The 57,671-nt window shown below is 73.0% G+C and carries 29 protein-coding genes (2 of these 29 cut by a window edge); 15 read left to right on the forward strand and 14 right to left on the reverse strand.

Annotated elements, in window-relative coordinates:
• Positions 1–180, forward strand: the 3' portion of a protein-coding gene (locus tag PGH47_RS02155; RefSeq protein WP_271661943.1) for a lipoprotein. 519 nt of this gene lie to the left of the window's left edge; the window shows 180 of its 699 coding nt (coding positions 520–699); the start codon falls outside the window, past its left edge; it ends in the stop codon at positions 178–180.
• Positions 181–238: 58 nt separating this feature from the next.
• On the opposite strand, the gene PGH47_RS02160 is transcribed toward PGH47_RS02155, so the two are convergent.
• The 8 genes from PGH47_RS02160 to PGH47_RS02195 form a co-directional block, all read right to left on the reverse strand.
• The gene (locus tag PGH47_RS02160) at positions 239–1,621 is read right to left on the reverse strand and encodes an endo-1,4-beta-xylanase (RefSeq protein WP_271661944.1); all 1,383 of its coding nucleotides are present in this window, start codon (positions 1,619–1,621) and stop codon (positions 239–241) included.
• 169 nt (positions 1,622–1,790) lie between these two features.
• On the reverse strand, positions 1,791–2,450 hold the full coding sequence (locus PGH47_RS02165) for an SRPBCC family protein (RefSeq protein WP_271661945.1): 660 nt from the start codon (positions 2,448–2,450) through the stop codon (positions 1,791–1,793).
• Entirely contained in the window at positions 2,443–2,805 is a 363-nt protein-coding gene (locus PGH47_RS02170; RefSeq protein ID WP_271661946.1) for an ArsR/SmtB family transcription factor, read from the reverse strand. The genes PGH47_RS02165 and PGH47_RS02170 overlap by 8 nt, the downstream gene beginning before the upstream one ends.
• 81 nt (positions 2,806–2,886) lie before the next feature.
• A complete protein-coding gene (locus PGH47_RS02175) occupies positions 2,887–3,666 on the reverse strand; it encodes an alpha/beta fold hydrolase (RefSeq protein WP_271661947.1) in 780 nt (259 codons plus the stop codon).
• 64 nt (positions 3,667–3,730) lie between these two features.
• The gene (locus PGH47_RS02180; RefSeq protein WP_271661948.1) at positions 3,731–4,870 is read right to left on the reverse strand and encodes an alpha/beta hydrolase; all 1,140 of its coding nucleotides are present in this window, start codon (positions 4,868–4,870) and stop codon (positions 3,731–3,733) included.
• Positions 4,867–7,341: a thioester reductase domain-containing protein gene (locus PGH47_RS02185; protein WP_271661949.1), complete on the reverse strand. Its 2,475-nt coding sequence runs from the start codon at positions 7,339–7,341 to the stop codon at positions 4,867–4,869. The genes PGH47_RS02180 and PGH47_RS02185 overlap by 4 nt, the downstream gene beginning before the upstream one ends.
• Before the next feature lie 61 nt (positions 7,342–7,402).
• Positions 7,403–21,025, reverse strand: coding sequence for a type I polyketide synthase (locus PGH47_RS02190; protein ID WP_271661950.1), 13,623 nt, complete (start codon positions 21,023–21,025; stop codon positions 7,403–7,405).
• A 321-nt stretch (positions 21,026–21,346) separates the two neighbouring features.
• Positions 21,347–23,101 (reverse strand): fatty acyl-AMP ligase, encoded by a 1,755-nt coding sequence (locus tag PGH47_RS02195; protein ID WP_271661951.1) that lies wholly within the window; start codon positions 23,099–23,101, stop codon positions 21,347–21,349.
• 569 nt (positions 23,102–23,670) lie between these two features.
• On the opposite strand from PGH47_RS02195, the gene PGH47_RS02200 reads away from it, so the two are divergent.
• Genes PGH47_RS02200 through PGH47_RS02225 form a run of 6 tightly spaced genes read left to right on the forward strand, consistent with a single transcriptional unit; the run spans position 23,671 to position 29,193 of the window.
• A complete protein-coding gene (locus PGH47_RS02200) occupies positions 23,671–25,332 on the forward strand; it encodes an ATP-binding protein (RefSeq protein ID WP_271661952.1) in 1,662 nt (553 codons plus the stop codon).
• Positions 25,329–25,751: a roadblock/LC7 domain-containing protein gene (locus PGH47_RS02205; RefSeq protein WP_093744622.1), complete on the forward strand. Its 423-nt coding sequence runs from the start codon at positions 25,329–25,331 to the stop codon at positions 25,749–25,751. The genes PGH47_RS02200 and PGH47_RS02205 overlap by 4 nt, the downstream gene beginning before the upstream one ends.
• Positions 25,748–26,110 carry a DUF742 domain-containing protein gene (locus PGH47_RS02210; protein WP_271661953.1) on the forward strand — a complete coding sequence of 121 codons (363 nt, stop codon included), beginning with the start codon at positions 25,748–25,750 and terminating at the stop codon, positions 26,108–26,110. The genes PGH47_RS02205 and PGH47_RS02210 overlap by 4 nt, the downstream gene beginning before the upstream one ends.
• The gene (locus PGH47_RS02215; protein ID WP_271661954.1) at positions 26,082–26,720 is read left to right on the forward strand and encodes a GTP-binding protein; all 639 of its coding nucleotides are present in this window, start codon (positions 26,082–26,084) and stop codon (positions 26,718–26,720) included. Before PGH47_RS02210 ends, PGH47_RS02215 begins: the two co-directional genes overlap by 29 nt.
• Positions 26,721–26,725: 5 nt before the next feature.
• Positions 26,726–27,964, forward strand: coding sequence for a cytochrome P450 (locus PGH47_RS02220; protein ID WP_125527636.1), 1,239 nt, complete (start codon positions 26,726–26,728; stop codon positions 27,962–27,964).
• Positions 27,961–29,193: a cytochrome P450 family protein gene (locus tag PGH47_RS02225; protein WP_271661955.1), complete on the forward strand. Its 1,233-nt coding sequence runs from the start codon at positions 27,961–27,963 to the stop codon at positions 29,191–29,193. Before PGH47_RS02220 ends, PGH47_RS02225 begins: the two co-directional genes overlap by 4 nt.
• Positions 29,194–29,358: 165 nt before the next feature.
• Here PGH47_RS02225 and PGH47_RS02230 read toward each other — a convergent pair whose 3' ends face one another.
• The gene (locus tag PGH47_RS02230) at positions 29,359–30,891 is read right to left on the reverse strand and encodes a helix-turn-helix domain-containing protein (RefSeq protein ID WP_271661956.1); all 1,533 of its coding nucleotides are present in this window, start codon (positions 30,889–30,891) and stop codon (positions 29,359–29,361) included.
• 166 nt (positions 30,892–31,057) lie between these two features.
• Here PGH47_RS02230 and PGH47_RS02235 point away from each other — a divergent pair, with 166 nt between their 5' ends.
• Together PGH47_RS02235 and PGH47_RS02240 are read left to right on the forward strand one after the other, a co-directional pair.
• Positions 31,058–31,678 carry an L-threonylcarbamoyladenylate synthase gene (locus tag PGH47_RS02235; protein ID WP_030952087.1) on the forward strand — a complete coding sequence of 207 codons (621 nt, stop codon included), beginning with the start codon at positions 31,058–31,060 and terminating at the stop codon, positions 31,676–31,678.
• A 123-nt stretch (positions 31,679–31,801) separates the two neighbouring features.
• Positions 31,802–32,557, forward strand: a complete 756-nt coding sequence (locus tag PGH47_RS02240) for a dienelactone hydrolase family protein (RefSeq protein WP_271661957.1) — start codon at positions 31,802–31,804, stop codon at positions 32,555–32,557.
• Positions 32,558–32,587: 30 nt separating this feature from the next.
• Here the strand turns inward: PGH47_RS02240 and PGH47_RS02245 are convergent, their stop codons facing one another.
• A complete protein-coding gene (locus PGH47_RS02245; protein WP_271661958.1) occupies positions 32,588–33,475 on the reverse strand; it encodes an SDR family NAD(P)-dependent oxidoreductase in 888 nt (295 codons plus the stop codon).
• 71 nt (positions 33,476–33,546) lie between these two features.
• Between PGH47_RS02245 and PGH47_RS02250 the strand changes: the two genes are divergently transcribed.
• Positions 33,547–34,479 (forward strand): LysR family transcriptional regulator, encoded by a 933-nt coding sequence (locus PGH47_RS02250; RefSeq protein WP_271667956.1) that lies wholly within the window; start codon positions 33,547–33,549, stop codon positions 34,477–34,479.
• A gap of 143 nt (positions 34,480–34,622) precedes the next feature.
• Positions 34,623–35,843, forward strand: a complete 1,221-nt coding sequence (locus PGH47_RS02255; protein ID WP_271661959.1) for an MFS transporter — start codon at positions 34,623–34,625, stop codon at positions 35,841–35,843.
• A 12-nt stretch (positions 35,844–35,855) separates the two neighbouring features.
• On the opposite strand, the gene PGH47_RS02260 is transcribed toward PGH47_RS02255, so the two are convergent.
• Together PGH47_RS02260 and PGH47_RS02265 are read right to left on the reverse strand one after the other, a co-directional pair.
• On the reverse strand, positions 35,856–36,842 hold the full coding sequence (locus PGH47_RS02260) for an alpha/beta fold hydrolase (protein WP_271661960.1): 987 nt from the start codon (positions 36,840–36,842) through the stop codon (positions 35,856–35,858).
• Positions 36,843–36,938: 96 nt separating this feature from the next.
• Positions 36,939–37,862, reverse strand: coding sequence for an arginase family protein (locus PGH47_RS02265; protein WP_271661961.1), 924 nt, complete (start codon positions 37,860–37,862; stop codon positions 36,939–36,941).
• Positions 37,863–38,133: 271 nt separating this feature from the next.
• On the opposite strand from PGH47_RS02265, the gene PGH47_RS02270 reads away from it, so the two are divergent.
• The 3 genes from PGH47_RS02270 to PGH47_RS02280 all read left to right on the forward strand — a co-directional run bounded on the left by PGH47_RS02270 (position 38,134) and on the right by PGH47_RS02280 (position 41,720).
• Entirely contained in the window at positions 38,134–39,000 is an 867-nt protein-coding gene (locus tag PGH47_RS02270; RefSeq protein ID WP_271661962.1) for an MHYT domain-containing protein, read from the forward strand.
• Between the two features lie 84 nt (positions 39,001–39,084).
• Positions 39,085–40,587, forward strand: coding sequence for a metallophosphoesterase family protein (locus PGH47_RS02275; protein ID WP_271661963.1), 1,503 nt, complete (start codon positions 39,085–39,087; stop codon positions 40,585–40,587).
• Between the two features lie 89 nt (positions 40,588–40,676).
• A complete protein-coding gene (locus PGH47_RS02280; RefSeq protein WP_271661964.1) occupies positions 40,677–41,720 on the forward strand; it encodes an LLM class flavin-dependent oxidoreductase in 1,044 nt (347 codons plus the stop codon).
• Here PGH47_RS02280 and PGH47_RS02285 read toward each other — a convergent pair.
• The gene (locus PGH47_RS02285; RefSeq protein WP_271661965.1) at positions 41,662–53,793 is read right to left on the reverse strand and encodes a non-ribosomal peptide synthetase/type I polyketide synthase; all 12,132 of its coding nucleotides are present in this window, start codon (positions 53,791–53,793) and stop codon (positions 41,662–41,664) included. The genes PGH47_RS02280 and PGH47_RS02285 overlap by 59 nt on opposite strands.
• 271 nt (positions 53,794–54,064) lie before the next feature.
• Between PGH47_RS02285 and PGH47_RS02290 the strand changes: the two genes are divergently transcribed.
• Positions 54,065–56,323, forward strand: coding sequence for a polyprenyl synthetase family protein (locus PGH47_RS02290; protein WP_271661966.1), 2,259 nt, complete (start codon positions 54,065–54,067; stop codon positions 56,321–56,323).
• A 134-nt stretch (positions 56,324–56,457) separates the two neighbouring features.
• On the opposite strand, the gene PGH47_RS02295 is transcribed toward PGH47_RS02290, so the two are convergent.
• Positions 56,458–57,671 carry the end of a BTAD domain-containing putative transcriptional regulator gene (locus tag PGH47_RS02295; RefSeq protein WP_271661967.1) on the reverse strand. It continues 1,273 nt past the right edge of the window, so the window shows 1,214 of its 2,487 coding nt (coding positions 1,274–2,487); the start codon falls outside the window, past its right edge — the gene reads right to left on this strand; its stop codon occupies positions 56,458–56,460.

Genomic DNA, 57,671 nt, shown 5'->3' on the forward strand with positions numbered 1-57,671 from the left:
GCGGAGGTCAAGTACCTCGTCACGAGCGAGCTTCTGGAAGAGACGAAGGAAGAGTCCGCGGTGGCCGTCACCACCGAGCGGGGGCCCGTCGTCATCCACCTCGGCGGGATGGACACCGACGAGCACCGGGCGATGCTGCCGGCGTACGAGCTCGCCAAGCGGACCCTGCGCGTCGGCTGAGCGACACCCTGCGGTCCGGCGCGGGCGCCCGCGCCGGACCCGAACCACCCGGTGCCGGTCAGGACGCCGTGCAGGCGCCGATCGCCGGGGCGGCGCTGCTGCCGTTCTTCATGACGGTGAAGCCGAAGCTGGTGGAAGCTCCGGCGGCCAGGCTGCCGTTGCCGTTCGGCTTCATCGTCATGACGTTGCCGCTGCTGTCCCAGCTGGGCGTGCCGTTCCAGGTCGTGGAGACCTTCTGCGGGGAGGTCACCTTGACATTCACGCTCCAGGCGCTGATCGCCGAACTCCCCGCGGTGATGGTCACCTTGCCGTTGAAGCGGTCACTCCACTCCTCGGCCTTGCTGTAGGTCGCCGTGCACGCGGCGCCGGGTGTACCGCCACCGGAGGAGGAGCCGCCGAGAGCGGTCAGCGTCGCTGTGTACGCCGGCTTCTTGGCGTAGTTGCCGTCGAACAGCAGGGGCGTTCCGCTCGCGCGCCAGGAGTACTTGTCGGTGACGCCCCAGACGGTGATGCCGGTGCAGCGCGAGACGGCCAGACAGGCGCGCACCACATTGGTGTAGCTGTTCGCCTGTGCGGTGCCCGACCCCTCGATGTCCAGCTCGGTGATCTGCACGTCCACGCCGAGGTCGGCGAAGCGCTGGAGGTTGGCCTGGTAGTCGGAGGGGACCGGCGAGGCGCTGTTGAAGTGGGACTGGAATCCGACGCAGTCGATCGGCACGCCACGGGACCTGAAGTCCCTGACCAGGTTGTAGACGGCATTGCTCTTCGCGTTGACGCCGTCGGTGTTGTAGTCGTTGTAGCAGAGCTTGGCGGCCGGGTCGGCGGCCCGGGCGGTACGGAACGCCTCCTCGATGAAGCCGTTGCCGAGCTTGTCCTGGAAGGGCGAGCTGCGCCGCGCACCGCTGCCGCCGTCCTGGAAGGCCTCGTTGACGACGTCCCAGGAGTGGATCTTGCCCTTGTAGTGCTGCATGACCTGGGTGATGTGGTTGTTCATCGCCGATCTGAGGTCGGCGGTGGCGAGTCCCGCGACCCAGCCCGGTAACTGCGAGTGCCAGACCAGGGTGTGGCCGCGGACCTTCATGCCCCGGCCCTGGGCGTGGTTCACGACCTGGTCGGCGGAGCCGAAGGTGAAGGTGCCGCGGGTGCCCTCGGTGGCGTCCCACTTCATCTCGTTCTCCGGGGTCACCGAGTTGAACTCGGTGTTGAGCGTCGAGACGTACGCGCTCTCCCCCAGGTGGTTCGCGGCGACGGCGGCGCCGAAGTAGCGGCCCTTCTCGGCTGCCGCCGCGCCGAGGGTGCTCGCGGCCTGCGCGGTGCCGGTGAGGGCGCCGACGCCGGCCGCTCCGAGCAGGCCGGCCAGGCCGAGGGCCAGTGCGGTGCGGACGCGCGAGCGCCGGGGCCGGCGCTCGGGAGGCGGATCGATGGATGTGCGGGTCACCATCTCGTCCCCTTCTTCGAGGTCGAAAGTTTCGGAGTCATTTCCGAATTTCGCGGCAGACCCTAGGAGCGCCGGTCTCCATCGTCAACAGACGCCACATCCGCAAAGCACGATTGGCTCAAGAAGACCTGTCCAGTAACCGTTGCGCAGGGTTCGAAAGTTTCGACGGCTACTACGACTGATCGCCGCCGCCCTCGGCGGCCGTCCCCGTGTAGAACGCGATCGTCGCCGCGGTGGTCGTCGCCACTGTTCGCTCGTCCTCGCCCGAGGCCGCGTAGGCCTCGCCCCACAGCTCGCCGGAGCGCGTCGCGTACGCCTTCCCCTCGTCCGAGATCTGCCAGGCCTCGCTCTCCTCCTTGCTCATCCCGCCGCCGGCGAGATGCATGGCGAGCCCCAGGAGACCGAGGTCCCAGCCGACGCCGACCGCGCCCGGGCCGAACTGCCCCCAGAAGCCCTCCGGCACCACGGCCACATGCTCCAGCTCCAGCACGGTCCGCTCGTCGCCGTCCGGCGTGAGGCGCACCTCGACCTCACTGAAGCCCGGGTCGGGCCCGTACAGCCAGCTCACCCGCAGCCGGTCCGGCTCCTGGCACTCGAGGATCTCGCCACCGGCGTTGCCCTCCAGCTGATAGCGTCCGCCGACCTTGAACTCCCCGCTGACGGGCAGGAACCAGCGGCTGATCCGCTCCGGGGACGTCACCGCGTCCCACACGTCGGCGAGGTCGGCGTCGTAGGTGCGCCGCAGCAGCACCGTGCGGGCCTCGCCCGCGTCGACCTGCCGTACCCCGACCTGCCGGTGCAGGCGGTTCAACTCGTCGACGATCTCACTCATCCTCGTTCGCTTCCCTTCTCAGTCTGCGTTCGCGCTTGCCTCGCGCGAGTTCCGTTCCGAGGGCGTCGAGCCGTTGCTCCCAGAAACCGCGGAATCTCTCCAGCCACGCGTCCACCTCCCGCAGCGGCTCGGCGTCGACGGCGTACAGCCGTCGCGTGCCCTCCGCCCGCACGGACGCGAAGCCGCTCTCGCGCAGCACCTTCAGGTGCTGCGACACGGCGGGCTGAGAGATCCCGAACTCGTCCTGGATCACGGCACTGATGTCGCCCGATGCCTGCTCACCCGAGGCGAGCAGCTCCAATATCCGGCGCCGTACCGGATCACCCAGCACATCGAAAGCGTGCACGGCCCTCACTATGCCAGCCTCCACTTATATAAGGCAACACTTAAATAAGGCGCATGAACGGGCCGGGGCCCGATCGCCCCGGCCTTCCGCCTACGCGTGCTCGATGAGGAAGCGGTCGAGTGCCGTCGTCAGTTCGGCGGGCTTCTCCACGGGCAGTTCGTGACCGGCGTCCAGGACGCGGACCACCGCGTCCGGATAGGCCTTGGCCATGCGCAGCATCTGGGCGAGGGGCAGCTGGATGTCGTGGTAGCCGTGCACCATGAGGGTCGGCACCTGTATCTCGCCGACCCTGTCCAGGACGTCGAAGGCGCGCATGGCGCCGTAGAGCGTCATGACGACCTCGCGGGGCGTGCCGGCGGAGGCGCGGATGTACTCGCGGATCTCCTCACGCGGGTAGCCGGGGGCGAAGGCGCGCTGGATGTTGGTGGCGACGAACAGCTTGAAGGGGACGAGCGTCGAGGCGGCCATCAGCAGGGCGCGGCCGCGGTTGTAGGCCATCTTCCCTATGGAGTTCACCAGCACCATGCGCTCGACCCGCTCGGGGTGGGCGAGCGCGATGGTCTGGGCGATCATGCCGCCCATCGAGTGCCCGACGATCGCGAACCGCTCGATCTTCAGGTGGTCGAGGAGGGCGAGGACATCCCGGGCCAGGTCGTCGACCCGGCGCGCTCCGGCGCCGGTGCTCTCGCCGTGTCCGCGCAGGTCGAGCCGGACGACCCGCCGCTTCTCGGCGAAGTGGGTCATCTGGTGGTCCCAGCGGTGCCGGTCGGCCGTCCAGCCGTGGACGAACACCAGGGGCACACCCTCGCCGTCGCGGGGGCCCTCGTCGTCGTACGTCAGCGTCGCGCCGTCGACTTCGAGCTGCGGCATGGGTGGCCTCCTGGAATGCGTTTTGGTTACTGACCGGTACGGTATCCGGCCGACCGGGCCGCCGTCATCGCCGTTCGCCCAGGAAATCGAGGATGTGACCGAACACGTCGAGCGCCGCTCCCCTGCCGAGGAACGTGTCCAGGTGGCCGTAGCCGGGGATCTCGGTGTACGTGACGTCCAGCTCGGGCCGGCGGCGGGCGAGGACGTCGTGGCACAGCTTCTGGGAGTCGAGCCACAGGCCGTTCTCGCTGCCGGCCAGGAGCAGCACGGGGGTGTCGATACGGGCCGCCGCGTCCAGGGCGTTCTGCGGCAGCGCCCGGTAGCGGTGGTCGGTGTCGTGCCAGCGGACGACGGTGCGGGCCAGTTCGATGCGGCGCAGGTGCGGCAGGATCCACAGCGGGGCGGGGCCGAGGAGTTCGGCGAGCCTGCCGTGGGTGGTGTCGGTCAGGTGCTCGTGGACGAAGAGGGAGGCGCCGGTTCCCCAGGCCGAGTTGTGCAGGATCTGGCAGGTGGGGTCCGGGCAGCTCGCCTTGCGGGAGGCCAGCGCGAACAGCGGGGTGTACCTCGACCACAGGCCGACCTTGCGGAAGTCGACGGGGATGTGGTCGATGCGGGACTTCAGCAGTTCCCCGGCCAGGGTCATGCTCAGGGAGGTGCGGCCCGCGAGCTTCGGCGTGAGGAAGACGCCCTGGGACACCACGCCCGCGAGGCCGGGCACCAGCCCCGCCGTCATGCTCAGGGAGAGGGTGAGGGAGCCGATGCAGTGGGCGACCACGAACAGGGGGCGGTCGCCGATGCGGGCGCGGATGTGGGCGACGGCCTCGGGGATGTCGTAGAGGGCGACGTCGTCGTAGGTGTAGCGGCCGCCGGTCTCGTTGTACGGCAGCCGGCAGCTGCCGCGCCAGTCGAGCAGCCAGGGTTCGTAGCCGTCGTCGAGGAGTACGTCGACCAGATTGCGGGTCTCGGGCAGCAGGAACATGTCGGCCGAGGCGGTGTGCCCGTGCAGGAGCAGGACGGCGGGGCGGTCGCGGTCGCCGGGGTCGACACGGGTCAGGCCGAGGCGTACGCCGTCGCTCGCGCGGAACGGGATCTCCTCGACCTTCGCCGGGTCGAGCCGGTGGCGCAGCGGGCGCAGGGCGGTGGTGGACCTGACCTTGCGCAGGGCGGGCCGGGTGGCCCTGGGGTTCGTCGTGCGGAAGATCATCGGTGCTGCTCCGTGGGGGTCTGGGTGCGGCGCAGGTCGAGCAGGTCGGCGGCGGCACGGGCGAAGGGGCCGACCAGTCCGCGGCCCATCTCCAGGCCGAACCAGGCGAGCCAGGTGAGCTTGGCGGCGCGCTTCTCCTGGCCGGTCAGGCGCGGGTCGACCTTGATGCCGTCGATCTGGTCCCGTACGTAGGAGTCCGCGGGGACGACGACCTCCCCGGCCAGGCTCGCCGGTTCCCCCTCGCGGCCGATCTCCACGGTCAGGGCGCGGGTCTGGCGCCAGACGTCACGGCGGGCCCGCGCGTACTTGTGGCCCTCCAGCCACCAGCGGCCGCCGTCGGAGTCCGTCAACTCCAGTCGATATCGAAGGAGTTGATGGCGCAGGCCGTGGCGCTGCGGGATGCCCTCCTCGGGGCGGATCCAGATGTCGCCGCGTGCCACGGTCAGCGGCTCGGGGTGCAGGGCCGGGCAGGTGACCTCGCCGCGAACGTCGACGCGGCGGTCGGTCACGAGCTGGTGCATGCTCGCGATGGAGAGGGTGAGGGACATCGAGCAGGGAGTGTCGGGGCTGCCGTCGACGGGGCCGACGCCGCCCCGGGTGGTCTCGGTGAACCACAGGTAGGGCTGGTCGTCCTTGTGCGGGAGGCGGGCCAGGCCGTCGCCGGCGAGCCGCTCGAACGTCTTCAGCTGGGCGCGGGCGTCGTAGCGGACGGCGGGCGGCAGACCGAGTGCCTCGACGAGGGCGTCGGTGCGGTCGGCGACGGCGGCCGGGCCCTTGAGGGTGGCCTCGCACAGCTTCAGCGCGGTGGGGCTCTGCAACACACGGCTGAGGAAGTTCAGTTCGGGAATCGGGTCGGCCTCCAGACGGGCCAGGGCGTCGACCCGCCACTCGTCCCAGTCCTGCACGCGCACGTGCATGCCGCCGAACGCCATGTCCCTTACGACGTCGTCGAGGGTGTTGGGGACGCCGGTGAGGTTGTAGTCGAAGCCCCAGGCGTCCGGCTCGCACACGACGGCGACCGCGACGCGGCTGACCCAGTCGACGGGGGCGGCGTTGAGGTAGCGGAAGGCGGGGACTGTACGGAAGCGCCCGAAGGCCGAGATGAGGCCGGAGCTGAGGTCCTGGGCGTTGTAGGCGCCGGTCCTGGTGTGGCCGCCGATGCCGCCGGGGCGCATCGCCGTGACGATCAGACCGTGGTCGCGGGCGCGGCGCAGGGCGACCTCGGCGGCCCACTTGGTCTGGTCGTAGCCCGCGATGAGGCGGTCGATGTGGGCGAGGGGGTCGTCCTCGCCCATGGAGGGGATGCCGACCTCGTTGAACACGGCGATGGAGGAGATGTGGTGCAGCGGCTTGGGGCGTCCGGTCGCGGCGAGTTCGGCCAGGGTGAGGGCGCCGAGGACGTTGCTGGTGCGCAGTGACTGGTAGCCCCGCAGGAAGTCCACGGCGGCGGCGACGGACACGACGCTGTCGAGTTCGTGGGTGAGGGTGTTCCAGACCTCGTCGGACAGGCCCAGGTGGGGTTGGCGGATGTCGCCGGGGAGCACGGTGACGCGGCGGCGGACCTCCGAGGACCACGGCAGCGCGTAGCTCTTGAGCGCTTCGCCGAGCCGGGCCACGGCCGCCTCCTCGTCGGCGGCCCGGACCAGGCAGTAGACGTGCGCGTCGCTGTGGCGCAGCAGGTCCAGGAGCATATGGCTGCCGAGGAAGCCGGTGGCTCCGGTCAGCAGGATGCGGCTGGGCGGCAGCGGCTCGGGCGAGGCGACGAAGGGGAGGCGGTCGGCGAGCGCCAGGTCGGCCAGGATCTGGCCGAGGTCCTCGGGGCGGGCCGTGGCGTCGGACGGGGCGCCGACCTGCGCGGGGCGGACCACTGCGGGCAGCGCGGCGGGAACGGGCGTTTCCGGTACGGCGATCGGCGCTGCCGTACCGGACAGCCGGTGCCTGGCCAGGGCGACCGGCCGGGCATCGGCGAACACCTCGTCCAGGTCGACCGCCACACCGAGCTCGTCCTCCAGCGCGGAGACCAGCTCCACGGCGCTCACGGAGGTGCCTCCGGCGTCGAAGAAGTCGGCGTCGGGGGCCAGTTGCCCGGCGGGCACGTAGCGGCCGGCGACGGTCGCGATGGCGGCGGCGAGTTCGCCCAGGTCGTGTTGCCGGGCCGGGGAGGGCACGCTCGGGACCACGGGGTGGTCGGGCGTCGAAAGGGCCGCGGCATCCGGCCTCTCGGGCTGCTCGCCCCTGGGAGGCGTTCCGGCCGAACCGACGGGCGCCTCGGCCGAGCGGGTGACCTCGCGCGACCCCACGAGCGCCTCGGTCGAGCCGGCAACCTCGGCCGACCGCGTCGGTGCCTCCCCTGCTCCCGTGACCCTGGCCAGCAGGTCCGACACCGTCAGACCGACGCCGCCCCGTTCGATCGCCTCCGCGGTCGCCCGCTGGTCGGCGGTCGCCGACGCGTTCTCGTTCACCTCACGCATGAGAGCCCTTCACCGTGTTGCCTTGCCCTTTCGTCGCCGTGGTCCGCGGATACCGGGACCGTCATTGCCGCCGCCACGAGCGGAACGTCCTCAGGTACTCCGGCGTGACCACCGTCTCCAGGTGGTCGTCGTCCTGATCGCCGCCGCCCAGTGCCGAAATCACGCGGCGGGCCGGGGTGTTGCGCGGGGTGCGCTCCGCCGTCAGCCGGATCTTGGTGCAGTGCAGTTCGTCGGCCCGGTCGGCGAGCCACTGCAGCAGGCGTTCCTCGACGCCCCGGCCGAGTGCTCGACAGCTCATCAGCCAGGCCAGGACGTCGAGCTGGTCGCCCTCGCGGCGCACGGCGAGCAGGCCGATCTGGCCGTAGTCGCCGAAGCGGTCGCGGGCCGACGCCGTCCAGACCTCGCCGTGTTCGCGCCAGCGGGCGACGTCGCCGCCGTCGGCGGAGCGGGCGCGCAGGGTGAACTGGTTGGTGCGGCGCACGAGTTGCTCGGCCCGCTGCACGTCGGCGTCGGACAGGGCCCGGACGTCGACCTCCAGTTCCAGCTGGGCCAGGAACTCCTCGAAGCCGGCCTGCTCGCGGACGATGTCCCGCTCGCGTTCCTGTGCGTAGAACCGCGCCCGCAGCGCGTCCTCGGCCGTCGCCGCGGCGGGCACCAGCGGCCACAACCTGCCGAGGAACGCGGGCAGTTCGCCGGCCGCCGGGCAGGTCACCGACAGCACCTGCGGCAGTGCGGCACGCATCTTGGCGATCTCGGCCGGGTTGTCATCGAGGAAGAGGAAGCTGTCCAGGCCGAGGTTGAGCGTGTGCGCCGCCTCGGCGAGGCGGGTCGGCTTCGGACCCCAGGCGGCCGAGAGCACGCTGAAGTGCTCCGCCTTCAGCAGGCTGTCCGGGCGGTCGAGTACGGCGCGGACGGTGTCCTCGTCGTTGTTGCTGACCAGTACCAGCAGCGCGCCCGCCGTGCGCCACTGGAGCAGCCGGCGTGCCAGCAGGGCCCGCGGGCCGGTCAGGTCCACGGCGTCCGGGCCGATCTCGCCGGCCACGCCGCCCCACAGGGTCTCGTCGCCGTCGACGGCGATCACCTTCGGTGCGGGGCGTCGTACGGCCCGGACGAGCTCGGCGAGGCGGAGGGCGACGGCCGCCTGGAAGGGCGGGGTGAACGGGAGGTGGGCCATGGCTTCGGTGCGCTCGTCGAAGGGTTCCTCGACGGGATGGTGCCGGGTCCACTCGTCGGGGCCGACGACGGCGATGCCGGGCACGTCGGCCAGCTCGGCGGCGACCTCCTGTTCCCAACGGCTGAGCCGGTCCTCCGTCCGAACTGCGGGCAGAAAGCCGACGATCAGCGGTTTGCGGGTGTTCTCGGCGACCGCGCGCAGTGCGGCGAGGTAGGCGGTGCGCAGTTCGGCCAACAGCGGGTCGTCGAGCGGGCCGAAGCGTTGCAGGTCCGTCGCCCGCAGCAGGACGACGCCCGTGGTCGTGGCCGGGTCGGCGAAGACTCCGGACGGGTCGCGCAGGGCGGGCAGGACGTGGTGGTACGGCGCCTCGGCGACGGTCGTGACGCTGCCGTCGTCCGCCGAGGCGTCGACCGCCGTCTCGCACATCAGCGGCAGGTTGCCGAGGGCGAAGGTGGCGGCGAGGGCGAGTGAGTGGCTCACGGCGGGGGTCGGTGCCGTGCGCACGGGGCCCGACGGGTCCTCCGCCGTCTCCGCGAGCAGACGCAGCAGTTCCTCGCCCAGCGCGGTGGCCGTCGCCCCGTCCAGGATGTCGAGGTTGTGGTCGAGGCGGATCCGGCCGGCGTCCGGGGTCATGGTGATCATCAGGTCGAGGTCGGAGTAGCCGGTCCCGGCCGGCAGCACCTCCAGGGCGGTGAGCCCGCGGGCGGCGCGGACGTAGTTGAAGTACACCTCCACCAGCGGTGCGTTCGGCCGGTACAGGCCCCCGCGGGCCAGCACCGGCAGCACGTCGGAGAACATCGCGCCCTTGGCCAGCACCCTCTCCAGTCGGCCGTCGGTGCGCCGCAGCACCTCCTCGACGCGCTCCTCCGCGCCCGCCTCGGCGGGGAAGGGCACGGGCACGCCGTAGAAGCCCAGCGCGTCGTAGGCGTCGGCGTGGATGCGGGTGTCCACGGGCACGGCGAGGACGAAGCGTTCACGCTCGCGCTTCCTGGCAAGCAGGACGGTCAGGGTGCCCAGGCAGAACGCGGCGGGCGTCACGGCCAGGCGGCTCGCGGCGGCCGAGATGCGGTTCATGAGCCCGTCGGGGATCGCCACGGTGACGCTGCCGGCACGATACGTCCGGGCCTGCGGGCGCGGTCGGCTCAGGGTCAGGTCGAGGCGTGCGCTGCCCTGGAACGCCGCGCGCCAATCGGCGGCGTCGGTGCTCGCGTCGGCCTGCTCGCCGGTCCGCTGGGCCTCGATCAGCAGGCGGACGTCACGGTTGCTGACCGTGTCGTCGAGCGTGGCGCCGGACAGCTCGGCGTCGATCTCGCCGGCCACCAGCAGCAGCGACTGGAGGTCGCTGACGGCGTGGTGGGCGCCGTAGACCAGGAGCTGCCCGCGCTCGCCTCCGTCCAGCAGCTCGAATCGCCACAGCGGCGCGGCGGCGAGGTCGAACGCCGGCTCCAGGAGCTCGCGCAGTCCCTCGGCGGCGTCGAGCGGGGTGCCGTCCGGGACGACCGTCCAGCGCAGCGGCGGCTCCGGCAGGGCGCGGTCCACTCGCAGCTCCCGGCCACCCTGGGCGGCGGGCACGATGGCGGTGCGCAGGGCCGCGTGCCGGGCGGTGAGGCGGGTGAGGATTCCGGTGAGCGTCTCGCGGGTGGTCGGCGTGGTCAGACGTACGGCCAGGCCGACGGCGTGGGCCGCGTCGGGCATGGCGGGCTGGGCGCTGCGCAGGAGTCGTACGACGTCGCGGGTGGCGGGGTGCGTCTCGGTGTCGGGGACCTCGGTGACGCGCTCCGGCTCGGCGGCGGCAGCCGTCTCCCGTTCCGGCAGCGCGGTGCCGAGGGCCTGTGCCAGGCCGCGGATGTCGGCGGCCGAGAACACGGTGGCCGCCGGGAGTTCGACGCCGAGCTCGCGGGCGAAGGCGTTGCGCAGCCGCACCAGCATGAGGGAGTCGAGGCCGAGTTCCTTCAGGGCGGTGGTCGCGGACACCTGGACGGCGCCGCCGGAGACCTCGCCGACCCTGGCGCGCACGTATGCCTCCAGGCGTGCGGTCCGCTCGGTGTCGGACGTCGCCGCGAACACCTTCCTGACCAGTTCGTCCGTGCCGGGCGTGCCGGTCGGGACGGTGACCAGGTCGGCCAGGATCGGGCGGGTGCGGGCGGCGTCGGGATCGAGGGCCAGCATCTCCCAGTCCAGGGCGAGCGGTGCGAGCTGGCGGCGGGCCGTGGTGAGCACCCGCTCGAAGAGCTCGCCGCCGTCCTGCGCGGAGAACGCGACCAGGCCGGAGCGGGCGGTCTCGGCCTCGCGGGCGCCGGACTCGGACACCATGCCGACGCCCGACCAGGCACCCCAGTCCAGGCTGAGCGCCCGCCGGTCCGTGCGGGACAGATGGTGTGCCCAGGCGTCGAGGAAGGCGTTGGCCGCCGAGTACGGGCTCTGTCCGGCCGACCCGAGCAGACCGGCCGCCGAGGCGAACAGGACGAAGTCGGCCGCGTCCGGGGTCAGTTCGGTGAGCAGGGCGGCGCCCAGGACCTTGGGGGCGAGGACGCGCAGAACGCGCTCGTCGGTCAGGTTGGCGATGGTGGCGTCGTCCAGGACACCGGCCGCGTGCACGACCCCGGTGATGGGGCCGAGTTCCTGGCGTACCGCGTCCAGAGCCGCCGTCAGGCCGGCCCGGTCGGCGACATCGGCGCGGGCCAGGTGCACGGTCACGCCCCGCGCCTCGAACTGCCGGATCCAGTCCCGGGCGTCGGCGTCCGGCGCCCCGCGGCTCATCAGGGCCAGCCGTCGGGCGCCCCGGCGGACCAGTCGCTCGGCGACGACGCGGCCGAGACCGCCCAGACCACCGGTGATCAGGTACGCCCCGTCGGGGGAGGTCGTGCCGTGTCCGGCGTCGTCGGGGCGGGTGCGGGTCAGGCGGGGCACCAGGCGCTCGGTTCCGCGCAGGGCCACGAGCCGTTCGTCGTCCGCGTGCCGGAGCTGGTTCCACAGGGCGTCGGCGCCGCCCGTCGGCGGGAGGTCGACGAGGGTGGTCCTGAGCTCCGGGTACTCCTGCGCCACCGCGAGGCCGAAGCCCCAGCCGAGCGCCTGCTGGGGGTGCGTCACCTGCGTGCTGTCGCCGGCCGCCTGGCTGCCGCGTACGACGACGAAGAGCCTGGGTGCCGCGCTCTGTGTGCGGTCGGCGAGGGTGCGTACCAGGTGCAGGGTGCTCAGGCAGCAGAGCCGGGCGGCTTCCTCGGCCGTGCGGTCGTCCTCGACGGCGGGCGCGTCCAGGGCTGTCATCTGCACGATCCGCGCGGGCGGTTCGCTCGCGAAGGCCTCGTCGAGAAGGCGGGCCAGGTGGGCCGGGTCGGCCGGGTCGAGGACGTAGTGCCCGGGGCCCTCGGCGGCGAACGACTCGCCGCGGCGGGCGATCACGTACGGCACTGAGGTACCCAGCCGCTCGACCAGTTCGGCCGCCGTGCCGGACTCGTCGGCCAGGATCAGCCAACTTCCCTGCGCGGGCGGTTCGTCGGCGACGGGCCGGGATCGCCAGCGGGTCTCGAAGAGCGCTCCGTCCAGCGGGGAGAGGGCGGCCAGCCGGAACTCCTCCGCCTCCAGGATCAGTCGGTCGTTGTCGTCGTACAGGCGAAGGTCGAGTGTCGCGCCGTCTCCGGACGCGGACCGCAGCTCGCATGCCACCCACACGGGGGTGGTGCGCAGCCCCGTGTGGCGGAGGCGGCCGACTCCGGCGGGCACGAACGCCCTTCCCTGGGGCGCGTCGCCGGGCAGCGCGGCCGTGTGGAAGGCGGCGTCGAGGACGGCCGGGTGGAGCAGATGGCCGGCGGCGGGCGTGTCGGCGAGCCGGGCGAGGCCGGTGGACCGGGTGCGGTGGCCCGACTCCAGGCCGCGGAAGGCGGGGCCGTACTCGATGCCGAGGGACGCGAGCGCGCCGTACACGGCGGGCAGGTCGACCTGCTCGGTGCAGCGTTCCCGCAGGGTGGACAGCGGCTCGGTCGGCTCTGCGGCGGTGGCGGGACCGGTCGTGATGCGGCCGGTGACGTGGCGTTCCCAGGTCGCGGAGCGTTCGCCGGCGGCCGGTGCCGAGGCGATGGTGAAGTCCCGTGCGCCGTCGACGGCTGGGCGCAGGACCAGTTGGAGGCGCGTCGGCCGGGACTCGTCCAGGCGCAGCGGCTGGAGGAACCCGACGTCGGCGAGCCGTACGTCACCGCCGTCCTGTACCGCGGACGCGGCCTCCAGCGCCATGCCGAGGAAGGCGGCGCCGGGCAGCCAGACCTCGCCGGTGACGCGGTGGTCGGTCAGATAGGCGAAGCGGCTGTCGCGCAGGTCCACCTCGCTCTGGAACAGGTGCCGGTCGGCCTCGTCGCTGGCCTCGACATGCGTACCCAGGAGCGGGGAGGAACCGGTCGCGGTGGCCGGGGCGGGGGCTAGCCAGTGCCGTTCGCGGGCGAAGGCGTAGGTCGGCAGGTCGACGCGGCGGCCGGCCGGGAACAATGTCGGCCACTCGGGGGTGTGGCCCGCCGTGTACAACTCCCGCAGCCTGCCGAGCAGTACGTCGCTGCCGCCCCGGTGGCGGCGCAGCGAGCCGATGCTCACCGCGTCGACTCCGGCGTCGGCCGCCACCGCCTCGACGGACGAGCCGAGCGAGGGGTGCGGGCTGAGTTCGACGAAGTAGCGGTAGCCGTCGTCCAGCATGCGGCGCACGGTGTCCGCGAAGCGCACGGGTTCGCCGAGGTTGGCGTACCAGTACGCGGGGTCCAGGCGATCGCCCGGCACCGGTTCGGCCAGCACCGTCGAGTACATCGGGGTGGGGGCCGGGGTGCCGTGGACGCCGGAGAGTCGGTCGAGGAGTTCGTCGCGCAGCGGGGCCATCAGTGGGGTGTGCGAGGCGAACGGCGTCGACAGCGAGCGGGCCTCGATGCCCTGCTCGTCGAGACCGCGGCGCAGGTCGGCAAGAGCGTCGGCGTCACCCGAAACCGCCGTCGAGTGGGGGCTGTTGACGGCGGCGACGAACAGCCGGCCGGCGTACGGGGCGAGGAGTTCCTCCACCCGGGGACGCGGCAGGTTGAGGGACAGCATGCCGCCCTTGCCCGCGACGGGTACGACAGCCTGGGCACGGCCGGTCACCACGGCGACGGCGTCGTCCAGGGTGAGCGCGCCGGCACTGTACGCGGCGGCGATCTCGCCCAGGCTGTGCCCGACCACGGCGTCCGGGGTGACGCCGAGCGAGCGCCACGCGGTCGTCAGCGCCGCGTTCACGGCGAACAGGGTCGGTTGCAGGTACTCGGTGCGCTCCAGCGGGGAGAACTCCTCGGGCGCCCGCAGCGCGTTGAGCACGGACCAGCCGACGTGCCGCTGTACGGCTTCGTCGATCCGCGTCAGCTCCTCACCGAACGCCTCCGACTCCCCCATCAGGTCGAGCCCCATGCCGGGCCACTGGCCGCCGTGTCCGGAGTAGACGAAGGCGACCTTGCCCGCCTGCTCCTCACGGTGCTGCGGCAGCGGGATGCGTCCGGCAGCCAACTCGCCCAGCACGGAACGCAGTTCGTCCCGGTCCTCGGCCACGACGGCCGCGCGGCGATCGAAGTGGCTGCGGTGACGGGCCAGCGTGTAGGCGACGTCCGATGCTTCGACGGCGGGGTCGTCGGCGAGGGCGTGTGCCAGTGCGGCGGCCTGCCCGCGCAGTCCGGTCTCGCTCCGGCCGGACAGGACGAACAGGTGCTTGCCGAGGGGCACTTCTGTACCCGGCGATCCGGCCGCGGGTTCGGCCTCCTCCACGATCACATGCGCGTTGGTGCCGCTGATCCCGAACGCGCTGACGCCCGCACGCCGGATCCGCTCGGCCGACGCGGGCCAGGGGACCTGCTCCCGCAGCAGATGCAGTCCGCTGTCCGCCCAGTCGACGTGCCGGCTGGGTGTGTCGGCGTGCAGGGTGCGCGGCAGGGTCCGGTGCTGCAGCGACTGCACCACCTTGATGAGTCCGAGCACGCCCGAAGCGGCCTGGGTGTGACCGACGTTGGACTTCAGCGAGCCGAGATACAGCGGGCGTCCCTCGGTCCGCGAGGCTCCGAAGACCTCGGTGAGGGCGTTCGCCTCGATCGGGTCGCCCAGGGTCGTGCCCGTGCCGTGCGCCTCGACGAAGTCGATGTCGTCGGGCCGCAGCCCGGAGCGGTCCAGCGCGCGCCGGATCACCTGCTCCTGCGCGGGCCCGTTCGGCGCGGACAGTCCCTGGCTGCGGCCGTCCTGGTTGACGGCGGTGCCCCGCAGTACGGCCAGGACCCGATCGCCGTCCCGGCGGGCTTCGCTCAGTCGCTTCAGTACGACCATCCCGGCGCCCTCGGCCCAGACGGCCCCGTCGGCGGCGTCCGAGAAGGAGCGGCAGCGCCCGGTCGGGGACAGTCCCCGCAACCGGCTGAACTCGACGAAGGTCTGCGGTGTGACCATCAGCGTGACACCGCCGGCGAGCGCCAGATCGCACTCGCCCGCGCGCAGCGCCTGCGCCGCCAGATGGACGGCGACCAGCGACGACGAGCAGGCGGTGTCGACTGTGAGGGCGGGCCCGTTCAGGCCGAGCGTGTAGGCGAGCCGCCCCGAGGCCACGCTGAGGGCGGAGCCGGTGCCGACGTATCCGTCGAGCTGGTCGAGTCGGGTGCCGGACAGGTAGTCGCTGCCGAACATGCCGACGTAGACGCCGGTCGTGCTGCCCGCCAGGTCGGCGGGCACGATCCCGGCGCGTTCCAGGGACTCCCAGGCCGTCTCCAGCAGCAGGCGCTGCTGCGGGTCCATGGCCGCCGCTTCCTTCGGGGTGATGCCGAAGAAGCCGGCGTCGAAGGACTCGATGTCGTCCAGGAAGCCGCCCTCGCGGGCGTAGGACTTGCCGAGCGCGTCCGGGTCCGGGTCGTACAGCGACTCGACGTCCCACCGCGCCGCGGGGAACGGGCCGACCGCGTCCCGGCCTTCCGCGACCAGCCGCCACAGGCCCTCCGGGTCGTCGACGCCGCCGGGCAGCCGGCAGGCCATGGCGACGAGTGCCACCGGCTCGTCCGAGGAGGCCACGGTCGCCTGGACGGCCTTGCGGCTCGGACTGCCCGCTGTCGCCAGCACGCTGCCCAGCAGGTGTTCGGCCAGGCGAATCGGCGTGGGGTGGTCGAAAAGCAGAGTGGCGGGGAGCTTGGTGCCGATGCGGGCGCTGATGCGGTTGCGCAGGTCGACGGCCGTGACCGAGTCCATACCGAGGTCGCGCAGCGGCTGGTCCGGGCGGACGGACTCCGCCGAGCGCAGACCGAGCGCCTGGGCGGCCTCCTCACGCACCAGGGCGAGGACGCGCCCGGCACGTTCGGCTTCCGGCAGCCGGGCCAGCCGGTCGGCCAGGGTGTGCCTGCCGGGGCGTGCCGGCTGGGCCGCGGGGAGCAGGGAGCGCCATAGCGCGCCGGACGGGGCGGCGGCCCGCAGCCGGGGCATGTCCAGCGCCCAGGCGACCAGGTGGGCGGCGTCACGGCGCAGGGACAGCGCGGTCAGGTCCCGGCCCTGGTCGGGGGTGAGGGCGCGGTGTCCGAGGCGGGCCATGCGCTCCAGGTCGGCGTGTTCGGCGGCGAGCCCCTCCCCCGCCCAGGCGCCGAAGGAGACCGAGACCGCGGGCAGGCCGAGGGCACGGCGGTGGTGGGCCAGCTGGTCGAGGAAGACGTTGGCGGCCGCGTAGTTGGCCTGTCCCGCGTTGCCGACGACGCCCGCCGCGGAGGAGACCAGCAGGAACAGGTCGAGCGGGCGGTCGGCGGTGAGCCGGTGCAGGTGAGCGGCGCCGTCGACCTTGGGGCGCAGCACGTGTGCGAGGCGGTCGGGGCGCAGCTCGGCGACCACGCCGTCGTCGAGGGTCCCGGCACAGTGCACGACTCCGCGCAGCGGTGCGTCGTCGCCGACGCGGTCCAGTACGTCCGCCAGGGCCGCCGCGTCGGCCACGTCGCACGCGGCGACCTCGGCCGAAGCGCCGAGTGCGGCGAGTTCGGCGACGGCGTCGGCCGCTCTGGGGTCGTCGGCGCCCCGACGGGACGTCAGTAGAAGACGGGTGACACCGCTCTCCGCGAGCATGCGGGCGATGTGGCGGCCGACCGCGCCGAGGCCCCCTGTGATGAGCACGGTGCCGTCGACGGGAATGCGGCTGGGGCTCTCAGGAGGCGCGGGACGAGCGCGCACCAGGCGAGGAGCGAGCAACTGACCTGCACGCAGGGCGAGTTCCGGCTCGTCCTGCGCTGCCATGGAGAGGACCGGCGGTTCTTCGTCGAGGTCGAAGTCGAGGTCGAGGTCGAGGTCGAGGTCGAGCAGAGTCAGCCCGAGGTCCGGGTGCTCGGCGCGGGCGCTGCGGGCCAGGCCCCACAGCACCGACTGGGCGAGCCCCGGAATCATGTCCCCGTCGGCGGCGGCGACCGCTCCGCGGGTGACCCAGAGAGTGCGCGCCGGAGCCTCACCCGGCGGGAGGGCGATCAGCGTCTGCAGTTCGGCGAGTCCCTGCGCCGCCAACTCATGTGCCGAGGCCGCTGGTTCGGAGCTCGCGGAGGGCCAGAACCGTACGACCGTGTCGGCGCCGGCGGTGCCCTCGGCCGCGACGGCCGTCCACGCCACCTCGTACAGGTGGCGCCCGTTCTCCGAGGCGCTGTTCAGGTCGGCCGGGTCGACGGCCCGCAGGCGTACCCCCTCGAGACGGCCGGCCGGGAAGCCGTCGGCATCCCAGAGGGTGACGTCCAGGGTGAGGTCAGTGGTGTCGGTTCCGGCGCTGTCCGTCCGGCGTACGGAGGCGGTGAGGTCCGTCGCGTCGCCGGGCGGCAGGACACAGCGGGCCACGGCGACCGGCAGCAGTACACGTCGATCGGTGGCGTCGAAGGCGGCGGCCACCTGGAGGGCGGCGTCGAGGAGCGCCGGGTGCACCGGGTAGGGGTCGGCGGCGTCACGGGCCACGGAGGGCAGCGCGAGGCGGGCCAGCAGGGTTCCGTCGGCGGTCGCGGTGGCCTGGCGTACGCCCTGGAAGGCGGGGCCGTAGCCGAGTCCGAGCGCGTTCAGGCGCTCGTAGGTGTCGTCGTGCCAGGCCGGTTCGGCCGTCTCGGGCCAGCTCGGTGGCTGGTCGTCCGGCGTTGCGGCGGGGTCGGCGGCGGAGGCCGTGGCGTGCAGGGTCCAGTCCGTCGCCTCCTGTCCGCGGGGGCGGCTGTGGACCGTGATCTCCGGTGCGGTCCCCGCGGTGACCACCTCGACGGACACCTCTACCGTGCCGGTGGCGGGCAGCGTGAGGGGGGCCAGGAGGAGCAGGCCGGTGACGTCGGCGGCGGTGTCCGGGCGGGCCACGGCGAGCGCGGCGCGGCACAGCTCCATCAGGGTGGTGCCGGAGACGACGGTCCGGCCGAAGACGGTGTGGTCGGGCAGCCAGTCGGCGGTGGCCGGGGACCACTCGTTGCGGAAGGTCCAGCGGGTCTCGTCCGCCGACTGGAGCTGGATGCCGAGCAAAGGGTGTGCGGCGCGGTCGAAGAGTCCGGGGGCGGTGGCGGAGGTCGCGGGCTCGATCCAGTGGCGCTGCTCGTCCCAGGCGTACGTCGGCAGGTCGGCCCCGGTGGCGGGCGGAACCGTGCGGCGCCAGTCGATCCGCCGTCCGTGGACGTGGAGTTCGGCGGCGGCGCGGTCCAGGCAGGCGGGGCCGTCCTCGTCCCGGCGCAGCGATCCGACGGCGATCAGGTCGTCGTCGACGGTGCGCAGGGCGGTGAGCAGCGACGGGTGCGGGGCGAGTTCGACGAAGCAGCGGTAGCCGTCGGCGACCATGCGCTCGACGGTCGGCGCGAAGCGTACGGGCTCGCGCAGGTTGGTGTACCAGTAGTCGGCTTCGAGTTCCTCGGTGACCGGTTCGCCCGTGACCGTGGAGTACCAGGCGACGGACGCGGGGTAGGTGGTGACGCCGTCGAGTTCGTCGAGGATCGTGGTGCGGACGGTCTCGACCTGGGTGCTGTGGGAGGCGTAGTCGACGTCGAGGCGGCGGACGAAGACCTGCTGCCGGTCGAGGTCGGCGAGCAGCGCTTCGACCGCGTCCACGGCACCGGCGATCACGGTCGAGCGGCCGCTGTTGACGGCTGCGACGCTGATCCTGCCGTCGTGGGCGGCGAGTTGTGCCTCGACGTCGGTGTGCGGCAGGGCGACGACGGCCATGGTGCCGGTGCCGGACAGTTCCGTCAGGGCCTGGCTGCGCAGGGCGACCACCGCGGCGGCGTCGTTGAGGCTGAGGGCACCGGCGACGCACGCGGCGGCGACCTCGCCCTGACTGTGCCCGATGACGGCGTCCGGGCGGATGCCGCGGGCCCGCCACACGGCGGCCAGCGACACCATCACGGCGAACAGCACCGGCTGGACGACGTCGACCCTGTCCAGGCCGGGGGCGCCCGTGTCGCCGCGCAGCACGGACGTCACCGACCATTCGGTGAACGGGCGCAGGGCGGCGTCGCAGCGGTCGAGTTCGTCGGCGAACACCGGGTCGCGGTCGAGCAGATCGCGTGCCATGCCCGGCCACTGGGATCCCTGGCCGGGGAAGACGAACGCCAACTTGCCCGTCGGAGCGCTCTGTTCGGGCCCGGCGGTCCGGTCGGGGTCGGGACGACCCTCGGCGAGTGCGTGCAGCGCGGTGAGCAGTTCGCCGCGGTCGGCCGCCTGGACTACGGCGCGGTGCTCGAAGTGGGTGCGGTGGTGGGCGAGGGTCGCGGCCACCGCCGGGAGCGGCAGCTCCGGCTGCTGTTCGAGGGTTCGGAGCAGACGGTCGGCCTGGGACCGCAGTGCGGGCAGGGTGCGGGCCGACAGCGGGAAGAGGGTCGTGCCGGGGAGGTCCGCGGGCGTCCGGGGCTTGTTCTCCGGCGTCCCGGGCTGGTCCTCGGGCGTTCCGGGCTGTTCCTCGGGCGCCTCCTCCAGCACCACATGGGCGTTGGTGCCGCTGATCCCGAACGCGCTGACGCCGGCGCGGCGGACCCGCTCGGGGTCCCGCGTCCAGGCGTGAGCCTCGTCCAGTACGCGCAGGCCGCTGTGCGCCCAGTCGATGCGCTCGGTCGGGGTGCCGGCGTGCAGGGACGCCGGTATCCGCTCGTGCTGGAGGGCCAGTACGGTCTTGATGACGCCGGCGATGCCCGCGGCGGCCTGGGTGTGGCCGATGTTGGACTTGAGGGAGCCGACGCCGAGAGGACGTTCGGCGGGGCGGCCGGGGCCGAAGACGGCGGACAGGGCGCGGCCCTCGATGGGGTCGCCGAGCGGGGTGCCGGTGCCGTGTGCCTCGATGTGGTCGATGTCGTGCGGCTGAAGCCCGGCCGCGTCGAGGGAGGCACGCAACACGCGTTCCTGGGCGGGGCCGTTGGGGGCGCTCAGGCCCTGGCTGCGACCGTCCTGGTTGATCGCCGAGCCCTTGACGACCGCGAGCACCCGGTCGCCGTCGCGGCGCGCTTCCGCCAGCCGCTTCAGCAGCACGATGCCGCAGCCCTCGGCCCACACCACGCCGTCGGCGTCCGTCGAGAAGGGGCTGCACCGCCCCGACGGCGACAGCCCGCGCAGCCTGCTGAACTCCACGTGCCCGCGCGGCGTCACCAGCAGCGTCGCACCGCCGGCCAGCGCCAGGTCGCACTCACCGCCCGCGAGGGCCCGCGCCGCCAGATGCAGGGCGACGAGGGAGGACGAGCAGGCGGTGTCGACGGTGACCGCGGGGCCCTGGAGGCCGAGGGTGTAGGCGATACGGCCCGACGCCACGCTGGACGCGGAGCCGGTGCCGACGTGCCCGTCGAGCTGGTCCAGGGCCGCCGACGCCAGGTAGCCGCTGTCGTACAGGCCGATGTAGACGCCGGTGGAGCTGCCGTTGAGCGTCTCCGGGACGATCCCGGCACGCTCGATCGCCTCCCAGCCGGTCGTCAGGAGCAGCCTCTGCTGGGGGTCCATGGCGGCGGCCTCGCGCGGCGAGATCCCGAAGAAGGCCGCGTCGAAACGATCGATACCGGAGACGTAGCCGCCGCGCAGGGAGTACGCCTTGCCGGTCGCCTCGGGGTCGGGGTCGTGCAGCCCTTGGGTGTCCCAACGGCCCGCCGGGACCTCGGTGACGGCGTCCTCGCCCGCGGCCAGCAGCCGCCACAGTCCCTCGGGGTCGTCGGCGCCGCCGGGGAGACGGCAGGCCATGGAGATGATGGCGATGTCGTCGTCGGGCTGCCCGGGCGACCCGCCGGGTGGAGCGGGCGTGGGGGCGGGCGCGGACGGCTCGGCGAACACCGCCTCCGCGAGTGCCGCGACGGTGGGGTGGTTGAACACGAGGGACGGGTCCAGGGTGCGGCCGGTCGACGCGGACAGCTCGGCCGCCAGGGTCACCAACTGCCGTGATCCCAGACCGAATTCGGCGATCGGCCGGTCGGGGTCGACGGCGGGCAGGTCCAGCCCGGCCGCCTCGGCGACGGCCGACTCCAGCCAGACCCGCACGGCCTCCGGAGTGGTGAGCGAGGGCTCGGTGGACTGCTTCGGGGACTCGTGCGCAGGCATCTAGACAGGTGTCCTCGTGGATTCGGGCAAAGGGCGGGGCGGCCGTGAGGCCCGGGGGCTCGTGCACCCGTGGCGGGGCTCGGATCGTGCGTCGCCACGACCGTCGGGGTGGCCGTAGGGCGGATGCGCCGACGGGCGGCCGGCGGGCCGTCGGTGCCGGCCCGCGGTGGGCGGGCCGATGCCGCCGGCGGACGGTCGGTGCCGGGTCATGGCGGCCGGTCGGTGCCCGGTCGCGGCGGGTGGCCGGTGCCGGGTCGCGGCAGGTGGCCGGTGCCGGGTCACTGCGGACGGCGGGTACCGGGTCACGGCGATCGGCATGTCTCAGCTCACCGCGGGCTCCGGGATCACGGCGAGTGTGCCCCCCAGGTAGGCCGCCCGGGAGGCGCGGCGCTGGATCTTGCCGCTGGAGGTCTTGGGGATGGTGCCCGGCTGGACCAGGACGACATCGCGCACGGACAGGCCGTGGGCCTCACCGATGCCGCTGCGGACGACGTCGATGATCTTCTCCGCCTCGGCGGCCGAGTCCGGGGCGATCTCGGCGATGACGACGGCCTGTTCGCCGGAGCCCGATTCGCCGCTGCCAGAATCACCGCCGTCGTTCCCGTCGACGGAGAACGCCGCGGTGCAGCCGGGACGCAGGGCCGGGTGGGCCATCTCCGCGGTCAGTTCCAGGTCCTGCGGGTAGTGGTTGCGACCGTCGATGACGATGAGGTCCTTGAGGCGGCCGGTGACGAACAGCTCGCCGTCGCGCAGGAATCCGAGATCGCCGGTGCGCAGGAAGCGGCCGTCGTGGCCGGCCAGGGTGGCGCGGAAGGTCTCGCGGGTGGCGAGCGCGTTGCGCCAGTAGCCCTTGGCCACGCTCGCGCTGCGTACCCAGATCTCGCCGGTCCGGCCCTCGGGCAGTTCCTCGTGCCGTTCGGGGTCGGCGATGGCGACGGTGACCTCGGGCCCCGGTCGGCCGCAGCTGACGGCCGCGGCGTCGGACTGGCCTGCGTGCGGGCCGGTTTCGGGGGCCTGGAGCAGGGTGGGCGGGGTGTGGACGGTGCTGCCGGTGACCATCAGGGTGGCTTCGGCGAGGCCGTAGCAGGGGTAGAGCGACTCCCGGCGGAACCCGGCCGTCGCGAAGGTGTCGGTGAAGCGCCGCAGGGTGGCGGCGCGCACCGGTTCGGCGCCGTTGAAGGCCACCTTCCAGCTGCTGAGGTCGAGTCCGTCGAGGAGCGCGGGCGTGGCGTGCTTGAGGCAGAGTTCGTACGCGAAGTTGGGGCCGCCGCTGGTGTGCGGGCGGTAGTGGCTGATCGCGGTGAGCCATCGCTCGGGCCGCTGGAGGAAGTGCAGCGGCGAGAAGAGGGTGGCGGTCACGCCGAGGTACACGGTGTTGAGGACCGGCCCTATGAGGCCCATGTCGTGGTACACCGGCAGCCAGCTGACGAACATCTCGTGGCCGCGCTCCGCGATGACGTCCGGTGTGTGGCCCATGCGCTCGGTGATGACCCGCTCGTTGTCCAGCAGGTTCCCGTGGGTGACCATCACGCCGCGCGGGGCGGAGGTGGAGCCGGAGGTGTACTGGAGGAACGCGACGGAGTCGGCGTCGAGTTCGGGCTCGCGCCACGAGCCGGCCATCGCGTCGGGGATGTCCTCGGTGGCCACGCAGGTGATGTCGGCCAGCTCGGGCAGGTGCTCCGCGAGACCGGAGAGGGCGGTGATCACCTCGCGGCCGCCGAGGATCACCTTGGCGTCGGCGTCGGCGATGAGCCGCTTCATCCGGGTCAGGGCACGGTGGTTCTGCGCACGCCCCTGCGGCGGGACCCCCGGCACGGCGACGACTCCGGCGGAGAGGCAGCCGAGGTAGCCGCAGATGAAGTCGAGGCCGGGCGGGTAGAGCAGCATCGCGCGGGTGCCGGCCAGGCCGCGCTCCTGGAGCCAGGCGGCCACGGCCCGGGACCGTTCGGCGAGACGGCCGTAGGAGATCTCCTGGATCTCGCCGTCGTGATCGCCGGTCGCGAGGTAGCGGTAGGCGGTTCGGTCGGGGTGGTGGGCGGCGTGCTGGGACAGCAGATCGACCAGGGATCGAACCATGTTGCGAGTCTCACCTGTCTGCATCGATGGGCGACGAACTGGAGTTCGAGGGCCAGGTGCGGGAAGGGTGCGGACGTCCCGGTCGGTCCGGCCCCCTTGCCGACCCTCCGTCTCGACGACCCGCCGAGGGGTCGCGGCACCGACGTGCCGACCCCTGACATCCCCCCGTCCGGCTTGCTACCGGTGAGTAGCACCATAGCAACTCGCTCTGTTCGGCAAGTCGAACGCATGTAAACCCTACGTGTCCAAACCGGGTCGGCGCAGCGGGGGTCCCCTTTCCGGGCGCTTCACGACTTCCATACGCACGAGAGCCCCGACGCTCTCAGCTCCCCGGCAACCACGACGAGCACCCGCCAACACGTTGATCCAAGTCAACTCGGGCCTACCGTAAGGCAATTCAGACAGTCCGCGCAGAAGTGAGCAGAGTCCCTTCACTTTCGAAGCGAAGTACCCGTCGACCGTGCGAGATCAGTCGATGACGGTGTGTACTGTGCTGCGAGCGGCTCGCCCGACGGCGCTCGGACCACGCCCTGCCCGACTGCCCCGAACCGACCTCTGGAACGCATTCGATGATCGAATTCCCGGACCTGGCGACCGGCGGTCTCGCCGTCGGCATGCTGTCCGCTCTCGCCTTGGGCGGCGGGCTGCTGCGCGCACAGCGACAACAGGCGCGCCAGCGTGCCGAGATCGACGCGCTGCGCCGCCAACTCGACGGCGCTGTCAAGGCGTTCACCGCCGAGATCGAGCATCTGGCGACCCGGCGGGTCCCGGCCGCCGCCCAGCAGCTCACGCATCTCCACGTCCCCGTTCCGGGCCCGCTGCACCCGCAGACCGCGGAATCACCACTGGGACCCGCGCTCGAGCACGTGTTGAACGGCCTTCGTGTGGAACTGGCCGCACAGCGCACGCGGATCGACGCCGCGGCCCAGGCCGGTATGCGCGGGGCGACCCGCGAGATCCAGGCAGCCCTGTACCGGCTCCAGGACGCGCTCCGCGGACTTCAGCAGAAGTACGACGACCCCGAGTTGACTCAGACCCTGTTCCAACTCGACCACGAGAACGAGCAGTCGCTGCGGCGCGCGCAGGTCGCCGCCGTGGTGTGCGGGGCCTGGGTCGGGCTCGCCCGCGAGGAGTCGCATCTGGTGGACGCGGTGACCGGCGGTCAGGCCCGGCTCGCGGGCTACCACCGGATCCGGATCCACAACCACCTCGCCGCGGGCACCGGGCTCGTGTCCCACGCGGTGGAGCCGGTCGCGATCATCGTCGCCGAACTCCTCGACAACGCCCTGCGGCACTCCGCGCCGGACACCGACGTCGTGGTCAACCTGGAGCACGTCCATCACGGCGTCTGCGTCACCGTGGACGACGCGGGCCTCGGCATGACGCAGGACGAACGGGCCCGCGCACAGCGGCTGGTGGCCGGATCCGATCCGATCCTCCTCACCGAACTGGGCGATCCGCCGCGCATGGGGCTCGCCGCGATCGGGCAGCTGACCCGGCAGTTCGACCTGAGCGTCGACCTGTCCTCGCCGTCGCCGTACGGCGGTGTGCGGGCCGTACTGCTGGTCGACAGTCACCTGCTCAGCGACATCGACTCCGAGGAGCGCCCGCCCGCGGCCAGCGCACCGCGCTCCACGCGGCCGACCGCCCGGGAGGAGAAGCCCGGAACCGGAGAGCCCCGGGTGCCGCAGCAGGAGAAGGCCCGCGACACGCGACAAGCGGCGTCGACCGCGTCCTCCACGTCCACCGCCGAGGCGGCCCGGGACTCCCGGCCGGAGCCGGCCACCGCCTCGCCCACCGCGCCCTCCCGGGCGGCGGCCACCGAGCGCTCGGCCGACACTCACGGCTACGGCGCCGAGCACGACGACGCCACCGACGCCGTCTCCGGCCATCACGGTCCCCGGGACACCGGTGCTCTCCCGCAGCGCCGACGCCGCCGTACCCGTACGACCCCGGCGTCCGACGACACGCCGGCGCCGACACCCGCCGAGCGCCGTCCCGAACAGGCCGCCGCCGCGCTGGGCGCGCTCCAGGCCGGCACCGCGGCGGCCCGGAAGGCGTCCGGCGAGCCGACCGGCGACGACGCCGGCACAGACGAACCGAACGCCTCCGTGCCGGAGAGCGGTGCACGGGAGCGCGCGCGAGCCGAGCGTCCGCCGGACGAAACCGTCGCGCACGACACCGACCAGACCGACCACGATCACGATCATGAAGGGGGAACGGCTCGATGACCAGCCGCGAAGCGGGGGACACGGCCTGGGTGCTCGAACCGATCCTGGAGGTGCCGCATGTGGTGGCGGCCGTGCTGCTCACGCGGGACGGCCTGGTGACCGGGTACACCGACGCGCTCACCCAGCCGTCGGCCGAGCGGGTCGCCGCGATCACCAGCACCGTGCAGGGCGCGTGCCGTACGGCGGCCGCCGCGTTCGCCGACCGGGAGCGGGCCGAGGTGCGACAGGTCGTGATCGAGTCCGACCACGGCTATGTGCTGATCGTGCCGACGGACCACGGCTCCTGTGTCGCCGCGTACGGGGACGGGGAGGTGCGCCTGGACATGCTCGCGCACCGGGTCCACTCGCAGGTGGCACGACTGGGCGAGAAGGCGATGGCGGCCGCGCCCCGAGGTGCCGACGGCGGCGCGTCGGCATGACCGGCCGCCGTGGCGGCCGCCCCCTGGTTCCCGCGTATCTGTCGACCGGCGGCGTGGCCCGGTCGAGCCGCCCCCATCTGGAGCGGCTTTCGGTGCTCAGCAGCACCCGCACGGTCACGCCCGCCGGTCTGCCCGCGGCGCAACTCGCCCTGCTGGACGCCCTGGACGACGGTTCGCTCACGGTGGTGGAGGCGGCGGCGCTGCTGCGGCTGCCCGTGTCCGCCGTACGCGTTCTCGCGGGCGAGCTCATCGACCGGGAGCTGGCGTCGTCCCGCGCGCCGATCCCGCCCGCCGAGCGCTTCGACCCCGATCTGCTGAAAAGAGTGGCCGATGGCCTTCGCGCCCTCAAGCACACCTAGCCGCACCGGCGATGTCCCTCGTGACTCCGGGGACGTCCACCTGCCCGACACCGCCCGTGACCTGGTCAAGATCCTGGTCGCCGGACCGTTCGGGGTGGGCAAGACGACCCTGATCGGTTCCGTCTCCGAGATCCGGCCGCTGCACACCGAGGAACCGATCAGCGAGGCGTCCGCGCCGCTGGACGATCTCGCCGGCGTGCGGGACAAGGCGACGACCACGGTCGCCGTCGACTTCGGCCGGATCAGCCTGCCCGGCGGAGTCGTGCTGTATCTGTTCGGCACACCCGGGCAGGAGCGGTTCCGGGCGCTGTGGGACGACATCGCCTACGGCGCGCTGGGGGCGCTCGTCCTGGTCGACAGCCGCCGTATCGACGCGTCGTTCGACGTGCTGGGGCTGGTGGAGGAGTCGGGGCTGCCGTACGCGGTCGCCTTCAACGCCTTCCCGGACGCGCCCCGGCACCACACCGAGGAACAGCTGCGCGCCGCCCTGGACCTGGCGGCGGGCACACCGATGGTGACGTGCGACGCGCGTGACGCCGACTCGTCCGTCGACGCGCTGCTCGCGCTGGTCCAGCACCTGATCGAACGTCACGCCCCTGAGGACCGGTGACCCGGATGACCACCCACTCCCCCGACCGGCAGACCTTCGCCCGCTCGGCGCCCGTGCGGCTGTGGGAGGACGGCTTCGCACTGGATCCGTATCCCTACTACGACGCCCTGCGCGCCCAGGGCCCGGTCGGCTGGGCGGAGTTGGCGCCGGGTGTGCCGGCCTATGTCGTCACCGACCGGCGGGCGGCGCTGGATCTGCTGCACGACACGGAGACGTTCTCGCACGACCCACGGCCGTGGGAGGCCACGGTCGCCGACGACTCGCCGGTGCTCGGGATGATGCGCTGGCGGCCCAACACCCTGTTCGCCGACGGGGCCGCCCATGTCCGGTACCGCAGCTCGCTGATCGACACCTTCGACCGGATCGAGCCGCACGATCTGCGGGCCCGGGTGCACCGTGCGGTGCGGGTGCTGGTCGGCCGGTTCGGGCCGAAGGGCAGGGCCGATCTGGTGGGCGAGTTCGCCCGGCCGCTGATGGCGCTGGTGTTCAACAGTCTCTTCGGGCTGCCGGACAGCCAGAGCGACCGGCTCGACGTGGCGCTGGGCAAGATGATGGAGGGCGGCGCCGAATCGGCCGAGGGCGAGGCGGAGTTCGGCGGCTACGTCCTGGAGCTGATCGCGGCCAAGTCCGAGGAACGGGGCGACGACCTGCCGAGCCGGCTCCTCGACCACCCCGCGGGGCTCACGGCGGAGGAGGTCACCTGGCAGGTGTTCCTGACCCTGGGCGCCGGGCACGAGCCGACGGCCAACCTGGTGTCGAACGCGCTGTCCCGCATCCTCGGCAACGCGCAGTACTACTCCACCCTCACCAGCGGGGCCCGCCCGGTGACGGACGCGGTGGTGGAGGTGCTGCACCACGAGACCCCGCTCGCCAACTACGGCATCCACTACGCGCGCGGCCCGGTGTCCTTCCACGGCACCTGGATCAGGGCCGCGGTTCCGGTCGTCGTCTCCTACGGGGCGCTCGCGCACTTCGCCGAGCGGGAGGTCACCGGTGACCGTCATCCCCGGGACGCCTCGCATCTGTCGTGGTCGGCGGGCCCGCACGCGTGCCCGGTGCGGCAGCACACGCTGCTCATCGCCACCGAGGCGATCGAGCGGCTCACCCAGTGGCTGCCCGACATGGAGCCGGTGGTGCCCCGGGAGCGGCTGACCTGGCGACCCGGCCCGTTCCATCGCTCGCTGACCTCGTTGCCCGTCCGGTTCAGCCCTCGCTCCCCCGACCAGCCAGGAGTCCCTTCGTGACCGTGTCCGACCGCACCGACCGCTTCGCCCTCGACCCGTTCGGCGCCGACATCCCCGGCGAGAGCGCCCGGCTGCGCGCCCTCGGCCCGATCGTGCCCGTGGACCTGCCGGGCGGCATCCCCGTGTGGGCGCCCACGGGCTACGACACCCTCAAGGAACTCGTCCTCGACCCCCGGGTCAGCAAGGACGCCAGGCAGCACTGGCGGCTGTGGCCCGAGATGGCCGAACACCCCTCCTGGGGCTGGATCCTGGGCTGGGTCGGCGTGGTCAACATGCTCTCGACGTACGGCACCGACCATGCGCGGCTGCGCAAACTGGTCGCGCCGAGCTTCACCCAGCGGCGCACGGAGGTGATGCGTCCGCGCGTGGAGGCGATCACCGGGGAACTGCTCGACGTGCTCGACAAGGGTGACGCGGAGGTCGATCTCAAGGCCGGGTTCGCGCATCCCCTGCCGATGCGGATGATCTGCGAACTGTTCGGTGTCCCGGACGAGTTGCAGGAGGCGACCGGCACCCTCATCGCGGCGATCATGGACACCTCCGACCCGAGTCCGGAGCACGCCGCGTTCGTGCAGGAGCAGATCGGCACGGTGCTGCCCGCGCTCATCGCCCACCGCAGCGAGCACCCCGGGGACGATCTGACGACCGAGCTGATCCGGGTGCGCGACGAGGACGGCGACCGGCTCAGCGACGAGGAGCTGCTGTACACGCTGCTGCTGGTGATCGGCGCCGGGTTCGAGACGACGGTCAATCTCATCGGCAACGCGGTCGTGGCCCTGCTGACCCATCCCGAGCAGCTGGCGGACGTACGGTCCGGCAAGATCGGCTGGGACGCGGTGATCGACGAGACGCTGCGGGTGCACCCGTCGATCGCCTCGCTGCCGCTGCGGTTCGCCGTCAGCGACATCGAGGTCGGGGACGTGACGGTCGCGGCCGGGGACGCCATCATCACGACGTACGCGGCCGCGGGGGTGGATCCCGCGCACTACGGCCCGGACGCGGACTCCTTCGACGCCTCGCGCGGCGCCGACGACCACCTGGCGTTCGGGATCGGTGTGCACCGGTGCATCGGGGCGCCGCTGGCCCGTGTCGAGGCCCTGACGGCGCTGCCCGCCCTCTTCGAGCGCTTCCCCCACCTGCGGCTGGCCGTGCGCGAGGAGGAGCTGCGTCAGGTGCCGTCGTTCATCGCGTTCGGCTGGCAGGAGATCCCGGTGCTGCTGCGCGGCTGACGGGCCCGATGCGCGGATGACTGCCTTGATGTGTGGACGGCCGCTTCAGGGCGCGGGGACGCGACCGGTCCCCCGTTCCGGTCGTGTCCCCGCGGAGAGTCGAACTTACGTCTGCGACGGAGACATTGGGTATCGCGTCGGTGCCCACTGCGGAGCCCGTGGCACTCACCCGTGCACAAGTGAGTCCGGAAGGCCCGTTTTCGCCCCGTGCAGGGCGGGCTGATCCAGGTCGTCCAGCGCGAGATGGGCGAGCACGACCTCGTACAGGTCGCTGCCGCCGGCCAGCAGCTGGCGTTCGAGTACGGGTTCCGCGCTGCGGACGTGCTCGCGGACGGTCTGGGCGTGGACGCCGAGGGTCTGCGCCGTCCGTTCGGCGTTGGCGCCCTCGGCGATCCAGGTCCGCAGGGTGCGGCGCAGGTCCCGGCTGTCCTGGTCGAGGTGCGCGAGCAGGTCCTGTGCCCAGGTGCGCATGGCGGGCCCGGACAGCAGGTCGCACAGCGAGACGGGGGCGTCGTCCGGGCTGTCGGTGCCGGCCTGCGTGTCCGCCAGGCTGACCTGGATGTTGAGCGCGAGGTGGACGACGGCTCGGGCCGTGAGGTTGCCGAAGTCGGTGCGCAGCAGGGTCTCCACGCGTTCCATGCGGGCGCGGACGGTGTTGCGGCTGACGCCGAGGACCTTGGCGGCGTTGACGGCGGTGAACTCCAGGCCGAGCCGGGTGGTGGCGAGCAGTTCGGCGCGGGTGTGGTGGGGCAGGGTGTCGAGCGGGCGCAGCAGCCGGTCGGTCCACTCGCGCAGGGCCACCGGGTCGATGAGGCGCTCTGGGTGGGTGCGTTCGGCGTAGACGGCCGCCTTGTCGGGGCGGAAGTGGGCCACCGCGAGGGCGCTGACGGCCTGCCCGTACGCGGTGGCGGTCCTGGCCAGGCTCTGCCGGGCGCTGCCGCCGATGAAGGTGCGGGGGCGCCCGCCGATCAGTGACCGCAGGTCGCGGGCCTCCGACTCGCCGGGCGTCACGACGATCACATGCTCGTCCACCGCCGGGCAGAGCACGACGAGCGCCCGCTCGCCCGTCACGTCGATGCACTCCTCGGCGACCAGGTCGCGTTCCTCGACGGTGCCTTCCACGACGTGGACGCAGGCGGTGTCGGTGTCGAGCAGTCCGGGCCACAGCCCCGCGGCGACGCGGCGCGCGGAGACGGTGTCCTCGACCATCAGCAGTTGCAGGATCGCCAGCCGCAGATCGGACGTGGCCCGTTCGAGCCGGAGCCCGGCCGCGGTGGTCTCGTCCGCCTGGAGGAGAAGTTCGATGACCTGGACGGTGTGCGTGACGATGTCGGAGGTCCGCCGGTCGAAGGGCGTCTCCCGCGAAACGGCGAGAACGCCCGCCGCCGAGGGATCGGGGTACGTGACCCGCACCAGCCGCAGATGACGGCCCTGCCCCTCCCAGGCGGCCGAGGCGATCCGGCCGGCGGCGACGGCATCGACGAGGTCCTCGTCCAGGGGCGGCCGCGTTCCCGCGAGGAGCCTGCCGGTGTCGTCCTGGAGCGAGGCGATGCCCTGCACGGCACCGGCGAGCCAGGTCACCACCCGGCGGACGTCCCGTCCATGGGGCCGCAGATGCTCCAGCAACTCCCGCGCCCACGCCGACCCGTCGGCGCTCCCCGTCCCCGCCCGACGGTTCCCGTCCTCTCTGCCAGCCACTCGGCCTTCACCTCGTCCTGCACTTCATCCACGACGTACCGGTCGGGGACGTTACCTCACACATCCGTGAACGTGGGGGGCCCGGACACCGACTCGAACGTCCGGACGTCGCATGGCCGACCGGGCCTGCGCGGCCGTGGGGGCGTGCAGGGCATAGGCTCGGTGAATGGCGAAGTACTTCGATGTGCACCCCGACAACCCTCAGCCGCGCACCATCGCCCAGGTCGCGGACAGCGTCCGTTCGGGTGCGCTCATCGCGTATCCGACGGACTCCTGCTATGCGCTGGGCTGCCGGCTGGGCAGCCGAGACGGCATCGACCGGATCCGCACGATCCGTCGGCTGGACGACCGGCACCACTTCACCCTCGTGTGCCAGGACTTCGCACAGCTCGGCCAGTTCGTGCGGATCGACAACGACGTGTTCCGCGCGATCAAGGCGTCGACTCCCGGCAGCTACACGTTCATCCTGCCCGCGACGAGGGAGGTGCCGCGCATGCTCCAGCACCCGAAGAAGAAGACGGTGGGCGTGCGCATCCCCGACCACGTGGTGACGCAGGCACTGCTCAGCGAGCTGGGCGAGCCGCTGCTGTCCAGCACGCTGCTGCTGCCGGACGAGGAGGAGCCGATGACCCAGGGCTGGGAGATCAAGGACCGGCTCGACCATGTGCTGGACGCGGTCGTCGACTCCGGGGAGTGCGGCACCGAGCCGACCACGGTGATCGACTTCTCGGGTGGCGAGGCGGAGATCGTGCGCGTGGGAGCGGGTGACGTCTCCCGGTTCGAGTAAAGCCGTCGCCAAGCGGGAGGGGGCGCCTCGGGCCGTTGGATGGTGCATGAAACCATGTGCGCGGCCCGGCTCCACCGGGTCGGCGACCCGTTCGCCGTGGACTGCGCAGAGAGGCAACCCCCCATGACCTCCGTACAGGGAACCGCCGTCGACATCCCCACCGAGGACGGCATCGCCGACGCGTATCTGTCCCACCCCGCCGACGGCGGGACGCGTCCTGCGGTCCTGCTCTACATGGACGCCTTCGGTCTGCGGCCGCGACTCGAGCAGATGGCGGACCGGCTCGCCGCGGCCGGGTACACGGTGCTCGTGCCGAACGTGTTCTACCGGGCCGGGCGCGCCCCGCTCTTCGATCTGCCCGAGTTCATCGATCCGGCGGCGCGGCCGGAGATCTTCCAGAACATCATGCCGGTCATGCAGCAGCTGACGCCCGAGGCGGCGATGCGGGACGCCGGCGCGTATCTGCGCTGGCTGGCCGACTGCCCGGCGGCGGCCGACGGTCCGGTCGCGCTGACCGGCTACTGCATGGGCGCCCGGCTGACGCTCCTCACGGCCGGTACCTATCCGGACCGGGTCGCGGCTGCGGCCGGCTTCCACGGCGGGCGCCTTGCGACGGAGGCCCCGGACAGCCCGCACCTGGTGGCCGAACACATCACCGCCGAGCTGTACTTCGGCCACGCGGACCAGGACCCGTCCCTGCCCACCGAGCAGATCGAGCGCCTGGAGGACGCGCTCACGAAGGCCGGCGTACGGCACCGCTGCGAGGTCTACCCGGGCGCCGGGCACGGGTACACGCAGTCCGACACCTCCGCGTACGACCGCGAGGGCGACGAGCGGCACTGGGCGGCACTGCTGGATCTGCTGAAGCGGACGTTCTGAGGGACCCGGACGGGCGCCCGGAGTACGCGTTCAGGGCGTCAGCAGCCGGTCCTGTTCCACCGGCGGTGTGCCGTCGTACCAGTCGAGGGGCTTGCCGAAGCGGACCAACTCGCCGTAGCGGGAAGGGTCGACGGGTTCACCGAAAATCAGGTCGAGCACCGGGCGGGCGGCGTCGGACGGGGAGCGGGCATGGCCGAAGTCGCTGAACCACGGGCGTGAGGTGGCGGTGTCGACCATGCCGGGGCAGACGGCGGCGATCAGGGTGCCGGTGGCCAGGTCGTGGTCGCGGCGCTCGGCGGCCACCGCGCGGACGGCGGCGACCTGGGCGACCTTCGAGGGCACGTTCAGCCAGAGGGGCCAACCCGCCTCGGTGGCGGTGCCGCGGTGGACGGCGCCGCGCCAGGACTCGACGGCGTACTCGACCTGGTCGAGGCTCGCGCCGTCGAACAGGTGGTGCAGCCGTGGGTCGAGGTGGCCGAGCGTGCCCAGAGTGCTGGCCACGACGATCAGCCGGGCGCCGGGGCGCAGTACCGGGCCGAAGGAGCGCAGTACGGCGTGCGTGGCGGTGTTGGAGACGTCGATGAACTCGTCGGCGCGCTGCGCCTGTGACTCCTCGGGCAGCAGACGGGCGACCGCGTTGGAGACGACGACGTCGACCCCGCCGTGCCGGGCCCGGAGGTCCTCGGCGAGGCGGGCGATGGCGTCGGTGTCGGTGACGTCCAGGACCCGGCCCTCGACGCGGGCGCGCGTGCCGGGCAGCCGGGTGACCTCGTGGACGGCCTCGGTCACGCGCCGCGGGCTGCGACCGGTGAGCAGGACCAGGTCGTCCGGGCTCATGCGGGCCGCGAGTCCTTCGACGAGAGCGCGTCCGAGTCCCTGGTTGGCGCCGGTGACGAGGGCGATGCGTGAAGCGTTCATGCCTGCCACGCTAGGAACGCCTGGTCCATGAGTCCAACGAGAGTTGAGCACGCGTGGTATGCGTGAACGTCATGGACTTCACCGAGGTGTCGCTGACCGCGCTGCGTGTGTTCCGGGCGGTGGCGGAGCAGGGGACCTTCACGGCGGCCGCCGGTTCGCTCGGATACACCCAGTCGGCGGTGTCCCGGCAGATCGCCGCGATCGAGCGGGCCGCGGGCGCGGAGTTGCTGGAGCGGCGACGCGACGGGGTGCGGTTGACGGCGGCGGGCCGGATCGTCATGCGCCGGGCGACGGCCGTGCTCGACGAGATCGAGGCGACCGCCCGCGAGCTGTCCGGGCTGCCCGACCAGGCCGCGACCGTGCGGCTGGGCTGGTTCCCCAGTGCGGGCGCCGCGCTGGTGCCCAGAGCACTGGCCGCCCTGCGCCGCACTCACCCCGGCCTGGAGGTCGTGGGCCGCGAGGGCGGCACTCCGGCGCTGGTACGGGCGCTGCGGGCCGGCAGCCTCGATCTGGCGCTGCTCGGGTCGGCGCCGCCGTTCCGCGCCCCGGACACGGAGTCGCCCCCGCTCGCGCTGCGGACACTCAGCGAACGTCCCCTGCGTCTGGCGGTGCCCGCCGCGCACCCGCTCGCGCGCGGCGACTTCGTCGATGTGGCCGACCTGCGCGGGCAGCGCTGGATCGCCGGTTCCCCCTCCGGCGAGGACCGTCCGATGGGGGTGTGGCCGGGTCTGGACGAGCGTCCGGAGATCGCCCACACGGCCCGTGACTGGCTGGCCAAGCTTCAGCTCGTGGCCGCCGGTTGCGGGCTGACGACCGTACCCGCCGTGCTTGCCTCCGCCGCGCCGCCCGGCGTCCGCGTACTCCCGGTACGGGGCGGCCCCCAGGAGCAGCGGCGCCTGGTCCTGGCCCGCCTCCCCCGGCCGCCGTCCGAGCCGGTCGCCCGCGTGGCGGCCGCTCTGCGCGCGGCCGCGCTCGACGCGGACGCCCCCGCCGAAGCCCCCTGAACGGCGGGGTGAACACGTGCGGTGCCGGTGCGGCGGGCGCAAGCTGGAGCGGTGCCCGCATCGCCCGCCCGCACGACCGGACCGTGGGGAGAAACCCGGATGACCTCGATGGCGAACCTGCCCGACGAGTGCGACGTCTGACCATGCCGGTACAGGACGGTGTCAGGGGCACGGACCTCGGTGTGCGACGGACGTGGTTGGCGTGTCTGCTCGGCGGGGCGGTGTTCGCGGTGGGCATGGCGGGGACCACGCTGCCGACTCCCCTCTACGGCCACTACCAGGACAAGTTCGGGTTCTCCGAGCTGACGGTCACCCTCGTGTACGCCGTCTATGCCTTCGCGGTCATCGGCGTACTGCTGCTCGCGGGCAACGCCTCCGACGCGGTCGGCCGGCGTCCGGTGATCCTCGCGGCTCTGGGCTGCGCGGCGGTGAGTGCCGTCTGTTTCCTGCTGGCCACCTCGCTGGGCTGGCTGTACGCGGGGCGGCTGCTGTCGGGTCTGTCCGCCGGTCTGCTCACCGGGGCCGCCACGGCGTACGTCATGGAGCTGGCCCCGCGCGACGGCGCCGCCCGTGCCACGCTGGTCGCGACCGCGGCCAACATGGGCGGGCTGGGCTGCGGTCCGCTGCTCGCGGGGGTGCTGGCGCAGTACGCCCCGTGGCCGCTGTATCTGCCGTTCGCCGTGCATCTCGCCCTGGTGGCCTGCTCGGCGGTGGTCGTGCTGTGGCTGCCGGAGACCGTCCGGGAGCGGCGGCGGCTCGGGACGGTACGGCCGCAGAAACCGAGTCTGCCTCCTCAGGTGCGGCCGGTGTTCGGGCCTGCGGCGACCGCCTCGTTCGCGGGTTTCGCGCTGTTCGGTGTGTTCACCTCGGTCAGTCCGGCCTTCCTCGCGGAGTCCCTGGACGAGCGCAACCACGCCGTGAGCGGGCTCGTGGTGGCGATGGCGTTCTTCGCGTCGACCGCCGGGCAACTGGCCGTCGGCCGGGTGGGCGTGAGCCGGTCGTTGCCGCTGGGCTGCGGTCTGCTGCTGGTCGGGCTGGCGCTGCTGGCGGGAGCGCTGCTGTGGGATCTGCTGGCGCTGGTGGTGGCGAGCGCCGTCGTCGGCGGGATCGGTCAGGGTCTGGCGTTCCGGGCGGCGCTGTCGGCGGTGGCGCAGGCGTCCCCGGCGGACCGTCGTGCGGCCGTCATCTCGACGCTGTTCGTGGTGGCGTACGGCGGCATCTCGCTCCCGGTCATCGGTGTGGGCGTGCTGACCGGCCCGATGGGCCTGGAGGGTGCGGGGCTGGTGTTCATCGCCTGCATGACAGTCCTGGTCACCTCGTCCGCCGCGTATCTGATCAAGCGGCCGGTGCCCGCCGGGGCGTGAGCGTTTCGCCGGCTAGAGGGAGTCGAGCCATTCGGTCAGCAGCCGGTTGGTCTCCTGCGGGCGTTCCTGCTGGAGCCAGTGGCCGCAGCCGTCGAGGACGTGCGAGGAGGTGAGGCCGGGCAGGGTGGTGGGGTAGGCCGCGATCGCGTCGGCGAGCCAGGTGGTCGACGGGTCCAGCGCGCCGCCGAGGAACAGCGAGGGCTGGGTGAGCGGGGCACCGCCGTGGCCGGCGAGGTCCGCCCAGTCCCGGTCCATGTTCCGGTAGCGGTTCAGGGCACCGGTCAGGCCGGTGCGTTCGAACTCCCCGGCGTAGACGTCCAGGTCGGACTCGTCGAGCCAGGCGGGCAGACGGTCGGCGGGGAAGCGGTCGCGCAGTGTGCCGCCCGGCGTGACGAAGTGCGGGTCCGGGGCGCCGGGCCCCGGCATGGTGTCGGCGGACAGGGCGGCGTAGAAGCCGGCGAGCCAGCCGCGGACGTCGGGCTCGATCTCGGCCTCGGCGCGGCCGGGCTCCTGGAAGTAGGAGACGTAGAACTCCTCCGGGCCGCCCATCCCCGCGAACACCTCGCTCGGCTTCGGGCCGCCGGGCGGGGTGTACGGGACGCTCAGCAGCCCGACGGCGCGGAACACGTCGGGGCGCAGCAGCGCTGAGGTGGCGGCGATCGTCGCACCCCAGTCGTGCCCCACGATGACGGCGTCGCGCTCGCCGAGGGCGTCCACGACGGCGACGTTGTCCTCGACCAGCTCCAGCATCCGGTACGACTCCACCGCCTCGGGCCGGGAGGAGCGGCCGTAGCCGCGTACGTCGACGGCGACCGCGCGGTATCCGGCCGCCGCGAGTGCCGGCAGTTGGTTGCGCCAGGAGTACCAGCACTCCGGGAAGCCGTGCACGAGCAGCACCAGCGGCCCGGTTCCCTGTTCCGCGAGGTGGATCCTCCCGGCGGGAGCGGGGACCAGACGGTGCGTGACGTCCTTCGACGTCGCGTGGGCGGGCTGCGGCATGTTTCCTCCCGGGCTGCGCATGAGCGGCGCGTATGGCCCTGCCATCCTGCGTCGGCCGGGAGAGGCGTCACGAGCCTCGTTGCCGGTTCGGCAAATTCAGGGGGCCCGACGACCTCGATGTCCCGCGTTCTCGGTCCTCGTGCGCGCCGACAGTGCCCGTCGCAGGCACTCGGCGAGGCGGGTGGCGATCGTGCCGTCGGGGTCGAGGCGGGGATTGAAGATCGTGACGTCGAGTCCGACGGCGCCGGGAGCAGCCAGGGCCGTGCCGAGCACGCTCGCCAGTTCCTGCCAGTCCAGTCCGCCCGGCTGCCGGTAGTCGACGGCGGGCATGATCGCGTCGTCCAGGACGTCCACGTCGAGGTGCACCCAGAACCCGGTGCTCGTGCCCGCGGTGAGCCGGTCCACGGCCCGGCGTGCCGCGGTGGCCGCACCGGACGCGCGCACCTCGTCCAGGTCGAGGGCGTGCAGGCCGGGCGGGAGGGGCTGCATGCCGGCCTCGGCGGACTCGTCCGCGTCGCGGAACCCGAAGGCCACCACGTCCTCGTCCCGCAGCAGGGGCCCGCGCTCCTCCAGGTCGGTGAGCAGCCGGGGGCCGCGTCCCGTGGCGAGGGCGAGTTCCATCGAGGCCGCCTCGCCGTTGGGCTCCGCCGAGGGCTGGTAGAAGTCGGTGTGCCCGTCGAGGAACAGCAGCCCGGGGCGTCCGCGGCGGCGCAGGGCGAGGAGGTTGCCGAGCAGGACGGTGCAGTCGCCGCCGAGGACGACCGGGAAACCGCCGCCGTCGAGCACGTCACCGACGGCGTCGGCCAGCCGGACGGAGTACTCCGCGATGCCGTGCGGGTTGAGGACCCCGGTGTCGGCGTCGCGCGCAGGGTCGTAGGGCGGTGGCTCGACGCGGCCGGCCCGTACCGCCGGCAGACCCGCGATGAGCCCGGCCTCCAGCAGGGCCGCAGGCAGGTCCTGGACACCGGACGGCCGCAGGCCCAGCACGGACGGTGCCTCGATGATCGCGAGCTCCTCCATGTCCGGGCCCTCCCGCCGATGCCTGCCGCGTGCCGCCACCCGTCTCCACTCCATCTGTGCCACATCCGCGGGACCGACACCACTCGTGGCTGGGGGAGGCCGAGCCGCGCCCGGCGACCATTTGGCCGAATCCGGCCTCTCTGTGACTGGAGTCGACCTATGTTGATGCAGAGTTCAACGGCTACCGGCGGTAAAGGCTTGATTTCGGGCTCGCTTGCCCCGTACACCTTGTTCTCCACAACTGGCCATGGCTCTGGGGGGAGTTGGCTTCATGGAAGGCACGGTTGACGGGTTCCGCTACGGTGCGGTGACCCCGGTGGCGGCCTATCTGATGGCTTGCCTGGGAGGGGCGTTGGGGCTGCGCTGCATCGTGCGGTCCCTGGTGGGCGGACAGTCGTGGAAGCCGGGCTGGCTGGCGCTCGGCGCCGCGGCGATCGGCTCCGGCATCTGGACGATGCACTTCATCGCCATGATCGGCTTCCAGGTCGAGGAGACCCGGATCCGCTACGACACGGGACTCACCGTCCTCAGTCTCGTCGTGGCTATCGTCGTGGTCGGCATCGGTGTGTTCATCGTCGGCTATCTGGGCGCCGGGCGGGCGGCGCTGAGCAGCGCGGGCGTCGTCACGGGACTCGGGGTGGCGGCCATGCACTATCTGGGGATGGCGGCGCTGCGCCTCGACGCGGATGTCGAGTACGACGCGGCCACCGTGGCGCTGTCGGTCCTGATCGCGATCATCGCCGCGACCGCCGCGCTGTGGGCGGCCGTCACGATCCGCGGCTTCCTCACCAGCCTCGGGGCCAGCCTCGTCATGGGCGTGGCGGTCTCCGGGATGCACTACACGGGCATGGCGGCCGTCAGCGTCCATCTGCACGGCACGACCGGCGCCTCGTGGGCCGGTGACTCGCCCACCTCACTGCTGCTTCCCATGCTGCTGGGGCCGACCGTCTTCCTGGTCCTGGCCGGTGTGGTCGTGATGTTCGACCCGCTCCTCGTCCTGGGCGACAGCAGCGCGGGCGCTCCCGAGGAAGCGACCCGGCGGACCGAACCGGCTCAACGGCCGCATCACGAGCCCGCGTTGAAAGCGCCCACGTGGACTTCCCGTCACAGGCGGGAGAGTTACGCCCGCCGACGGTGACCGGGGCGGGGCGGGGGCGTGCCGACGCGCCGCGTCCCCGCTCCCCCCTCTCGGCAGTCTCTAGATCATTGTTACGGTGCACCGGTGTCTGACTCCTCTCGCGATACCGCCGAAGGCGCCGGCTGGGGCGCCACCGAACTCGGCACGTACAAGCGGCTGATGCCCGCCGAGGTCGAGAAGATCTCCTGGCTCGACCCCAGAATGCTGTGGGCCGCCCGCAACGGTGTGCTGGCGTCCTGGTTCGGGGATCCCACGGGCCGTACCCGCAGCCGCTGGGTGGCCCAGCGGGCGGCCTCGGGGGTGCCCGCCGACAAGGTGATCCGGCGCGACGACCCCGACCGGTTCTCGTTCCTCGTCATCGGCGACACCGGCGAGGGCGACGACCCTCAGTACTCCGTCGTGCCGGGCTTCCTGAAGACGGGTCAGGACACCAGGTTCGCCGTCCTCGCCAGCGATGTGATCTATCCGGTCGGCAGCGCCGACGACTACGGCACCAAGTTCTTCCGTCCCTACCAGGACTACCAGGCGCCCATATACGCGATACCGGGCAACCACGACTGGTACGAGGACCTCGGCGCCTTCATGCGCGTCTTCTGCGGCGACGCCCCGCCCCTGGACCCGGAACCCTCGCCGCGCGTGCTCAGCAAGGCCTGGCTGCAAAAGGTGCTGTGGCACAAGCCGCGCAAGGGCGACGGCCAACGGCTCGACGCGGCCCGCCGGTTGAGGTCGGGTGCCGCGCAACAGGCGGTGCAGCCCGGGCCGTACTGGGCGATCGACGCCGGGCCGGTGCGGATCATCGGCATCGACACCGGGCTGCTCGGCACCCTCGACGCCGAACAGGGCGCGTGGCTGCGCGAGGTGTCGCAGGGCCCCCGCCCGAAGATCCTCATAACGGGCTCGCCCCTGTACGTGGACGGCGCACACCACCCCTGCGCGATCGAGGGCGGCGGCACCGTCGACGACATCGTCCGCGACCCGGCACACCGCTACGTCGCGGCGATAGGCGGCGACATCCACAACTACCAGCGCTACCCGGTGCAGGTGGACGGCCGCACGATCCAGTACGTGGTCTCGGGCGGCGGCGGCGCGTTCATGCACGCCACGCACACCATCCCCCGGGTCGACATCGCGAACGTCACCGAGAAGGACTTCCGCTGCTATCCCCTGCGCGGCGACTCCCTGGCGTTCTACAGCAAGCTGTACGGCCGCCGGCTGCGCCTGCGCCGCTTCTTCACCCTGACCGAGGCCGAGGCGTCGGCCGTGGTCGCCGAGCGCCTGGAGATGCCGCTCACCCGTGCCCAGCAGAAGACGGCCCGCATCACCTGGCGCACCCGTCTGGTGGCCGGGTTGCTGGGCGCCGGCCGCCGCCCCGATCGCGCGGCGCGCTTCCGCCTCCCGGTGCGCAAGATCTACACGTCGTTGTTCTCGCCGAGCTCGGCGACGTACAGCCCGCCGTTCTTCAAGCAGTTCCTCCGCCTGGACGTCACCCCGGAGACCGTGCGGCTGCGCTGCTACGCCGCCACCGGCAGCCGCGCGCAGGAACTGGACCCGCCGGTGGAGGACGAGGTGACGATCCCCCTGGTCTGACCTGGAGGGACGGGAACAGCGCCGGTCGCGGGCGCGTTGGCAGTTGCCGTACGGCTTGATCAACGCTGTCGACGAACGATGGAGGGCCCGTGCCACCGACCTCACGCCCCTTGCGCAAGCTGGGCTTCCTCACCATCGGGCTGTTCGACGAGGCGGATCCGCGGCGGGGCCACGAGTCCACGCTGGAGATCATCGAGCTGGGCGAGCGGCTCGGCTTCGACAGCGCCTGGGTCCGTCACCGTCATCTCCAGTACGGCATCTCCTCGCCCGTGGCCGTCCTGGCGGCGGCCTCGCAGCGCACCAGCCGGATCGAGCTCGGCACCGCGGTCATCCCGCTCGGCTGGGAGAACCCGCTCCGGCTGGCGGAGGACCTGGCGACGGTCGACCTGCTGTCCGGCGGCCGGCTCAACCCGGGCGTGAGCGTCGGCCCGCCGATGCACTACGACCGGGTCAAGGAGGCCCTGTACGCGGAGACGGCGGACACCGAGGACTTCGGGTACGAGCGGGCGCGGCGGCTGCTGGACTTCGTGCGGGGGAAGCCGGCCACGGACTTCAGCGGGGTCGAGGGGTTCGAAGTGTTCTCGGATCGGGTGCAGCCGCACTCACCCGGGCTGGGCGGCCGTATGTGGTACGGCGGCGGAAGCCTGCGTTCCGCGCGGTGGGCCGGCGAGCACGGGATGAACTTCCTGACCAGCAGCGTCGTCAAGGCCGAAGGACCTGATGACGGGACAGCCGCGGGACCGGGCTTCGCGGAGATCCAGCTCTCCCACATCCGTGCCTTCCGCGCCCACCACCCGGACGGCGACGACGCCCGCGTCTCGCAGGGCCTCGTCGTCATCCCCACGGACTCCGCGACACCGGCCCAGCGTGCCAAGTACGAGGAGTACGCCGCGAAGCGCACCCCTCGCACGGCGGCACCGCAGGGCCCGGCACGGCTGCTGTTCGCGCCGGACCTCGTCGGCACCTCGGCGGACATCGCCGAACGCCTCCACGCCCACGCCGCGTTCCGCGAGGTCGACGAGGTGGCGTTCGCGCTGCCATTCGACTTCGGGCACGAGGACTACGTGCAGATCCTCACCGACCTCGCGACCCGGCTGGGTCCTGCGCTGGGCCGGCGGTCCCCGGCGGCCTGAGTGGCAGACCGACGACGCGGTCGAGCAGGTGCAGCGGGGCGGGCCGGATCCCGGCCGCCTCGGCCGCGTCCCAGTGCCCGAGAGCGCGGGGCAGGTCCACGAGGCCGTGGATCAGGGGCAGGTCGCCCGGGGACCGGCCGGGTGCGCCGAGGTGGGCGTGCAGCAGTGACTCCAGCCGGCACGAGGCCAGGGTGCCCGGGATCCCGGGTCGCAGTGCGAAGCCCGCGCTCGCGACCGCCGGCAGGTCCTCGGCGAGCCGGGTCCGTGTGGTGCCGAGGGACAACAGGCCCCCGCCGACGACCAGGACGTCCTGGTCCCGGTCCATCCGGTCCAGGGCGCTCGTGGTGTCGAAGCAGTGCGGGAAGGAGTCGTCGACCACGGTCGTGCCGGGGCGCAGCCGGGCGACGTCCAGGAGACGGGTCGCACCGCTGACGGCGGTGACGATCACGTCGGCTCCGTAGACCGCGGCGGGCAGTGCCTGTCCCGACTCGACGACCTCGACCGGCATACCCGGATGCTCGGACGACAGCTCCGCCGCCAACCTCTGGAGTCGCTCGGTGCTGCCGGGCAGGTCGCACAGCAGCAGCCGGGCCGGCGGACAGGGTGCCGTCGCAAGCAGCAGCCGTAGCGACGAGACGCCGATCGAGCCGCAGCCGACGACGGCGAGCGAGACCTCGCCGAGGCCGCGGCCGGCCGCCGTGAGCGCGGCGCCGACGGTCTTCACCACGGCGACGGTGGTGGACGCGTGTCCGGTGGTGATCGCCGCGCCGGTGGTGGTCTCCCGCACGACGTCGTAGCCGTAACCCGTCAGGGACGGGATCATGCCGGCGAGTGAGACGCAGCGGGCGCCCAGCGCGGCGGCGTGCTCGACGGCACGGGCGGTGCGGGCCGCCAGATCGCCCGTCGGAGCCAATTCGTCGGCGAAGAGCGGGAGCGCGACGAAGCCGGAGTTGCCCAGCGGGGTCCCGGTCTCCTCCAGCAGACGAGCACGACCATCGGGGAAGAGGAGCTCCCTGATCTGCTCACGGCCGAGGCCAGGAGTGTCGTGCGGGAGTCCGGCCAGGGCGGCGAGATGGTGGGGGGCCGGCAGATACCCGACGAGCGCGGCGTCGAGCCGAGGGCTCCGACGGCCACCGGGCCCGCGCACGGCATCCCGCAACTGCCTCCGCATCCCCTCGGCGAACCCGGTCACCTCACCGGAGGTGAGTGCGGCCGCCGAGGCCCGCACGGTTACGCGCAGCCCCTCGCCCTCCGCCACCGGCCGCACGGCCAGGAACACATCGGTGCCCAGTGGCGGCGGGGCGAGGGACGTGTCGGACTCGTCGGCATGCAGGGACAGACCGCCGCCCTCCTCGCTGCCCAGGGAGGTGAAGTCGAGGAAGGTGAAGAAGAACTGGGCGTGGCACGGCAGCCCGGCAGCGGTTCGCACATCGCTCGGCCCCTCGGCCCGAGCCAGGTCCGCCTCGGCGGCCAGCCGCCGCAGGTCGTCGTCGAAGGCGGGGGTGCCCTCGCCCGCCGGCACGGCCGGGCGCAGTGCGACCGCCTCCGCGAACGGTCCGAAGACCCGGTGCGCGTCCGCCGTGGAGTCCTCGCGTCCGGTGACGGCGAGCCCGAGCATGAGGTCGCGTTGCCCGGTGAGTTCCGCGAGAGCCCGGTGGTACGCGGTGAGCAGCGGCGCGTACAGGGTGCGGTGCGCTGCTCGGGCGAGTTCGCGCAGTGCGGTCGTGGTGGCGGCGTCCAGGGTGAAGCCCGCGGTGTGGAAGGCGGGTTGGGCGGGCGCCTCCCCGTTGGTCGGCCGACGCAGTGCGGGCGGCGTGTACGGCGCGCGGAGCCGCTGCCGGTAGGCGTCGGCCTCGGGACCCCGCGGGCGTTCTCGTACGGCGGACCGGGTGACGTGGTCGCGGAAAGTGCTCTCGATCGGCGGCAGGCCGTGCGGCAGACCGCGCAGGAGACGGTCGTACGCGGTGAGCAGCTCCTTGGTCAGGAGAGCCGCGCTGAACCCGTCGCCGATGAGGTGGTGGGCGTGGACGATCAGCACGTGCTCGGTCGGCGCCAGGGTGAACAGCCGCAGCCGGAACAACGGCCAGGCCCAGGGCTCCAGTCGGCGCCCCGCCTCCTTCGCGATCCGCTGCTCCAGCAGGCCGGGGTGGGCGAGCGTCTCGGTCTCGACGGGCAGGCGCAGGGAGTCCGGCAACTCCTGCTGCACGGGCGGGCGGACGCCTGCGGGGAAGACGGTTCGCAGCATCGGATGACGGGCCATCAGCACGTCGACGGCCCGCTGGAGGACGTCATGGCGCAGCGGCCCGCTCAGCCGGAACCTGGCGAGCCAGCCGGAGTCGGACTCGGAGGTGAGGGAGTCGGCGAGGAGGAAGCCCCGTTGGGAAGGGGTGAGGGGGTAGGGGTCCGAGGGCTGCCCTGCCGGGGTGGGGACGGAGGCCGACTCCGGGGTGGTGGTGTCGAGGGCTGCGGCCAGGGCGGCGAGTGTGCGGTGGGTGTAGACGGTCGTCGGCCTCGGGACCGCGGGGAGTTCCTCGCGCAGGCGGGCGAAGAGTTCCAGGACCAGGATGGAGTCGCCGCCGAGTTCGAAGAAGTCGTCCTCGCGCGAGACGCTGGAGACGTCCAGCAGGTTCGCCCAGACGCGCGCCACGATGCGCTCGGTCGCGGTGGCGGGCGGTGTGGAGGAGGACCGGGGTTCCGGCTCGGGTCGCGGGGGTACGTCGGTGCGGTCGGTTTCAAGCCCGGTGGAGCCATCCGCGTTCGTCATCGTGCTCACGGCTTCCGTATCGCCCGCCAGTCGCCGGCGGTCGATCTTTCCGGTGCCGGTCAGGGGCATCTCCGGGATCGTGCGGACGCGGCCGGGCACCATGTACGGCGGCAGGACGCCGGACAGGAAGGCGCGTACCGCGCGGGTGTCCGGCTCGGCGGAGCCGGAGCGGGGCTCGACGTACGCCATCAGTCGTCCGTCGACGAGGAGTACGGCGGCGCGGGCGACGTCCGGGTGGGTGAGCAGCGCGGCCTCGACCTCGCCGAGTTCCACCCGGTGGCCTCGGACCTTGACCTGGTCGTCGAGGCGGCCGAGGAACTCCAGTACGCCGTCCGGGGCCTGCCGGACCCGGTCGCCGCTGCGGTACCAGCGGCGACCGTCGCGTTCGACGAAGGCCGCCGCGGTGAGCTGCGGGTCACCGAGGTAGCCCGGAGTCAGTCCGGTTCCGGCGATATGCAGTTCACCTGTCTCACCGGCGGCGCAGGGGCGGCCGTCCTTGTCGACGACGGCGAGTTCGGTGCCGGCCACGGGGCGGCCGATGGGCAACTGCCGTACGTCGTCGGACGGGCGGGTGTCGATGATGTGGCAGGTGGCGTTGATGGTGGACTCGGTGGGCCCGTACAGGTTGGAGATCCTGTGCTCCGCGCCCCCGCGCGCGTCGACCAGGTCGAACCAGCGGCGTACATGCGTGGCGGGCAGTGCCTCGCCGCCGACGTGCACCCAGCGCAGTGCCGACAGGTCCGGCGGTGTGCCGACCTGCGCGGCCCGGGTCTCGGCGGCGGTCAGCAGCCGCTCCCAGAGGGTGGGCACCGAACTCCACACCGTGACGCGGTCGTCGACGAGCCGGCCGAGGAGTGCCTCGGGGTCGCGGAGGAGGTCCCGGGAGACGGTGTGGACGGTGGCGCCGACCAGCAGCGGGGCCAGCAACTGGCGTACGGAGGCGTCGAAGCAGACGGACGCCGTCTGCACGAGGCGGTCGCCGGGGCCGTAGCCGAAGGTGGTCAGGGCCCAGTCGAGGTAATTGAGCATCGACCGGTGGGTGATGGGGACCGCCTTGGGGCGGCCTGTGGAACCCGAGGTGAAGATGACGTAGGCGATGGCGTCCGGGTCGGGCAGCGGCGGTGCGGTCGTGGGTGGTGTGACCGGGGAGCGGTCGTCGGCGGTGACGGCGGTCGTGCCGTTCAGCAGGGCGGCGGTCTCGCCTGTCGCGGCATGGCAGACCACAGCTGTGACGCCGGTGCGGTTGACCTGGTCCTGGAGCCGGGCCACGGGATGGGCCGCGTCCAGGGGAACCCAGCCGGCGCCGGCCCGGAGGATGCCGACCACGCCCACGACGGTGTCGGCGCCGGGTTCGGTGAGCAGGCCGACGAGATCGCCGGGGCGGACGCCACCGGCTCGCAGTCGGGTCGCGAGGGCTGCGGAGGCGGTGTCGAGTTCGGCGTAGGTGAGGGTGTCGTGGCCGGTGTTCACCGCGATCGCCGCCGGTGTCGCCCGGAACTGGGCGCAGAGACGGTCGACGACACCTTCACCGGTGCCGTTTTCCGGTGTGGGCGCTGACTGCTCGGCAGCGACTCGGAGTTCGCGTACGTAGTCCGCCGCGAGGCGTTCGACGGTCTCCGGGCGGAAGAGCCGCGCGGGGTGGTTCCAGGAGAAGTGCAGGGCTTCGTCCGACTCCCAGCAGAGCAGTCCCAGCCTGGTCGCGGCGGAGGCGGTGGCCGCGGCGGTCGGGGTCACGGTGACGGGCCAGTCGCGGCCGTGGCTCACGGGGAAGCGGGCGAAGCTGAATCCGGCCGGGGCGACCGTGCGGGGTGCGGGGCCGGTGGCCGGCAGCAGCGCGGCGATGTCGGGGCTGGTGAGCGTCGCGTGGGACTCCGCCTCGTGCCAGATGTGCCGCAGCCGCCGGGCCAGCAAGGTCACGGACTCGTCGGGGTCGACGGTGGCGAATACCGGCAGGGTGTCGGCGAGCGGGCCGACGAGGCGGTCGATGCCGGGCAGCGGTGCCTCACGGCGGGCACGCGCCACGTTCACGGCGACGGCACGCTGTCCGCTCCAACGGGCCAGACAGCGGCCGTACACGGCGAGAAGCAGGTGGAAAAGGGTGATTTCGTGCCGGGCCGCCACCTCCCGCAGCGTGGCGGTGAGCGATGCGTCGACCGTCGACTGGTGGTGGGTGAGCGGCGGCGCCGGGACGGCTTCCGGGTCGCCGTCGTACGGCAGCGCCGGGGTCCTGTTCGCTGTCGTGTGCTCGGCGATGCGGGCGCGCCAGTACTGCTGGTCCCGGGCGAAGGCCGGCGACTCGCGGTCGGCGGTGATGTGGGCCGCGTAGTCCACGAACTCGGTTCTTGGGGCCGGGAGTTCGGGAGGCGAGGCGCGTTGGGCGAGGGCCGTGTAGAGCGACCAGAGTTCCTCGCACAGGACCTTCAGGCTGTAGCCGTCCGCCGCGCTGTGGTGGATGACGAGCAGGAGGTGCGCCTCGTGGCTGTCGCGGATGAGGAGCGCGCGGGCCGGGTCTTCGGTGGTCAGGTCGAAGGGCCGGTTGTACAGGCGTTGTTCGAGGTCGGGCAAGGGCGAGGAGTTGTCGGTGGTCCGGTCCCGCACCTCGTACCAGCGGGGCGCCCGGTCGGTCGGTTCGGCCGGGGCGGTGTACTGGCGCGGTGGTGTGCCGTGAGAGGTGATGCGCAGGCGCAGCATCGGGTGGCGGGCGGCGAGGTGGGACAGGGCTCTGCCGAGGAGGGCGGGGTCGAGGGGCCCGCGGATGGTCTGGCGTATGTAGCCGTAGGCGGTGACGCCTTCGTAGAGGGCCTCGGTGGTGAGGAAGGCGAGTTGGAGGGGGGTGAGGGGGCGTGGGGTGTTGTCCTGCTGGGGGCGATGCGCCCGGGCCTTCGCGAGCGGGTCGGGGGTCTGCGTGGCGAGGTGGGCGGACAGTTCGCCGACCGTCCGGTGCTCGAACAGCAGCGTGGCGGGCAGGGGCAGCCCGAGTTCCGTCTCCAGTCGGCGCGCGAGGTCGACGGCGGTGAGTGAGTCCAGGCCGAGGCTGAGGAACTGCTCGTCGTCACCGATCTCCTCGGGCGCGCGACGCAGGGCATCGGCCAGGAGGTTGCGTATCAGGGCCGTTGTGCGGGTGGCGGTGGCGGTCGGGGCGGTTTCGCCACGCAGGGGGGTGGGGGTCCGGGCGGTTTCGTCCCGCAGGGGGGTGGGGGACGGACGGTGGGGTGCGGGGACGGTTCGGCTTACGGGGGTTGCGATCGACTGGAGTTGAGCCTGCGCAGCCCTCTCCGGCACGGTGACCGACAGGTGCGCCGCGTCCGTGGCCACCGCCGTCCGGAGTGCCGTGATCGCGGCCTGCGTGGTCATGGGGCTCAGGCCCCGGGTACGCAAGCGCGACTCGACCGGTGACCCGGCCGCCAGTCCCGCGTCGGAGACGGGCCCGAACCCGATCGACTGCCAGGGCCGGCCCGCCGCGCGCTCGGCGGCGGCGAAGGCGTCGAGGAAGGCGTTGGCGGCCGCGTAGTCGCCGAGGGCCCCCGCGAGTCCGGGCTGGACCGAGGAGACGGAGGAGAAGGCGACGCACACGGCCGGTTCCTGGCCGTGCCGGCGCAGCGCCTCGGCGAGCAGGACCGTGCCACGCACCTTCGCGGCGAGCACCTGCTCGATCTCGGCGTCGGACTTGGTGCGGAGGGTGCCGGGCCGGACCGTACCGGCGGCGTGGAAGACGCCGTCCAGTGGGGGCAGGTCCGCGAACAGGGTGTCGACGGCGGCTTCGTCGGACACGTCCGCAGCGTGGTACCGGGCGGCACGCGCGCCCTGGGCACGGAGATCGGCGAGCAGGTCGTCGGGAACGGTCTCGGAGCGTCCGGTCAGGATCAGCTCACACGCGCCCCGCCCTGCGAGGTCCCGTGCGAGTGCGGAGCCGAGGCCGCCTGCTCCCCCGGTGATCAAGTAGGCGCCGTCCGGAGGAAGTCCGCCGGGTGCGGCGGGAGCGTCGGCCACAGTGGCCGACGTACGGATGAGCCTGCGCCCGGAGCGCCAAACGATGGTGGCCTCCGCGCCAGGCTCATGGGCCGAGTACAACTCCCGTTCCAGTGCGTCGACCCGGGCGGGGAGCGCGTCGCCGGAGGTCAGGTCGACGCCGCGGGCGGCGAGCCCAGGGTGTTCCGCCGGGAGTGCCAGCGTGAACCCGTGCAGCAGGGCCTGCGCCGGGTTCGCCGTACCGGCGGCGTACGCCTCCTCCGTGACCACCAGCAGTCGGGAGCAGCCGCCCGAGAGCAGGTCGAGGACATCGCGCAGTGAGGTGACTGCGGCCTTGCTCGCGGCATCCAGCGCGTCCAGTGGCGGCGCGCTGCCGGCGCTCCCCTCTCCACTCAGCCACACCAAGGTGTCCGGGGGCGTAGCCGGGTGCCCGGAGTCGTCCCGCAATACGGTCACGCCACGCTCGCTCAGCCGCTCGGCCAACGCCCGCCCGAGCGCACGGTCAGCCCCCGACAGCCGTACGACCCGCGGCCCTTCGGCAGTCGTGAGCGGAGCGTCCCGCCAGTCGAAACGGCGCACCAAGGGCTCCACACCCGGCCTGCGCGGCCAGTGACGGGTTCGCTGGAAGGGGTACGTCGGCACCGGCACCCTCGTTGCCGTGGCAGCCAGGGCCGTCCGGTCCAAGTCCCCGCCCCGCGCCCACAGCCGCCCTGCCGCTTCCAGCAGCGCCCGTGTCCCACTCCCTGCCGCCTCACGCCCTGCCGTCGAGGCAACTCCCGTCGACAGCACCGCCACGTCCTCGGCGGCCCGCGCCCCGACGACCGCACGGACCGCCCCGCCCAGGGTGTTCCCCGGCCCCAGTTCGAGGAAGGCGTCGTAGCCCTCGTCGAGAAGCCGTTCCACGGCCGCCCCGAACCGCACGGGCCGGACGGCATGCTCCAGCCAGTACGCGGGGGTGAGGCCGGGCCGCCACTCCCCGGAGACCGTGCTGAGCAGCGGTACGGCTCCCGGCCGGACCGTCAGTGCCTTCGCGGCGTCCCGCAGCGGGTCGAGGACCGGTTCGAGCAGCGGTGAGTGGAAGGCATGGGAGACACGCAGTCCGCGCGTGGCCACGCCGCGTCGGGTCAGCTCCGCGAGGGCTTGCTCGACGGCGTCCTCGGTGCCCGATATCACCACCTGCCCGGGCCCGTTGACGGCGGCGACGCTCACGGAGCCGAGGAACTCGGCGACGGTGTCCTCGTCGCCCCGTACCGCGGCCATGGCTCCGGGGCGGGCCAGTTCGCCCACCAACCGCCCGCGTTCCGCCGCGAACCCGACCGCCTCGGCGAGGCTCAGCGACCCGGCGACACAGGCCGCCGCGATCTCGCCCACACTGTGCCCGGCGACCGCGTCCGCGATCACACCCCAGTGCGCCAACTGCCGTGCCAGACCCACCCCGAACGCCACGAGCAGCGGCTGAGCGACCTCGGTCCTGGCCAACTCCTCCGGATCCATGCGGGGATCGAGGCACCAGTCGGCGAGCGAGCGCCCGAGCACGGGACCCGTCAGCGACGACGCCTCGTCGATGGTCTCCCGGAACATCGGCGCCGACCGGTACAGGGCGCGGCCTTGGCCGGGGCGCTGGGCACCCTGGCCGGGCAGCAGGAACACCGTCCGTGGACGGGACCTGGCGACCGTGAAGTCCGGGGCGCGACCGGCGCGGTAGCGGTCGGCGTGGGCAGCGGGGAGCCGGTCGGCGAGGGCATCATGGAGGCGGTCGGCGAGGTCGCCGTCGGCGACCACGGCGAGGCGGTGACGGCCGTCGTCGCGCGCGCTGTTCACGGTGGCGCAGATGTCCCTCGCACTCAGACCCGGATGCCTGCGTAGATGAGCCGCCAGGTCGGCGGCGGCTGCCCGCAGGGCGTCGGCGCTGCGGGCCGACAGCGTGAGCAGGTGCGGGCCCTCGGAGTCGGTCCCGGAGGTGGCAGGCCGAGCCGGGGCCTCCTCCAGGACGGCGTGGGCGTTGGTGCCGCCGAAGCCGAAGGCGTTGACGCCTGCGATCAGGGGGCCGGCGGCCTGCCATTCCCGCTGCTCGGTGGCGAGTTGGAAGCCGGGGGCGACGCGCTCCAGGTAGGACGCGGTGGGGGTGGTGTGCGGGGTGGGCGGGACCTGGCGGTGCTGGAGCGACAGGACCGTCTTGACGAGGGCCGGCATACCGGCGGCGTTGAGCAGGTGCCCGATGTTGGCCTTGACCGAGCCGAGCAGGCGCGGCAGCCCGTCCGCGCGGGGCGGGAACGCGTGGCCGAGCGACTGCGCCTCGACGGGGTCGCCGATCGGGGTTCCGGTCCCGTGCGCCTCGACGTAAGTCACCGCGTCGGGGTCGACGCCGCACTCGGCGTACGCCTGGGTGATGACCTCTCGCTGGGTGCGGGGGTTGGGGGCGAGCAGGCTGAGGGAGCGGCCGTCGTTGTTGACGGCCGTGCCGCGGACCAGGGCGAGGACCGGATCGCCGTCTCGCTGGGCGTCGTCGAGGCGGGTGAGGACGAGGGCCGCGCCGCCCTCGCCGGGCACGATGCCGTCGGCGGTGGCGCCGAAGGGACGGCTGCCGCCCGTCGGGGACAGTGCGCCCGCGCGGTCGAGCAGTCGGTGGCCGGTCGAGGTGAGGGCGAGGTGGACGCCGCCGACCACGGCGACATCGCACTCACCGTTCTGGAGGCTGCGCCGCGCCAGGTGCAGTGCCACGAGCGCGGAGGAACAGGCGGTGTCCACCGCGAGGGCGGGACCGTCGAGGTCGAGTGCCTGGGACAGGCGGGCCGCGATCAGGTTGGGCAGGTTGCCGGTGAGGGCGCCGGGATGGGCGGTCAGGTCGCCGTCGGCGGTGGCGGCGAGGATCTCGCGGTATCCGCTGTCGCCCACGGCGGCGAAGACGGCGACCCTACGGCCGTTCCGGCGCGCTCCCGCGTACCCGGCGCGCTCCAGCGCCTCGTGGGCCAGCTCCAGGAATACCCGCGCCTGCGGGTCGGTGGCGCGGGCCTCCTCGTCGTCCATCCCGAAGAAGGCGGCGTCGAAGTCCGCGGGTTCGGGGAGGAAGGAGCCGTGGAAGCTGTGCCTCTCGGTCTGTTCGTCGGTCCAACGGTCGTCCGGCACGGCCGTCGTCGTGTCGCCGCCGGAGATCAGCAACTCCCAGAAGGCTTCCGGTGTTTCCGCTCCGGGGAAGCGACAGGCCATGCCGAGTACGGCCAGCGGCACGCGCCCGGCACCGCCTTCGCTCGACGGCATCGCGGCGCGCCTCGCCGTAGGAGCGGCATGACCCGATGCTCCGTCAAGGTCGGCGAGCCGGGAGAGCACATGGTCGGCCAGCCCTGCCACCGTGTCGTGGTCACGCAGCGCACGGGGCTCCACGGTCACCGGGAAGGAGTCCTCGATCCCGGCGAGCACCTCCATCGCCTTGAGCGAGGAGCCTCCGAGGGCGAAGAAGCGGGCGTTCCGGTCGATGTCCGCGGAGGGGAGGCCGAGTGCCCGTGCCCAGATTCCGCGGATGGTCTCCTCGACGTCCCGCCGCGAGCGTGGCTCGGACGACTGCGCACGCCACTCTCCGCGCTGCCCGGCTTCCCCGCCCCGGCCGTGCTGCCCGTCCACTCCGGCTTCCCCGCCCCGGCCGCGCTGCCCGTCCGCCCCGACTCCCTCGGCCCGCCCCGCCGCCAACCGCTCCTCGACCGCCGTATAGGCACCCGCCTCGAACCGGTCACGCATCAGCGCTCGGCGCAGCTTGCCGCTCGTCGTGCGGGGGAACGCGCCCGGCGGCAGGGGCAGCACCCGTACGTCGTCGTGGCCCAGCGTCTCGCGGACGCGCGTGGCCGCCGCGTCCAGTACCGGAAGTACCTCGGCCAGGGCGGGCCGTGCCCACTGCACGAACACGACGACCCGGTCGCCGCCGGTTTCGGGGTCGGGGGATCCGATCGCCGCGACCGTCCCCGCCGGCAGTCCCGGGGTGGTGGCGGCGGTCTCCTCGAGGTCGGGCGCGTGGAAGGTGCGGCCGCCGGCGAAGACGACGTCCTTGTGGCGGCCGGTGACGCAGAGCCGGTCGTCGTGCAGGAACCCTAGGTCTCCGGTGCGCAGCCAGCCCCCGGAGAACGCGGCCGCGCTCGCCTCGGGAGCGCGGTGGTAGCCGCGTGCCGTCTGCGGGCCGCGGACCTCGACGTGACCGACCCGCCCCTCGCCGAGCGGGCCGCCCGCGCCGTCCGTGACCCGGACCTGGCAGTCCGGCACGGGACGGCCGACGTCCATGAACTCGACGGCGTCCGGGCCGGGCCGTACACGGACGGCACGCCCTCGGCTGAGCGCCTTGCGGTCCAGCAGCAGGGGCGCGGCGACCTCCCCCAGCGGGGGCACGGTCACGGCGAGCGTGGCCTCGGCCAGGCCGTAAACGGGCAGCATGGCCGTGGCGGCCAGTCCCGCCGCGCCGGCCCTGGCGGTGAACTCCCGCCATACACGCGGTGCGATCGGCTCGGCACCGACCAGCATCAGACGTACGGAACTCAGGTCCAGCCCGGCCCAGGCGTCGTCCGGCATGCGCCGCACCGCGAGGGCCAGCGCGAAGTTCGCCGCGGACAGCAGGGTCGCCCGGTGCCGCGCCACCGTCTCCAGCCACAGGGCCGGGCGCTTGGCGAAGGTCAGCGGTTCGAGCCGTATCTGCTTCAGACCCGCCGCCAGGGGGACGAGGTGGGTGCCGATGAGGCCCATGTCGTGGAAGTACGGCATCCAGGTGGCCACCACGTCGTCGGACGTGATCGCCATGGCGGTGCGGATCTGGCCGAGGTTGGCGAGGACCGCCTCGTGGGTGAGCTCGACGCCCTTGGGGGCACCGGTGCTGCCGGAGGAGAACTGGAGGAACGCCAGGTCGTGCGGCGCCCGTGCGGGCAGCTCGCGCGGCGGGCGGCCCTCGCGCAACTCGCCCAGCCGCAGCGCCCGCACCGGTCCGGGGAACTCGGCGAGCAAGTCCTCGGTGGTGTCGTCCACCAGGACCGCGGGCCTGCCGAGGAACTCCCACACGGGGCCGGCGCGCCGCGCTTCCGGAGCCAGCGGCACGGGCACGAGACCCGCCGCGAGCGCTCCCCAGAACATCGGCTGGAAATCCTCGCCGAGACCGGCGAGGAGAGGGACGGGCGTGCCGGGTTCCAGTCCCGCCGCGTGCAGGCCGCCCGCCACGCGCAGTGCGTCGTCGCGCAGCTCGGCGAAGGTCACGGTGTGCTCGCCGCCGTCTCCGCGGACGTGCACCACGACCTGGCCCGGCGTGTCCTCGGCGGCGTGCAGCAGGATGTCGAGAAGTGTGACGGCGGTACGGGGCCCGGGAGTCGGCATGCGCTTCCTTCCTCGTCGCACGGGGCGCGGGCCCGCGGGCGCGCTCCTGCCGGCGTCGAGCACCCGGCGGGAGCGTGTCGATCATTCATCTGTACGACGACGAGTTTCGCCCGTCGGTTCACCGGCGAGGCGGGCGGGCGGGTGCCGTGCGGCGCAGGCGCCGCTTCTCGGGCACGGCGTTGCTCCTGATCGGTGTCCCGGTTCATCCGATGAGGCGAGAATCCGGCTAATGGTCACCGAGTGGCAGGTATCGGGCTTCTAGGGTGCGGGGGTGATCTCCCCCGCGTCTTCCGCCGAGAAGCAGCCCTCTGCCCCGACACCGCACTCACCCCCCGGCGTGCTGCCCTTCGGCGGTGCGCACCCGTCGGCCGGCGCCGAGAGCTGGTATCTGACCGGACATCTGCGTGACGAGGACGGCGCGGAACACACCTGGGCGGTCGGGCTGCTGCGGCACCGCGACGCGGGCGACCCGGACGCCGGTCCCGGCCACCGCCTGTACGTCCTGCACCACGGCCCGGGCGGCATGTCCTACGGCACCTGGATCACACCGGCCGCGTTGCGGGCGCTCCGCCGCACCATCGACTCCGACGAGCTGCTGGACCCGCGGGTCCGCAGGACGTTGTCCGAGGCTCTGGAACACGGCCCGCTGCTGCCGGACCGGCTGCTGCGGGAGCCGGTGACCGAGGCGCCCGACGGGCTGGACCTCCGCGTGGGTGATGTGGCGAGTCTGCGTCGCGAGGACGACGGGAGCTTCCGGCTGGCCTTCCGGGAGGGGGCTCGGTTCGAGCTGCTGCTGACGCCGGTGAAACCGGCCGCGGCCGAGGGCGACGGGGGCGGTTTCGCGTCGCAGTTCCTGCCGCGGCTGGATGTGCAGGGCACCCTGCGTTCGGGCGAGGGCGCGACGCAGCGGGTCGTGGGCCAGGCCTGGTTCCAGCACGGTCGGCAGACGGGCGACGAATCCGGCCCGCAGACACCGGTCCTGGCCGGGCACACCTGGACGTGGGCGGGCCTGCACCTCGACAACGGCTGGGAGATCAGCGCGACCGCGCACCTCCCCGAGTCCCCGGACGCCGCCTCGGCGGTGCCCGCCCGCGCGACCGCCGTCGCCCCCGACGGCACCGTCAGCCATCACGAGATGTCCTGGGAACCGCTGCGTCACTGGACCTCGCTGGCCACGCTCAACACGTATCCGACCGCGGCACGGCTGAGCGTCCCGGACCTGGACCTGCGACTGGACGTCACCGCTCCGCAGGACCGGCACGAGGTCCGTACGTTCATCGTCGGCCGCGCGTTCCGGGAGAGCCCGGCGACCGCGTGCGGCACCATGAACGGCCTGCCCGCCGAAGGAAAGGCCGTGCTGCGGACCATCCCGAACAACACCATCGACGACATCGAGGGCTATATGCGCCGGGGGCACGGCATCGCCCGTGCCGAGGCCGCCGCGGTCTATCCGGAGACCGCGGCGGACATCGCCGGCGTCGACCTCCTCGCGGGCACGCACGACGGAACGCGGCTCGACTCCACCGCCCACGCCCGGCTCCACCAGGCCCTGGCCGCGCCGGTGCTGCATCTGCTGAACATGCCCGGGCGCTCCTGGCGTGCGTATGTCGCGGGCAGCGTGCTGTGTCTGCTGGACACCGACCCCGAGCCCTACCGGGCGCTCACCGCCGCCACCGAGATCCTCCACACCTCGGCCCTGGTCATCGACGACGTCCAGGACGGCTCGACCACGCGACGCGGACTGCCCTGCGTCCACGAGGTGTTCGGCACCGCCGCCGCGATCACCGCCGGCACGCTCGGCTACTACACCTTCGACCCGCTGCTCCAGCGCGTGCCCCAGGCCGACGCGGCCACCATGCTGCGCGTCTACCAGCTGTATCTACGGGCCATGCGGGCCGCGCACGCCGGGCAGGCCCTCGACCTCGCCGGGCATCACGCCACCTTCGACGAGGCCATCGAGTCCGGCGACCCCACGGCACTGCTGGAGCAGATCCGCACCACCCACCGCCTCAAGACCGGCATGCTCGTGCGCAGCACCGCCGAGGTCGCCGCCATTCTCGGCGGCGCCGACGAGGCCCAACTCGCCGCGATCTGCGACTACTTCGAGAACGTCGGGCTCGCCTACCAGATCAGCGACGACGTCGCCGACCTGTACGGCATGGCGACGCCGGCCGCGTACCGGCAGGGCGTCGTCGTGCGTACGCCGGCCCTGGACCTGATCAACGGGACCGTCACCTACCCGGTGGCGCACGCCATCGGGCTGCTCAACGGGCACGACCGCCGTCGGCTGCAACGGGCCCTCCGGATCCGTTCGGAGGCCGATGTCGCGGACGCCGCCGAGCTGTTGATGTCCTGCGGTGCCCTCACGGTGTGTCTCGGGGAGGCGCGGGACATGGTCGACCGCACCTGGGAGGTGCTCGATCCGCTGCTTCCCCACACGCTCCACAAGGCGATGGCGCGCGCCCTCGGCTGGTACGCGGCGCAGCGCGGGCCCGAGAACGACCACGTCCACGCCCACGTCCCGGCCTAGCCGGAACACAGCTCCAGGTCTGGCCGGAACACGGCTCCGGGCCTGGCCGGAACACAGCTCCAGGTCTAGCCGGAACACGGCTCCCGGCCTAGCCGGAACACAGCTCCAGGTCTAGCCGGAACACGGCTCCGGGCCTAGCCGGAGCACAACTCCAGGTATCCCGCGACCGGCCCCAGGGTGAGCAACCCGCTGCCCGCACCCGCCAGTTCGTTCGCCGCCGGGGTGAGGGCGGCATGCGCGCGGGCCATGGTCCGCCGGTCGCCGAGGGCCACCGCCGCCTGCCCGGTGAGGCACCACAGGGCCTCCTGGAGGAGGTCGCGCGGTGGCTCGGGCGTAGCGTGCAGCGCCTCGGCCGCCTCGCTGCGACGGCCCCGGTCGAGCAGAAGCAGGGGTCGCGCCCAGGGAGCGTAGGGGCCCCAGTCCGTGTGGTCGTCGAAGTCCAGGGGCAGGGTGCGACGCAGGCGCAGGCAGAGCAGGGCGAGCGGGAGCAGGCCGTGGGCCAGGCCCGGCATGCCGGCTCCGCCCAGCAGGGCGGCCGCGTCCCGGTAGGCCGCCTCCACCTCGGTCGCCGGTGCCCGGCCGGTGGTGTCGAGTCTCAGTGCGGCGTACCAGCGGGTGAACACGCCCACGAGAGGACGTTCGTGCCGTACGGCGAGGGCGTCGGCGGCGACCGCGTGGTGGTCGGCCGTGGTGAAGTCCCCGAGGGCGCTGCGGGCCTGGAGACGGACGAGGTGGCCGAGGGTCTCGAACGTGGACAGTCCGTGGCGGGCGGAGAGCGCGACCAGTTCGGCGCCGATTCCGTCACGGCGGGGCGCGAGCCCGGTGCGGTCGAAGGCCTGCATGAAGCCCGCGTTGAGGGCGAACGCCAGCAGGGCGGGATCGTCCAGGCGGCGTGCGATCTCCTCCGCCTGGCGGGCGGCCTGCGGGCCACGCGCGAGCCGGGTGCCGCGCGACTCCAGGGCGATCGTGGCGAGCAACCGGGCCTTGTCCGCCTCGTGGGCGGCAGGGGTGGCGGCGTGTCCGTGCGCGGTCGAGGACAGGGCGGTCAGGGCGGTGAGCGTGCGCTCGGCGGCGGCGACGACCTGTGCCGCCTGCTCCGGGTCGTCCAGGCGGGTCCAGATCGCCGGGACGTCGTAGGCGCCGATGACCCTGGCGGTCAGTTCGGGGTCGCCCAGTTCTTCGGCGGCGGCGACGGCCGCGACCCGGTGCTCGCGGGCGGCCAGCAGCCCACTGCCGCCGGTCACCGCGAGGTTGCGCAGCAGGCCGGTGGTCGACTCCAGACGGGCACGGGCGTCGGGGGCGACGGTGCGGTCGTAGGCGGCCGCGACCTGCTCCCAGACACGCCCGG

The organism is Streptomyces sp. HUAS 31 (assembly GCF_028198125.1).
In the GTDB taxonomy this organism is placed as follows: Bacteria; Actinomycetota; Actinomycetes; order Streptomycetales; family Streptomycetaceae; genus Streptomyces; species Streptomyces chartreusis.

Bases quoted from the DNA above. Each gene is read 5' to 3' on its own strand.
- PGH47_RS02160 (WP_271661944.1), bottom strand. From the start codon at position 1,621: ATGGTGACCCGCACATCCATCGATCCGCCTCCCGAGCGCCGGCCCCGG.
- PGH47_RS02165 (WP_271661945.1), bottom strand. From the start codon at position 2,450: ATGAGTGAGATCGTCGACGAGTTGAACCGCCTGCACCGGCAGGTCGGG.
- PGH47_RS02175 (WP_271661947.1), bottom strand. From the start codon at position 3,666: ATGCCGCAGCTCGAAGTCGACGGCGCGACGCTGACGTACGACGACGAG.
- PGH47_RS02180 (WP_271661948.1), bottom strand. From the start codon at position 4,870: ATGATCTTCCGCACGACGAACCCCAGGGCCACCCGGCCCGCCCTGCGC.
- PGH47_RS02185 (WP_271661949.1), bottom strand. From the start codon at position 7,341: ATGCGTGAGGTGAACGAGAACGCGTCGGCGACCGCCGACCAGCGGGCG.
- PGH47_RS02190 (WP_271661950.1), bottom strand. From the start codon at position 21,025: ATGCCTGCGCACGAGTCCCCGAAGCAGTCCACCGAGCCCTCGCTCACC.
- PGH47_RS02195 (WP_271661951.1), bottom strand. From the start codon at position 23,101: ATGGTTCGATCCCTGGTCGATCTGCTGTCCCAGCACGCCGCCCACCAC.
- PGH47_RS02200 (WP_271661952.1), top strand. From the start codon at position 23,671: ATGATCGAATTCCCGGACCTGGCGACCGGCGGTCTCGCCGTCGGCATG.
- PGH47_RS02205 (WP_093744622.1), top strand. From the start codon at position 25,329: ATGACCAGCCGCGAAGCGGGGGACACGGCCTGGGTGCTCGAACCGATC.
- PGH47_RS02210 (WP_271661953.1), top strand. From the start codon at position 25,748: ATGACCGGCCGCCGTGGCGGCCGCCCCCTGGTTCCCGCGTATCTGTCG.
- PGH47_RS02215 (WP_271661954.1), top strand. From the start codon at position 26,082: ATGGCCTTCGCGCCCTCAAGCACACCTAGCCGCACCGGCGATGTCCCT.
- PGH47_RS02220 (WP_125527636.1), top strand. From the start codon at position 26,726: ATGACCACCCACTCCCCCGACCGGCAGACCTTCGCCCGCTCGGCGCCC.
- PGH47_RS02235 (WP_030952087.1), top strand. From the start codon at position 31,058: ATGGCGAAGTACTTCGATGTGCACCCCGACAACCCTCAGCCGCGCACC.
- PGH47_RS02240 (WP_271661957.1), top strand. From the start codon at position 31,802: ATGACCTCCGTACAGGGAACCGCCGTCGACATCCCCACCGAGGACGGC.
- PGH47_RS02245 (WP_271661958.1), bottom strand. From the start codon at position 33,475: ATGAACGCTTCACGCATCGCCCTCGTCACCGGCGCCAACCAGGGACTC.
- PGH47_RS02250 (WP_271667956.1), top strand. From the start codon at position 33,547: ATGGACTTCACCGAGGTGTCGCTGACCGCGCTGCGTGTGTTCCGGGCG.
- PGH47_RS02255 (WP_271661959.1), top strand. From the start codon at position 34,623: ATGCCGGTACAGGACGGTGTCAGGGGCACGGACCTCGGTGTGCGACGG.
- PGH47_RS02260 (WP_271661960.1), bottom strand. From the start codon at position 36,842: ATGCCGCAGCCCGCCCACGCGACGTCGAAGGACGTCACGCACCGTCTG.
- PGH47_RS02265 (WP_271661961.1), bottom strand. From the start codon at position 37,862: ATGGAGGAGCTCGCGATCATCGAGGCACCGTCCGTGCTGGGCCTGCGG.
- PGH47_RS02270 (WP_271661962.1), top strand. From the start codon at position 38,134: ATGGAAGGCACGGTTGACGGGTTCCGCTACGGTGCGGTGACCCCGGTG.
- PGH47_RS02285 (WP_271661965.1), bottom strand. From the start codon at position 53,793: ATGCCGACTCCCGGGCCCCGTACCGCCGTCACACTTCTCGACATCCTG.